Source organism: Paenibacillus sp. NPDC101420, assembly GCF_050277435.1.
Lineage (GTDB): Bacteria > Bacillota > Bacilli > Paenibacillales > Paenibacillaceae > Paenibacillus_AQ.
The window spans coordinates 1,683,610-1,741,280 of the sequence record NZ_JBNNSE010000001.1; the positions used below are offsets into that span (position 1 = coordinate 1,683,610).

Annotated in this window: 40 protein-coding genes and 4 pseudogenes (2 of these 44 only partly in view); 17 read left to right on the top strand and 27 right to left on the bottom strand. The window is 42.9% G+C overall.

The window, feature by feature from the left end:
* The 3 genes in view from ACQKMP_RS07330 to ACQKMP_RS07340 are tightly spaced (at most 32 nt apart) and all read left to right on the top strand, a layout consistent with a single transcriptional unit that may run on beyond the window.
* On the top strand, positions 1-179 hold the 3' end of the coding sequence (locus tag ACQKMP_RS07330; protein WP_339245998.1) for a sugar ABC transporter permease. 703 nt of this gene lie to the left of the window's left edge; 179 of the gene's 882 nt are visible here — the last part of the coding sequence; its start codon lies off the left edge, out of view; its stop codon occupies positions 177-179.
* Positions 179-1,018, top strand: coding sequence for a carbohydrate ABC transporter permease (locus ACQKMP_RS07335; protein WP_339245997.1), 840 nt, complete (start codon positions 179-181; stop codon positions 1,016-1,018). Before ACQKMP_RS07330 ends, ACQKMP_RS07335 begins: the two co-directional genes overlap by 1 nt.
* A gap of 32 nt (positions 1,019-1,050) precedes the next feature.
* Entirely contained in the window at positions 1,051-2,322 is a 1,272-nt protein-coding gene (locus ACQKMP_RS07340) for an ABC transporter substrate-binding protein (protein ID WP_379422819.1), read from the top strand.
* Positions 2,323-2,402: 80 nt separating this feature from the next.
* Here ACQKMP_RS07340 and ACQKMP_RS07345 read toward each other — a convergent pair whose 3' ends face one another.
* Positions 2,403-2,984 (bottom strand): TetR/AcrR family transcriptional regulator, encoded by a 582-nt coding sequence (locus ACQKMP_RS07345; RefSeq protein ID WP_042185894.1) that lies wholly within the window; start codon positions 2,982-2,984, stop codon positions 2,403-2,405.
* Positions 2,985-3,188: 204 nt separating this feature from the next.
* On the opposite strand from ACQKMP_RS07345, the gene ACQKMP_RS07350 reads away from it, so the two are divergent.
* The 3 genes from ACQKMP_RS07350 to ACQKMP_RS07360 all read left to right on the top strand — a co-directional run bounded on the left by ACQKMP_RS07350 (position 3,189) and on the right by ACQKMP_RS07360 (position 7,976).
* Positions 3,189-4,721: a DHA2 family efflux MFS transporter permease subunit gene (locus ACQKMP_RS07350; RefSeq protein ID WP_042185892.1), complete on the top strand. Its 1,533-nt coding sequence runs from the start codon at positions 3,189-3,191 to the stop codon at positions 4,719-4,721.
* Between the two features lie 257 nt (positions 4,722-4,978).
* Positions 4,979-5,596: a TetR/AcrR family transcriptional regulator gene (locus tag ACQKMP_RS07355; protein ID WP_042185890.1), complete on the top strand. Its 618-nt coding sequence runs from the start codon at positions 4,979-4,981 to the stop codon at positions 5,594-5,596.
* Positions 5,597-5,624: 28 nt separating this feature from the next.
* On the top strand, positions 5,625-7,976 hold the full coding sequence (locus ACQKMP_RS07360) for an MMPL family transporter (protein WP_427469086.1): 2,352 nt from the start codon (positions 5,625-5,627) through the stop codon (positions 7,974-7,976).
* Between the two features lie 714 nt (positions 7,977-8,690).
* Here the strand turns inward: ACQKMP_RS07360 and ACQKMP_RS07365 are convergent.
* Positions 8,691-13,154: an endo-1,4-beta-xylanase gene (locus tag ACQKMP_RS07365; RefSeq protein ID WP_427469087.1), complete on the bottom strand. Its 4,464-nt coding sequence runs from the start codon at positions 13,152-13,154 to the stop codon at positions 8,691-8,693.
* Positions 13,155-13,671: 517 nt separating this feature from the next.
* On the opposite strand from ACQKMP_RS07365, the gene ACQKMP_RS07370 reads away from it, so the two are divergent.
* A complete protein-coding gene (locus ACQKMP_RS07370) occupies positions 13,672-16,326 on the top strand; it encodes a cation-translocating P-type ATPase (RefSeq protein WP_427469088.1) in 2,655 nt (884 codons plus the stop codon).
* Between the two features lie 118 nt (positions 16,327-16,444).
* Here ACQKMP_RS07370 and ACQKMP_RS07375 read toward each other — a convergent pair whose 3' ends face one another.
* Positions 16,445-16,891, bottom strand: a complete 447-nt coding sequence (locus ACQKMP_RS07375; RefSeq protein WP_339245983.1) for a V4R domain-containing protein — start codon at positions 16,889-16,891, stop codon at positions 16,445-16,447.
* Positions 16,892-17,225: 334 nt separating this feature from the next.
* Here ACQKMP_RS07375 and ACQKMP_RS07380 point away from each other — a divergent pair, with 334 nt between their 5' ends.
* Positions 17,226-19,157, top strand: a complete 1,932-nt coding sequence (locus ACQKMP_RS07380; RefSeq protein ID WP_427469089.1) for an ATP-dependent DNA helicase — start codon at positions 17,226-17,228, stop codon at positions 19,155-19,157.
* Positions 19,158-19,365: 208 nt separating this feature from the next.
* Here ACQKMP_RS07380 and ACQKMP_RS07385 read toward each other — a convergent pair whose 3' ends face one another.
* The 9 genes and pseudogenes from ACQKMP_RS07385 to ACQKMP_RS07425 form a co-directional block, all read right to left on the bottom strand.
* Positions 19,366-20,547, bottom strand: coding sequence for a sensor histidine kinase (locus ACQKMP_RS07385; RefSeq protein WP_427469090.1), 1,182 nt, complete (start codon positions 20,545-20,547; stop codon positions 19,366-19,368).
* 566 nt (positions 20,548-21,113) lie between these two features.
* Positions 21,114-21,371, bottom strand: a pseudogene (locus tag ACQKMP_RS07390) (MFS transporter); the annotation flags it as partial.
* 261 nt (positions 21,372-21,632) lie between these two features.
* The gene (locus ACQKMP_RS07395) at positions 21,633-22,613 is read right to left on the bottom strand and encodes an ROK family protein (RefSeq protein WP_379423548.1); all 981 of its coding nucleotides are present in this window, start codon (positions 22,611-22,613) and stop codon (positions 21,633-21,635) included.
* 272 nt (positions 22,614-22,885) lie between these two features.
* Positions 22,886-26,689 (bottom strand): GH32 C-terminal domain-containing protein, encoded by a 3,804-nt coding sequence (locus ACQKMP_RS07400; protein ID WP_427469091.1) that lies wholly within the window; start codon positions 26,687-26,689, stop codon positions 22,886-22,888.
* An 87-nt stretch (positions 26,690-26,776) separates the two neighbouring features.
* A complete protein-coding gene (locus ACQKMP_RS07405) occupies positions 26,777-27,670 on the bottom strand; it encodes an ROK family protein (RefSeq protein ID WP_339245972.1) in 894 nt (297 codons plus the stop codon).
* 21 nt (positions 27,671-27,691) lie between these two features.
* On the bottom strand, positions 27,692-29,173 hold the full coding sequence (locus ACQKMP_RS07410; protein WP_339245970.1) for a glycoside hydrolase family 32 protein: 1,482 nt from the start codon (positions 29,171-29,173) through the stop codon (positions 27,692-27,694).
* Between the two features lie 116 nt (positions 29,174-29,289).
* Positions 29,290-30,900 carry an ABC transporter substrate-binding protein gene (locus ACQKMP_RS07415; protein ID WP_042185869.1) on the bottom strand — a complete coding sequence of 537 codons (1,611 nt, stop codon included), beginning with the start codon at positions 30,898-30,900 and terminating at the stop codon, positions 29,290-29,292.
* A gap of 61 nt (positions 30,901-30,961) precedes the next feature.
* Complete coding sequence (locus ACQKMP_RS07420; RefSeq protein WP_042185867.1) at positions 30,962-31,843, bottom strand: carbohydrate ABC transporter permease; 882 nt, start codon at positions 31,841-31,843, stop codon at positions 30,962-30,964.
* A gap of 17 nt (positions 31,844-31,860) precedes the next feature.
* Entirely contained in the window at positions 31,861-32,754 is an 894-nt protein-coding gene (locus ACQKMP_RS07425; protein ID WP_081951057.1) for an ABC transporter permease, read from the bottom strand.
* A 492-nt stretch (positions 32,755-33,246) separates the two neighbouring features.
* On the opposite strand from ACQKMP_RS07425, the gene ACQKMP_RS07430 reads away from it, so the two are divergent.
* Positions 33,247-34,284: a LacI family DNA-binding transcriptional regulator gene (locus ACQKMP_RS07430; RefSeq protein ID WP_339245967.1), complete on the top strand. Its 1,038-nt coding sequence runs from the start codon at positions 33,247-33,249 to the stop codon at positions 34,282-34,284.
* A gap of 198 nt (positions 34,285-34,482) precedes the next feature.
* Here the strand turns inward: ACQKMP_RS07430 and ACQKMP_RS07435 are convergent, their stop codons facing one another.
* Positions 34,483-35,535: an NAD(P)-dependent alcohol dehydrogenase gene (locus tag ACQKMP_RS07435; protein WP_042185859.1), complete on the bottom strand. Its 1,053-nt coding sequence runs from the start codon at positions 35,533-35,535 to the stop codon at positions 34,483-34,485.
* Positions 35,536-35,656: 121 nt separating this feature from the next.
* Here ACQKMP_RS07435 and ACQKMP_RS07440 point away from each other — a divergent pair, with 121 nt between their 5' ends.
* The gene (locus ACQKMP_RS07440) at positions 35,657-36,073 is read left to right on the top strand and encodes a MerR family transcriptional regulator (protein ID WP_042185857.1); all 417 of its coding nucleotides are present in this window, start codon (positions 35,657-35,659) and stop codon (positions 36,071-36,073) included.
* A gap of 72 nt (positions 36,074-36,145) precedes the next feature.
* Here ACQKMP_RS07440 and ACQKMP_RS07445 read toward each other — a convergent pair whose 3' ends face one another.
* Positions 36,146-36,784: a YczE/YyaS/YitT family protein gene (locus ACQKMP_RS07445; protein WP_076284368.1), complete on the bottom strand. Its 639-nt coding sequence runs from the start codon at positions 36,782-36,784 to the stop codon at positions 36,146-36,148.
* 118 nt (positions 36,785-36,902) lie between these two features.
* Here ACQKMP_RS07445 and ACQKMP_RS07450 point away from each other — a divergent pair, with 118 nt between their 5' ends.
* Positions 36,903-37,118, top strand: a complete 216-nt coding sequence (locus ACQKMP_RS07450; protein ID WP_427469092.1) for a hypothetical protein — start codon at positions 36,903-36,905, stop codon at positions 37,116-37,118.
* A 237-nt stretch (positions 37,119-37,355) separates the two neighbouring features.
* Here ACQKMP_RS07450 and ACQKMP_RS07455 read toward each other — a convergent pair.
* The 12 genes and pseudogenes from ACQKMP_RS07455 to ACQKMP_RS07510 form a co-directional block, all read right to left on the bottom strand.
* A pseudogene (locus tag ACQKMP_RS07455) lies at positions 37,356-37,744 on the bottom strand (sigma-70 family RNA polymerase sigma factor); the annotation flags it as partial.
* 989 nt (positions 37,745-38,733) lie between these two features.
* Positions 38,734-39,126, bottom strand: a complete 393-nt coding sequence (locus tag ACQKMP_RS07460) for a DUF5071 domain-containing protein (RefSeq protein WP_427469093.1) — start codon at positions 39,124-39,126, stop codon at positions 38,734-38,736.
* Between the two features lie 63 nt (positions 39,127-39,189).
* Entirely contained in the window at positions 39,190-39,615 is a 426-nt protein-coding gene (locus ACQKMP_RS07465; protein WP_427469094.1) for a DUF5071 domain-containing protein, read from the bottom strand.
* 1,605 nt (positions 39,616-41,220) lie between these two features.
* Entirely contained in the window at positions 41,221-41,466 is a 246-nt protein-coding gene (locus tag ACQKMP_RS07470; protein WP_042185845.1) for a DUF1871 family protein, read from the bottom strand.
* Positions 41,467-41,627: 161 nt separating this feature from the next.
* Positions 41,628-42,260 (bottom strand): carbohydrate-binding family 9-like protein, encoded by a 633-nt coding sequence (locus ACQKMP_RS07475; protein ID WP_042185843.1) that lies wholly within the window; start codon positions 42,258-42,260, stop codon positions 41,628-41,630.
* Between the two features lie 145 nt (positions 42,261-42,405).
* Positions 42,406-42,715: pseudogene (locus ACQKMP_RS07480) on the bottom strand (sugar phosphate isomerase/epimerase); the annotation flags it as partial.
* A gap of 6 nt (positions 42,716-42,721) precedes the next feature.
* Positions 42,722-43,744, bottom strand: a complete 1,023-nt coding sequence (locus tag ACQKMP_RS07485) for a Gfo/Idh/MocA family protein (protein WP_427469095.1) — start codon at positions 43,742-43,744, stop codon at positions 42,722-42,724.
* A gap of 802 nt (positions 43,745-44,546) precedes the next feature.
* Complete coding sequence (gene sigK, locus ACQKMP_RS07490; RefSeq protein ID WP_427469223.1) at positions 44,547-45,098, bottom strand: RNA polymerase sporulation sigma factor SigK; 552 nt, start codon at positions 45,096-45,098, stop codon at positions 44,547-44,549.
* A gap of 18 nt (positions 45,099-45,116) precedes the next feature.
* Complete coding sequence (locus ACQKMP_RS07495; RefSeq protein ID WP_427469096.1) at positions 45,117-46,205, bottom strand: serine hydrolase domain-containing protein; 1,089 nt, start codon at positions 46,203-46,205, stop codon at positions 45,117-45,119.
* Between the two features lie 206 nt (positions 46,206-46,411).
* A pseudogene (gene sigK / locus ACQKMP_RS07500) lies at positions 46,412-46,922 on the bottom strand (RNA polymerase sporulation sigma factor SigK); the annotation flags it as partial.
* A 76-nt stretch (positions 46,923-46,998) separates the two neighbouring features.
* Positions 46,999-47,208 (bottom strand): hypothetical protein, encoded by a 210-nt coding sequence (locus ACQKMP_RS07505; RefSeq protein WP_379422850.1) that lies wholly within the window; start codon positions 47,206-47,208, stop codon positions 46,999-47,001.
* Positions 47,209-47,235: 27 nt separating this feature from the next.
* Entirely contained in the window at positions 47,236-47,487 is a 252-nt protein-coding gene (locus ACQKMP_RS07510; protein WP_427469097.1) for a hypothetical protein, read from the bottom strand.
* A 214-nt stretch (positions 47,488-47,701) separates the two neighbouring features.
* Here ACQKMP_RS07510 and ACQKMP_RS07515 point away from each other — a divergent pair, with 214 nt between their 5' ends.
* Complete coding sequence (locus ACQKMP_RS07515; RefSeq protein ID WP_427469098.1) at positions 47,702-50,860, top strand: amidase family protein; 3,159 nt, start codon at positions 47,702-47,704, stop codon at positions 50,858-50,860.
* Between the two features lie 789 nt (positions 50,861-51,649).
* Here the strand turns inward: ACQKMP_RS07515 and ACQKMP_RS07520 are convergent.
* Positions 51,650-52,714 carry a GntR family transcriptional regulator gene (locus tag ACQKMP_RS07520; RefSeq protein WP_076125373.1) on the bottom strand — a complete coding sequence of 355 codons (1,065 nt, stop codon included), beginning with the start codon at positions 52,712-52,714 and terminating at the stop codon, positions 51,650-51,652.
* Between the two features lie 263 nt (positions 52,715-52,977).
* Here ACQKMP_RS07520 and ACQKMP_RS07525 point away from each other — a divergent pair, with 263 nt between their 5' ends.
* From ACQKMP_RS07525 to ACQKMP_RS07545, 5 genes are all read left to right on the top strand, one after another.
* The gene (locus ACQKMP_RS07525) at positions 52,978-54,315 is read left to right on the top strand and encodes an ABC transporter substrate-binding protein (RefSeq protein ID WP_042185834.1); all 1,338 of its coding nucleotides are present in this window, start codon (positions 52,978-52,980) and stop codon (positions 54,313-54,315) included.
* A gap of 85 nt (positions 54,316-54,400) precedes the next feature.
* Positions 54,401-55,297: a carbohydrate ABC transporter permease gene (locus ACQKMP_RS07530; RefSeq protein ID WP_379422857.1), complete on the top strand. Its 897-nt coding sequence runs from the start codon at positions 54,401-54,403 to the stop codon at positions 55,295-55,297.
* 16 nt (positions 55,298-55,313) lie between these two features.
* Positions 55,314-56,147: a carbohydrate ABC transporter permease gene (locus ACQKMP_RS07535; protein ID WP_042193441.1), complete on the top strand. Its 834-nt coding sequence runs from the start codon at positions 55,314-55,316 to the stop codon at positions 56,145-56,147.
* A gap of 29 nt (positions 56,148-56,176) precedes the next feature.
* Positions 56,177-57,166: a glycoside hydrolase family 43 protein gene (locus tag ACQKMP_RS07540; RefSeq protein WP_427469099.1), complete on the top strand. Its 990-nt coding sequence runs from the start codon at positions 56,177-56,179 to the stop codon at positions 57,164-57,166.
* A gap of 409 nt (positions 57,167-57,575) precedes the next feature.
* Positions 57,576-57,671, top strand: the start of a protein-coding gene (locus tag ACQKMP_RS07545) for a histidine kinase N-terminal 7TM domain-containing protein (RefSeq protein WP_427469100.1). 1,470 nt of this gene lie beyond the right edge of the window; the window shows 96 of its 1,566 coding nt (coding positions 1-96); the start codon lies at positions 57,576-57,578; the stop codon falls past the right edge of the window.

Sequence of the window (57,671 nt, forward strand, 5' to 3'; positions counted from 1 at the left end):
TGACCAAGGGTGGTCCCTTCAAAGCTACCGAATCTGTAGCGTTGAATATTTATAATGAGGCCTACACCATCAGCCGGTTCGGAATGGGCTCGGCCAAAGCGATGATTTTCTTCGTTATTGTGGCCGTGATCTCCCTGCTACAGGTTAGAGCAACCAAGAAAAGAGAGGTGGAGCTGTAATGGAGACTACCGCCAAGAAATTCAATGTTCCCCTGCTGCTGATCGAACTGCTTGTGATCCTGCTGGGACTTTTATTCCTAGTACCGTTTTACTTTTTGCTGGCCAACTCAGTGAAAAGCTACAGCGAGATTCTTTCGGATTCCGCTGCGCTCCCCTCCGTATTCCAGTGGAGCAACTACGCCGAAGCTTGGAAAGCTATCGATTTTCCACATGCCTTCCTGAACTCTTTTATTATCACGGTGATTAGTAATATTCTGCTAGCGTTCCTCTGCTCTATGTGTGCCTATAAAATGGTACGCAATAACAGCTTGTATAACCGCTTGCTTTATATTGCTTTAGTGGCCGCTATGGTTATTCCGTTTCAGGCGATCATGATCCCGCTGGTGCAAGTTGTTAGCGGTCTGGGCGTCATGGATTCAACCGCAGGTTTGATTTTAGCGTATCTTGGATTTGGCGCCCCGATGACTGTGTTTCTATTCCATGGCTTCGTCAAATCAGTACCTCTTGATATTGAGGAGGCTTCGAGAGTAGACGGCAACAGTCCTTATGGTACCTTTTTCCGGATTGTGCTTCCGCTCATGCAGCCGATTATTGTCACTGTCATTATTCTGAATACCCTGTGGATCTGGAACGATTACCTGATGCCTTCGCTTATTCTGCAGGACCCGGTGCTTCGCACCATTCCCATCGCCACTTATAGCTTCTTCGGACAATATACGAAGCAATGGGATTTGGCACTTCCGGGACTTGTGCTCGGGATTACGCCCGTGGTCATCTTTTTCCTAGCGATGCAAAAATATATTATTGAAGGCATTGCCCAAGGCTCTGTAAAGGGCTAACGATACATGTTATTTTCAGCCAGAGAGGATGAATGAATATGAGAACCAAACGTGGAATTCTCCTCGCATGCTCCCTGCTGCTGGCTGCTCTGACAGCCGGCTGCGGACGTGGCAGTGACAATGCGAATGGAGTTAAAACCGTGCATATCTACCAGTTCAAGGTTGAAATATCTGAAGCGCTAGCTTCGCTTAAGACTGAGTTTGAGAAGGAACACCCCGATATTAAGCTGGAGGTGCAAAGCGTGGGTGGCGGGACCGATTATGGTGCCTCCCTACGCGCCAAGTTCTCATCTGGAGATGAACCGGATATCTTCACCATTGGTGGCAACAATGAACGTGATATGTGGATGGAATATCTGGAGGATTTAAGCGGTGAAGCTTGGGCCAAGGATGTAAAGCCCCTTGCAGCAGAACAAATGACTGCAGATGGCAAGCTCTATGGCATGCCCATGAATCTCGAAGGATACGGCTTCATCTATAATAAGGACCTGTTTAAGAAAGCAGGCATCACCGAGAAACCCTTAACTCTAACCGCTCTGCGCGAAGCCTCCGAGAAGTTAAAGGCAGCAGGCATCACACCTTTTGCAAATGGATATCAGGAATGGTTCGTGCTCGGCAATCATAATGTGAACGTAGCTTTCGCCCAGCAGCCAGATCCCGAAGCATTTATCGCCGGGCTTACGGACGGCACCAAAACTTTCGCTGGAGACCCGGTTTTCTCCAAATGGATCGACCTGCTGGACCTTACTGTAGAGTACGGCAACAAAAATCCACTCTCCACCGACTATAATACCCAAGTCACGATGGTAGCGAGCGGAGAAGCCGCGATGATGCAGCAGGGTAACTGGACGCAAGGACAGATCGACGGCATCGATCCTAATCTAAATCTGGGTATCCTACCGATGCCCATTGACGACACCCCAGAAGACAATGACAAGCTGTATGTAGGCGTGCCAAGCAATTGGGTGATCAATAAAAACTCCCCCGTTAAGGAGGAAGCCAAGGTCTTCCTGGATTGGCTGGTCACCTCCGAGACCGGGAAAAAGTATATCACTAAGGAATTCCAGTTCATCCCTGCGCTCGACAGCATTAAGGGCACCGAAGAAGATCTTGGAGCGCTGGGCGCCGAGGTGCTGGCTTATACCGATAAGGATCAAGCGCTGACCTGGAACTGGACCCGTCTGCCGAACGGGATGCCGCAGGAATTATCCAGCAGCATTCAAGGCTATCTCGGTGGCAAGCTGAACAAGGAAGGTATGCTGAAGGAATTCCAAGTCAACTGGGATAATCTCAGTGTGCAGTGAGTTACCCGCTCTGTACACGATCGTAAAGAAAAAGCCGCGCAGCGATGCACGGCTTTTTCTTTACGATCGTATTCATTTGACTAGTTCGCACGCAGCATACTAATTTGTCTGGCAAGATACACTGGTGTATAGGGCATGTCATCTCGAAGCCAAGAAATAACCGTGCCAATCAGGGCTGCTGAACCGTACCAAACGGCAATGTCCTTCTGTATGGGCATCTTGGAATGCTCAGCAGCACCCTCCTTTTTCTCCTGGTGTGCAGAGATGATTTCCGCCATCAAGTTGAACAGACGGTCTGTAAAAATAGGGCTTCTTTTCGATGTGAGTATCACTTTATAGAATTTGGCATTTTCCGCAATATGCTTAAGCAGACTCTCTAATATCCTCAAATTCTCTTCTTCAACCGATTCGTGATCGTTGTCATCGTTGTTGACCACTTGTAAAATGTCCTCCACCATCTCATCCGCCATCTTTTCCAACATATCCGGGAGATCCCGATAATGCAGATAAAAAGTAACACGATTGATTTTAGCCCGCTCTGCAATACGGTTTACTGATATTTTCTCAATATCCATTTCCTCAAGCAATTCAATCACAGCATCTCTAAGCAATTGACGTGTACGAAGTACCCGGGGATCTGTACGTTGCGTTGTGTTATTCATCTTACTCTCTCCAATCTTTAACTTTCATATCGTAAACTACAATTTATAAAAAATTGTTGTTTTTTCATGAGAAAACACTACAAATTTAAAATGAATGTAAACTATTTTACATTTTTTCGCAAATCGTTGCTTGATTACATGAAAATTTCATTTATAATCTAATTCATGCATTGTAAACTATACAACACACTGTAAATTTAGTCCATGATCGACGATTTGAGAGGATGGAGTGGAGTGAGTACAAAGACAGAAGTATCAAGCAGTTCCGTAAAAAAGGGACCCATCTTATTCATTATGATTTTGGGCGCTTTTCTTGCGACACTGAATCAGACAGTAATGAGCGTTGCCGTTCCCGAGTTAATGCATGATTTTAATATCTCGGCTGCAACCGCTCAGTGGCTGACAACAGGCTATATGCTGGTTAATGGTGTTCTAATCCCAATTACAGCTTATTTGATGCAACGGTTTACGACACGAGAGCTTTTTCAAGCTTCCATGTTTATATTTTTAGCTGGAACGATCGTCTCAGCCATCGCGACAAACTTCCCTATTCTACTGACCGGGCGTATGATTCAGGCAGCTGGCGCTGGGATTATCATGCCACTGCTCACAAATGTCATCTTGACCCTGTTCCCTCCTGCAAAGAGAGGGGCTGCCATGGGGATGGTAGGCTTAGCCATTATTTTCGCACCTGCGATTGGACCTACTCTGGCCGGATATATTTTGGAGCATTATTCTTGGGAGACTATGTTCTATGGCATGATTCCTTTGACCGTCATTGTAATCATATGTGGATTTATTTATTTGAGAAATGTATCGGAGCGCATCTATCCTAAGCTGGATATTGTTGGTGTAGTTCTTTCTACTATCGGTTTTGGCACCTTGCTGTATGGCTTCAGCCGTGCTGCCAGCGCAGGCTGGTCAAGCGCAGAAGTACTGTTGTCTCTGGGTCTAGGTGTCCTTTCCCTTGGCTTGTTTACTTGGAAACAGCTAGCCTCCCAGAACCCGTTGCTTGATCTTCGAGCTTTCAAATACAGCATGTTTTCCTTAACGACTGTCATCAGTATCGCAGTCACTATCGTGATGTATGCAGATATGATGCTGCTGCCTTTGTATCTTCAAAATGCCCGTGGCTTTACAGCGATGGAATCCGGCTTACTGCTGCTTCCTGGTGCGCTCATTATGGGTTTATTGATGCCGGTAACCGGAAAGCTGTTCGACCGGTTCGGGGCAAAGTGGCTCGCTATTATCGGTCTACTGATTACAATTGCAACGACGCTAAGCTTTGTGAATTTAACGGACTCAACCAGTTACATGTATCTGGTATATATGTCAACTGGCCGCCGGATCGGTATGGCTCTGCTCCTTATGCCAATACAAACTTTAGGGCTAAATCAATTGCCCTCCAAGCTTAGTGCGCACGGTACAGCAATTTCGAACACCATTCGACAAGTGGCTGGCGCCGTAGGGACTTCCCTACTTGTCACTGTAATGACAAGCCGTACTACAACGCATATGAAGGATATGCTGGCCTCGGGCAGCACACAGAACGGAACACAAGAACATATGATTATGGAAGCTTCCATTCAAGGTATCAATGATTCCTATCTAGTTATTGTTGGTATCGGCATTCTTGGGCTGCTGCTCTCTTTCTTCATTAAACGTGTTGGGCAAGCGCCTGATCCGGAGCAAGAACCCGAAGTGAAGCTCAAAAAAATTATTGCTAAAGAAGCTTAATATATAGAAGCAATTAGCACTATTTAAACCAACTTGCAAAAGAGATCAGCGATGTTAATCATTGCTGATCTCTTTTTAGTCTGACAACTACCCTGCTTACAAGCTCGGGCGGTTAAATACCCTGCATCCTGAATATAACCCCCACTCACTTCTAAAAAATTGCCCATTGCGCAATTTTGCCCTTTGGGCAATAATATAAAAATAGAAAATAGAGCACAGAATGTCCTCTGTACTTAAGAAAGGAGATCGCATAGAACTTGAACCCCAAACAGACGCTGCGCGACAAAAAAAAAGAAGCTACGGCCTATGCCTTAGCCAAATCTGCCTTCGAGCTTGCGCTTGAACTAGGGATGGACGGCTTCATCGTCGACGACGTTGTACAGAAGGCTGGCTACTCCCGGCGGACCTTTGCCAACTACTTCTCGTGCAAAGAAGAGGCGGTAGCAGCATATTTTATCAGCAACTCTTCAAGAGAAGATAAAAGCATGCTATTCGATAACCTGCCACCAGATGCAACACCGCTAGATGCCTTGTACAAATTGTTCAAGCTGCAGTTTACTTCCGAGTTTCTGTATCAATTGCGGCAGTTCGTATCGCTGGCTAATCAGTATCAGTCACTGGAGCCTTATATTCTCAGCGTATTCCGCCGCCTGCAGATTGCCGCACAGGAAGTGCTCGAACAGTTCACTCATGGACGTTATGCCGACGGGTATACACATCTTCTCGCAGGCGCCGTTTACGGAGCGTTCGTGCCGATTCTGGATGGACGTCTGAACGTCATGCTGCCAGGTGAAGCGCAGGATGAACACTCCGATGCCATATCGTTCGATCAATATCTAAATTCCATGTTTACTTATTTACGCAAAGGCTTTTAATTTAGAGATACAAAGGAGAAACCATAATATGTCTACATTTCTATACCGATTGGGCAAATCTGCATATACCAAGCCCTGGTATTTCCTTACCGTCTGGATTCTGATTCTCGGTGTTATAGGCGCCCTGCTTGGTGTCAATGGCATCCAGTCCAGCTCAGAAATGAAAATTGAGGGCACTGAATCGCAAAAAGTACTGGATATGCTGGTCAAGGAACTTCCAGCAGCTGCTGGCGGTCAGGCGAGCGTTGCCTTCACCGCGCCTGATGGAGAACGGCTAGATACGCCGGAGAGATCAGCACGGATTCTGAAGGCTATAAATGATGTCTACAGCATGGACTATATCATCAATCCTGCTGAACTGGCCGCGCAAGCCGCGGCGGCTGCGGGTCAAGCTGCAGGAGCAGACCCATCAGCAGCTGCCAGTGGCCAAACTGCCACTGCAGACCCTTCGGCGGCTGCGGGTCAAGCTACTGCTTCGGTTCAGGCTGTTCCTTACGGGCCACTAATCGTTGATGGTGCTCCGGTTCCCGGCGTCATGCTGTCTGCCGACGGCAGCATCGCCCTGTTCCAATTCCAGTTCACTGTTCAGCAGACATCACTCCCCTCTTCTGTACCAGATAACGTGATTAAGGCTGTAACCGAAGTCGAGCAGGCAGGCTCCGGGATCACAGCCATTCCGAGTGATTCGCTCAAAAGCACACCGTCCATCGGATCTACGGAAGCGATCGGAGTAGCCGTCGCAGCAGTTGTGCTGTTTATTACACTCGGTTCGATTGTTGCAGCCGGACTGCCGCTGATCACCGCGCTTCTTGGCGTCGCGATTAGCGTCGGCGGTGCTTTTGCTCTTTCGAATATTGTGCACATGAATGACATTACACCCATTCTCGCAGTCATGATCGGTCTGGCTGTTGGTATCGACTACTCCTTATTTATCGTGAACCGGCAGCGGCGGTTAATTCTCGATGAGAATTTAAGTGCCAAGGAAGCAGCAAGCCGAGCGGTCGGCACCGCCGGCAGTGCAGTATTCTTCGCCGGACTGACCGTCATCATCGCCCTATGTGGCATGTTGGTCATCGGCATCGGCTTCTTGTCAACCATGGCTCTCGTTGCTGCTGTCAGCGTGCTGATCACTGTTCTGTTGGCGCTTACCCTGCTGCCTGCGCTGCTGGGTCTCGTCGGCGAACGGATCTGCACCGCCAAGGCACGTTCAAAGAACGTAGCTTCCGCGAACAAAGCCCGTAACGGGTTCTCACACCGCTGGGCGAACGCAACGGTAAAATACCGCTGGGCTATCATTGTTCTAGTGGTCTTGGTTCTTGGTACAGCGGCGATTCCAGTAACCAAAATGGAGCTAGGTATTCCGTCTGGCGCTTCGGCAAATCTGGACACTCCAGCACGCCAGAGTTATGACATCATCTCCAAGGGCTTCGGAGAAGGGTTCAACGGTCCGCTACTACTGGTGGCCCAACCAAACAACCCGTCCGACAAGATTTCCATGGAGACGCTTGGTAAGCTGGTTCAAGAGCTGCAAATGCATGATAACGTCACGCTGGTGTCCCCGATGGGTGTCAACGCGACCGGAGATATTGCTATTATCAGTCTAATCCCTAAAACCGGCCCTACAGATACAAAAACGAGAGATCTGGTACAGGATCTGCGCGATCCCGCTTCCAGCCTCGCATCATCAAATGATGTAACACTTGGTGTGACCGGCTTCACTGCGATCAACATTGATATGTCCTCCAAGCTATCCGATGCGTTTCCCGTGTATATCGGCATCATCGTAATTCTATCCCTAATTATACTGCTGCTTGTTTTCCGGTCGGTCATCGTTCCGATCAAGGCGACGGTAGGCTTCATTCTCAGTGTGCTCGCTACTTTCGGTCTAACCACGGCCGTATACCAGTGGGGATGGCTGCACTCCCTGTTTGGTTTTGACACAGGAGGCCCACTGCTCAGCTTTATGCCAATTCTGGTCACCGGCATTCTGTACGGACTGGCGATGGATTATCAGGTATTCCTCGTCAGCTCCATGCGTGAGGCTTACGTCCATGGACGTCGTGGCAACGACAGTGTGGTTCACGGCTACGATCTCGCCAGCCGTGTCGTACTTGCCGCAGGCGTAATCATGGTTTCCGTCTTCGCTGGCTTCATCTTCGCACCTGATGCGATGATCAAGCAGATCGGATTCGCACTGGCCTTCGGCATCCTGATCGATGCTTTCATCATCCGCATGACGCTCGTTCCGGCAGTAATGGCCGTCTTCGGCGACAAAGCCTGGTGGCTTCCGAAATGGCTAGACCGTCTGCTTCCGAACCTCGACGTCGAGGGCGATAAGCTAATCGCCATGCTCAATGCCAAGGGAGAAGGTAAGAAATAAGAAGAGGACAGCCTTTGAATTGTCCTCCCCAAATTTTGAAGAGCATGACCCTGCGAACTACCTGCAGGGTCTGCTTTACTTTTTAAGGCATTGCAGTTCTCCTGTGTCAGAGAAATCTTCTCTATATTGATCGACGAACAAATCACCCTGTTGGGTGATTTGGCTTCTGTTAGTTTAAATTTGTAGCTTACGGAGCACACCTCGTTGCGCTTTCCACAGATTTTCGGTGGTTTGGCGAGAAAAACTCCAATGTAGAGGAGCATTTTGCTTAGGTAGAACGTGTTATAGGGAAATCCTCCCTATAAATTAGCTCAGAGCCGTTATATGAGCATATTATACGGAATTTCTCCTTATATATTGGTCAATTTCAATAAAACACACCGAGTTCAGCTGAATTATAGGGAGGATTTCCCTATAATCTATCCACATGAGCTTTTAATGTAGAATTATAGGGAGGATTTCCCCATAATTCTATAGGTTTGACCCTGAAGCGAGGAACAAAAAGCAACTCCTATAAAGAAGCCAATAAACACGGGCTCCGGCACTCCTTTCGTGCACCCCTTGAACTCATTTCTGGCATAGCCCATATCCGTTGTGTCCTATACAAAACAAGAACAGCGATTCTCCATGGATGGGAGAATCGCTGTTTTCTGTCGTTACGTTTTTTTTGATATTTCTTGTAACCGCCTATAAGGACTTTCTCTCCAAGCTAGCCTACAGCTTCCAGATGCGGTACAAGATAACTGCTGCTTCAGCACGGGTAAGCGTGTCGTTAGGCGCAATTCTATCGTTCTTTCCGTTCACAACTCCGAATTTGACCAACAATAATGCGCTGTCTTTCGCATAGCTGGAGATGCTTGCTTCATCCAGATAAGCATTTAAAGTTCCACTCGCCTTGATTTGCTTACCGGATGCCGCTAGCGCACGCGCAGTCAGCACCATCATATCTTGGCGAGAGACTTCAATGTTTGGTCGGAACGTATCATCTTCAAAGCCTGTGGCAATTCCCAGTTCCTTCGCGATGACCAGTTCATCATAATAATAGTCCGTCTTTTGGACATCGCTGAACAATGCTGCACTTTTGCCCGTTCCCTTCAGTTCAAGCGCTCTGACAAGAAGAGCAATGAAATCCGCTCGCTTCATAGAATCTGCAGGTGAGAAGCTATTCACGCTCGTTCCTTGGATGACATCGCGAGCAGCCATAACATCTATGGCTTTTTTTGCCCAAGATACGTTCTGCAGGTCTCCGAAGTTTTTCTTTACAAAGGTTACTGCATAAATGCTGAAGTGGGTCGTTTGAAATACAACCGTTTGGGTTGCAGCATCATATCGACCGTTCGGAACCGGTACTACGTTGCCCTTATCATCGATGTACCAAACAACGATTAAATCCGGATTACTTAGTTCCTCCGCTGTCGGTGTATACGGAATGGATACCGTGACAGGAGCGTTAGGGTTATTCCATGAAATGACTTTATCGCCTGATACTACGCTTAGATCAATAACCGGATGGCTGCCGATCAAATTGCGGGTAGCTGCACTCAGGCTGTCCGCTGAGACTTTACTTATGCGTATGGACACTTGCTCAGCATGGTCTGTTAAGTCGGGCAGCATATTGCTTGGAATTTGGATTGTAGCATTTTCCGTCTTAAGCAATAGTTCAAAGTTTTCTTTCCCCATCAAGCTTTGGGTTGGCAATTGTATATCATACACTTTCGCATCCGTTTGCTTTGGTACTTCGATCACGATTTGTTTCTTGCCGTTTGCCGCTGCTGTAGCTTGTTCAAGCGCTTTTTTCAAATTGTCGCTGGAGATCGTGCCTATGGCACGCCCGTTATCGGATTTCACCTCCAGTGTAATCGTAACAACACCCTCTTTGTTTGTAATGGCTACAGGCTGTGGAGTTGTTACTGCTCTACCAGTGTTGCTACTACCAGTTGGTTCATTGGTTGGCGTTGGCGTTGGTGTTGGTGTTGGTGTTGGTTCCGTATCAGTTGATTTCCCCTTGAGGGTAAGTACACCGTAAACAGATGTGTCCATATATCCAGTACCGGTTGTATCGTTCCAAGCCGCAACACTTTGACGTGAGCCGTCTTTAGCATCATTGATCTGTACATCGAAACCAAGCTTTGTATCGTCATCCGGAGTTATCCCATGAAGCGGAATCTTCACTTCAACCGTGTAGTTTGTTCCGGAAATGTGAGTCGCCGATTCGAAACCAGCTGCGATGCTTGTGGGATTAAATGAAGTCTCGTTGTCAAAATTGACTCTGTACTGTCCATCATCCTCTTGATAGAACGTTGTTTTCCCATTGTTTTGATCCACGAAGATTTCAACCGAATCCTGTTCATATGCATTCACACTGCTCTTATCAAGCTGCGTATCGCTAACCTGAATCAGGACATAAAGATTTTGATCATCCCAGAGTGCTTTTGCCACTCCGCTCGCTCCCTGCCAAGCCGTTTGATAACGGTTGATCAGCATTTCTGCGGTCTGGCTCCAGATCTCGTCAACCGTTCCATCAATGACAGGTGCAGCGAATTTGGCGGTCGAATGATTGGCTTCAACCTTTTCAGGATCATGCTCTTCAATGAAGGTATCAGGATCGATAACGCCATAGTAAGCTGGCTTGGCTTGTAAGTTCTTATCGAACAGTAGTGGATTGGACGAAGCTCTCCAACTCGTGTTATCATCCATACCCCAGAAGGTAACGCGTTTGATATGCTCATCGTTAGCTCTGAAGATATTTAACAACTGCGCATACAGATAACCCTGCGCATTAGCGAGCTTCTCAGAAAGCTGATAGTTGCTTCCAGCCTGAATGTCCAGCTCGGTAATGCTAACTTCGACGCCCAAGGAAATAAACTTCTCCAATGACCGCTCCACATTTTCCGGGTTTGTATTGATGCTGTAATGTGCTTGCATGCCGACACCATCAATAAGTAATTTACCAGGGTGAGTGAGCGCATATTTATCATTAATTTCTTTGACCATACTGTAAATGGCCTGCGCTTTATTCTGATTATCTTCGTTATAATCATTGTAATAGAGTTTAATATTCCAATCAGGATTCGCGTCTAGAACTTCTCTTGCCGCCAGGAATGCCTGCTCTACGTAGTCTGCGCCGATAGCACTCTTCCATGGGGCGGATCGCAGTGCAGTTTTCCAATCCGTTGGGTTAGACGGGTTATCACTCATCGCCTCATTGACAACATCCCAGGAGATCACCTTATCGCCAAAATGCTCCATAACGGTTTTGATATGAGTCCTCATATTATCTAGAGCCTCATCCCGTCCCAAGGGGATCGTGTTGTTGTCTGCATCTGATGTTGTATTCATCCATGCTGGTGATTGCTGATGCCATACCAATACATGGCCATGCATCTGCATTCCCTCATGCAACACTTTATCTACAAGCTCATCCGCACCAGTGAACGTGAAGTTGCCCTTTGTAGGCTGCAATGCATCCGGCTTCATGGCATTACCTGCCGTAGCGACATTATGATGCATTTTCAGAAGTTCAAGTCTTACGCCTTCCAAATCCTCCGCAGATATTGCGTTTCCGATCAAAAAATGATCTTCATAAGCATCTTTAATCGGAATCAGATCCTTTTGAATACCAACCGGACCCGATCCTGTTTTTTCAAAACTGATGTCGTCGATATAAAAGGATGCAGTACTGTTACTTGAGCTTTCCACATAAATGGTCAAATACTCGCTGCTTACATTGTTATAGCGGTATGTGCCTTCGAACTGAACCCAGCCATCGTTTGCGCTGATGGTTTTAGGTGCGAGTTGTACATAATTGGCGCTGCTTCCATTGCCAACCTGGGTAGACAGCTGAAGCTGGGAGCTTGCAGGCTGGATCAGCTTGACCCATAACGAAATTTTATATTCGTAGCCCTTGTCCACATATTTCTCCACACGTAATGAAGGCCCATGCCAGGTACTCGTTCTGCCCTCTACCTTTAAAGCATATGAACCGTTATCCGTATGATTCGCTTCATCGGTAATAGTAAGCGTCTCGCTACCTGCTCTGCCTTCAAAACCACCTGCTTTTTGATCCTCAAAATTAACCGTGGTAAAAGGCAACGCTGGATCTCTGGGTGGTTCTGGTGTTGGTAATGGTGTCGGCTCTGCTGTCACCTTTTCTGTAACCAACACATCGCCGATATAGAACGGAACGGCTTTCCCTATCGCGTTTGATTGGACGCGAAGTTTCGTATCTTTACTCGTATCTACGATGAATTCTTTCGTCAAAGTGATCCCTTTGCCAGCTTCATAATCCCCACTTGCCAAAAGGGCATAACTGCCTATCGCTTGTATATAAGCTTGTGCACCGCTAGGTACAGTCACATCAGGATCAACGTACACTGTTGCGGTCACCGTGTAGGTTTTACCATTTTTCAGGCCTATGTCGCTAAATGTAAAATCAGCCGCGTCCCAATCATTTGTTCTATCGCTAACATATAAAGCGGCACCATCAGCATTACCAGCAAAAACCTTACCGGTGACAGCTGTTAGATTAGCACTACCTGATTGTGTAGCTAAACCCTTGCCACTCACAAAAGATTCGTGATAAATTTCTTTATCCGTTTCTGTTACCGCTTTTTTTGCCGTGATGAGGACGTCCCCAATGTAAAACGGAACGGCTTTACCAATCTCGTCCGACAGAATACGTAGCGTCGTATCTTTACTCATATTCACAGTGAATTCTTTAGTCAAGGTGATCGCTTTACCTGCTTCATAATTTACACTTGCCAAAAGACCATAGCTGCTTATGGTTTGGAGATAAGCTTGTGCGCCGCTAGGTACAGTCACATCAGCGTCAACATAAACGGATGCAGTCACCATGTAGGTTTTACCGTTTTCTAGGCCCATGTCACTAAATTTGAAATCAACCGCGTCATAGTTATTTGTTCTGTTGCTTACATATAAAGCCGCTCCGTCAGCATTGCCAGCAAATGCTTTATCGGTGACAGGCGTAAGACTAGCACTGCCTGATTGTGAAGCTAGACCCTTGCCACTCACAAAATTCTCGTGATATACCATTACTGAGTCTGATGGTACTGTCGCATCGGGTGCTGCAGCTTCCGTAATCGGAGCCAGCCAGCTAGACGGAATAAGCAAAGCAGCTGCGAGTAAGATCGAGATGACTTGTTTGAACATTCTACTCATTTGTTGCATTCCTCCTCCAGTGATTTTAAAATGAGATATCCTCCTGATACTTAGGTGTAGCCAATGTCTTTAACTTTAGAGATTCACCCCCCATTTGTAACCGCTTACATATGTGCTTACACCATTTTACAACTCCGACACAATTGACAACTATACTAATACTAAAGGTGTTACCCCCCATAATCATAGGAAAACACACGAAAGATCGAGGAATTCCCTATGTCTTCCCATGTATTAAGACTTCTTCATAGGTAATCCAATACTATTCATTAAAAAGATTTCACAATATGGACGATTACGAATGATCTTTTTTTAGATATGCGCATACTAAGCTCCATATTTTGAAACTTGCTCCAAGTTGAATCGTAAGTTTGAAGATAGGTCCTGAAGTCTACTGATTTGACGAACTGATATACCATACTTGTGTAGAACACGCAGTTATGTGCACTTATGCAGTAAATCGAAGCTTATGAGACCTAAAAAAAAGACACAGCACAGCGGAGAGGAGCTATCATTAGTGGAGTATTACCGCAAGAATGTAACAGACAGTTTACAGGAAGTGCAGAGTACAACTAACGGGCTTACGTCGGCAGAAGTCGACAAACGACTGGAACGTGATGGTTACAATGAATTAAAAGGAAAGAAAAAAGATCCCCTCTGGAAGCTTTTTCTTGAAAATTTCAAGGACCCTATGGTGGTCGTACTGCTTATTGCGGCCATTGTCCAGATTGTTATGGGTCAAGTTATGGAGTCGCTTATCATTTTCCTCGTGTTGATTCTCAATGCAGTTATAAGTGTCATCCAAACTCGTAAAGCGGAGAGTTCACTTGATGCCCTGCAGCAGATGTCGGCACCCGAGGCTAAAGTGTTGCGGGATGGAGCCTTAAAAACCGTCCCTGCCAGAGAGCTTGTTCGCGGTGACATCGTATTACTGGAGGCTGGAGATTTCGTACCTGCCGACGGCCGTATCATAGAATCGGGAAGCTTGAAGATCAATGAAGGCATGCTGACCGGAGAATCCGAAGCTGTAGAGAAGCATACGGATACCATCGCGAAGGAATCTCCACTCGGAGACCGTCGTAATATGGCGTTTAGCGGTTCTTTGGTTGTATATGGCCGTGGAACTCTTGTAGTAACAGGAACTGCACTGACAACCGAAATCGGCAAAATCGCTGAACTCATTGAGAGCGCCGAAGCCAAGCAGACGCCACTACAGCGTAAGCTCGAAACCTTTAGCAAACAGCTGGGTGTAGCGATTATCGTGCTGTCCGTTTTGATCTTTGCCATCCAAGCCGGACGTGTTTGGCTGTCGAATGATACAGTGGATACCACGGAAGCCATTCTGAATGCCCTAATGTTTGCAGTCGCTGTGGCAGTCGCCGCTATTCCTGAAGCTCTATCCTCGATCGTAACGATTGTCTTATCCGTAGGTACGAATAAAATGGCTAAGCAACATGCGATTATTCGTAAGCTGCCAGCCGTCGAAGCACTTGGATCAACCAGTGTCATCTGTACGGACAAAACCGGTACTCTGACCCAAAATAAAATGACAGTTGTAGATTACTTTTTACCGGAAGGTGATCGTGATCAATTCAATCAAGAGCCCGAAGAATGGTCTGAGGAAGCCCGGCGCCTCCTACACATTGCCGTGCTTTGTAACGACTCTAACATTAATGAAGATGGTAAAGAACTAGGCGATCCAACTGAGGTGGCACTTATTGCCTTCAGTAACAGCATGAATAAAGATTACAAGGAAATACGCGATAATTTCCCTCGTGAAGCCGAACTTCCTTTTGACTCGGATCGCAAGCTAATGACGACCTTACACACTTTTAACGGACAAAAAGCAATGATTACTAAAGGCGGACCAGATGTACTCTTTAGTCTTTGTACGCATGTACTACTAAGTGGACAAGAAGTGCCGATGACACCGGAAGTTCTTGATCGTTTCATTGAAGCCAATGAGGAATTCTCCAGCAGAGCACTACGTGTACTTGCCTATGCCTACAAAACTGTACCAAATACAGTCACTGAAGTGGGTCTTGAGGATGAACAAAATCTGGTGCTCGTAGGCTTGACAGCTATGATTGATCCCCCTCGGGAAGCTGTCTATGGCGCGATCGCAGAATCCAAGAAGGCTGGAATTCGGACCATCATGATTACTGGTGATCATAAGACAACCGCACAAGCGATCGGACGCGATATCGGTCTTATGACCGAAAAAGAAATTGCCGTAACCGGTCAAGAGCTCGATGCCATGTCCGACGAAGAACTGGATAATAAGCTTGAGCAGATTGGTGTGTACGCCCGAGTCTCCCCGGAGAACAAGATCAGAATTGTCCGTGCATGGCAGCGAAAAGGCAAAATTACAGCCATGACCGGTGATGGTGTAAATGACGCGCCTGCATTGAAGCAAGCAGATATTGGTGTTGCCATGGGCAGTGGAACTGACGTTGCTAAAGATGCGGCAGCCATGATTTTGACGGATGATAATTTTGTATCTATTGTTAATGCTGTATCTGTGGGCAGAACGGTATTCGACAATATCAAAAAAGCGATCGCCTATTTATTTTCAGGCAACCTGGGTGCGATTATCGCCATCCTCTTTGCCCTGATTTTCGACTGGATTAATCCCTTCACGGCGATTCAGCTTCTATTCATCAATCTGGCGAATGATTCTCTGCCAGCCATTGCTCTTGGTATGGAGAAACCTGAACCTAATGTGATGAGCAGAAATCCAAGAGAACTGAAGGAAGGTATATTTGCCGGAGGAATGATGCAGGCTATTATTACCCGTGGTCTACTTATAGGTATAGCCGTAATTATATCCCTGTATATCGGACTCCAGCATTCCCCTGATATGGGCGTGGCTATGGCATTTACAACCCTGATCCTGTCTCGTACACTTCAGACCTTTGCCGCTCGCTCGAACAGTCAAACAGCTATTGAAGCTGGGTTTTTCAGCAACAAATACGTCATCGGAGCCGTTTTGGTCTGCTTTGCCTTTTACGGGATTGCGGTTCTGCCAGGAGTTAGAGAAATCTTCTCGATTCCCGCTTCATTCGGAATGTCCGATTGGCTGATTGCAAGCGGGCTGGCACTCGGCGCCGTCATCCTAATGGAATTGACGAAGGTTATTCGTAGAGCGTTTACTCCTAAATCAGCTTCTTAATCACAATTGAACAAAAAGACAAAACAGCGATTCTCCAAGGATGGAGAATCGCTGTTCTTCTGTCATTTTCAGATCTGATTTAAACATCCGTATTATGATCAAAATATCACGTAAATTTTTAATATTTGACTATGTATTCACAACATTCATCCCCATGAACATTACATTTCACTTCCCGGACGGAAACTCGTTTCCCACGTATTTTGCTAAGTGCTCCTTCGATAATGGCCCCCTCTAGGTCACATACCATTTTCCCTTCCATAATAGGTAACCCTTCGCAGAAACAATCGTGTACTGCAATTGACATTCCCTTGTCATCTTCATGGGTTATTATTGGGATCCCTATCTTCATTTGTTCGAATAACCCGAATAGTTCATTAACGGAGGTAACACCAAACTCTTCCCCAATTTTTCTTCCTATTGTCAACGTTGTGCCCTTACCATTCATGGGTAACGCTTGGTATAATCCAATAAGTCTAATCGTTCTGAAAAGCTCTAAGGGTACAGCATCACCCAAATTTTCTCTCTTTATTTTTTTCATATCTGTAAAAGTAAACTGATCCATGCCCGTAGCCTCCAAATTCTTATGTAATTTATATTTCAAATTTAATTGATATATTGAGTATAAACGTATCCAATAAATGCTTTGTGATCCTACGCACTTCCTATCCCTAATGATTGGAAGAACAAGGGTTAAAAATCATTATTTTATATTCTGACACTTGACTGTTAGCGCTTCATCTACGATAATTACAACCTCACCCAAAAAACTGGGACTGGAAGAAAATTGATAATGAAAAGGGGCGGTCGTTATTAGCTGGTTAAGTGATCTATATAAATTACAGAAGCGGGAGCTAAAAAAGGACATCGAACCCTCTTTAGTCAATGCCATCTTTCGGATGTATGATAGATTTCCCAGGATTGGACTTAAAGAGCGGATCGGCCAGCAAGATATGTCTCTGGATATCGCTGATGCTTATATTAATGGTAGAAACGCAATGATTGAAGCTGGAGTCGGCATCGGTAAGTCCTTTGCATACCTCATACCCAGCCTGCTCATCAACCAAGTCTCAAGGCAACCGATCATTATTGCAACATCCTCCATACAACTTTCAGAACAGATCCATAAAGATCTGAGATTCATCGGAAGCCGGCTCGGATTTACATCGGTTCGCTCCGTAGTCGGAAAAGGTATGGGGCAATATGCTTGCCGATACAGGGCAACAGACCTGTTACAACCTGATGATTCAAGCTCTCCTCTATCTACGCTTGCCCAGCGTATTGTGAATTATGACATTGATGAGAGAGCAGATATTAAGGGCGGAGTTAGTGATGCAGTATGGTCTAATGTTTGTGTGAATGATTGTAAATTTGAACGATGCCATTATAAAAGCACATGTTCATTTTACGAGATGAGAGCGAAGATTAACGCCGACGCCAGCGACATGGATTTTATTATCGTCAACCAGGACCTGCTCATCCGTGATTTGATCAAGAAAAAAGAAGGAACGAAGGGATTAATCGCTGAACGGCCAGCTCTGATCGTAATTGATGAAGCTCATAATCTGGAAGCAAAGGTTAGAGATGCTAGAACGCTCGAGTTTACATACCGGGGAACCTGCCGTATTCTGGATGACACCTTACAGATTCTCTTCAAGCAATCCGCAGATAACGGCCTTTTGCCGCAATTTAAATTTTTAAAAAGATGCGTGGCTCATATTTTCAAACAGGTAGAAGCGGATTTGCTGCAAACAGCCAAGCAGGATAATGACCGGATAAAAGTGTCGGAGATCACAGGGATTCCGTTAAAGCGGGGGGCTCAGGTTTTGAAAGAGTTTAGTCTCAGCTTATCCGTCTTAACTTCCAAGCATGAGCGAGAGATCGATAATCTTTTTGAAGCTATAAACGGACTTATAGATCTCTTTGATGTACTCGCCGGAGTCCAGGATAACTACCTGATTTGGGGAAGCAATACCCAGCGTGAGGCCACTATTAGTATCTGTCCTAAAGGCATAAGCCAGTTCCTAAGATATAGCTTATTTAACGGGAAAACATCTGTTATTTTAACGTCAGCAACCATGTGCCAAACCGGAGAAACACTAGAGGAACAATATGCATATCTGACGCAGTCGCTCGGTTACAAGGGAGATTATATGGAGCGCCAGGCTTCGCCGTTTGATTATGACAACCACACCATGCTGTATATTTCTAAGGACATCCCTTACTACAACCATCAGAACAAGGTAGGTTATCTTGAAGCGGCATACAAGGAAATGCTGAGGCTCTGTAATTTAACGGACGGACGGACATTGGTTCTTTTTTCAGCGAAGGAAGATATGAAGTACATTCATAATAAGTTAAAATCCGAGAAGCTTGCATGGGCGGTGCATGTTCAAAGAGAAGGATCGTCTCAGGACGGGGTGATCGCTGAATTCCGTGGCAGTAAAGGCGTCCTTCTTAGTACCGGTGTATTCTGGGAAGGCGTGAACATCGAAGGTTCTGATTTGTCGCAGTTAATTATTTTCCGTCTGCCCTTCCCTGTTCCTTCCGATCCTGTCTATGAATATAAGGCATCTTTGGCGAAGGATCCCTTAAATGACGTTTTTGTACCGGACATGCTGCTTCGGTTAAGACAAGGAACCGGGCGACTGATCCGTAGTGAGACTGACCTTGGTGTACTCAGCATACTTGATTCCCGTCTGTCTGCTGCTGCGAAAAAGGATTACCGGGATAAGGCATTGGAATCTTTACCATTTAAAAAGGTTACCGAGGATTTTAGAGTGCTGGAGAAGTTTGTAAAAGAAAAAGAGATACAACTTAGCGTTAAGTAGAACAGGCTGTGCCGTCCTCTAAGGAACGCGTATTTTTGAATAGCGATACTGCGTATCGTTTGGAGGATAGGATCCTTTTCAGCATGAAAAATAATAAACAAGCCTGATAAGCTTCTGTGCCAGGCTTGTTTATTTTTGCTGTAACAGCTCTCCGAAGCTGATGATCCATTTATCATCCTTCATTCAATCATTCAAATTGTTCGTAGCCTCAAATGTGATAATCATTTACCCAAGGCAAAATAACCATCACGCTAGTACCTACCTGAACTTCTGAGTCTACCTTAATTTGTCCCCCATACATTTCTATTAATTGTTTACAAATTGATAATCCAATCCCTGTCCCTTTTTGCTTGGTTGTAAAGAAAGGGTCAAATATGCGATTTAGTTTATCCAGTGGAATTCCTTCTCCATTGTCTTTAAAAATAAGGATAATTTCGTTAGTCTCATTAGCGGTGCTAACTGTAATGTCTATTCTGCCTCTAAACGCTGTGAATGAATCGATACTATTTTTTAAAATGTTAAGGATTACCTGTTCTAGTTGAGAGGCGTTTCCATACGTCATTACTTTCTCTAGAGAATACTCCACGGAAAGAATAATATCATCACTAAGTATGAGTTGATTCACGATGTTATTAACTCTATGTATAACCTCGATAACGTTATATACTACGCCGTTATTTTTCGAACTATCTCCTTTTCGAGCCAGTACTAGGAAGTCCGTTACTAATCCGTTCAGAGCATCAATCTCTTTGATGGTTATATCCAGATACGCACGCAATTCATCCGCCTTGATCACCGGTTCATATAGCCTGTTATTTACAAGCTGGGCAAATCCTTTAATCGAAGCAAGCGGATTCCGTATTTCATGTGCCATACCAGCTGCCATTTGTCCCATAACAGCTATTTTTTGTTCGTGCAAATTGTCAATCTGTTGATTTTTATTAGATAAATACCCCTTTGCAAAGCCCGTAAAACCGATCCAGTTGCTTTCCATTAAACGATTATAAAAAAACAATCGAGTCGTAGAATCATCTTCCATCTCTTCAATGATCTTAAACATCATATTCTGAGCGATTAAGTTTAAATCCTTGCTCATTTCAAGTAAGATATCAAAATGATCACCGAATATTTCTGCAGTATAAATCCCTCGCTCCACCCCCTCTTTTTCTAGTAGGCTTAGGTATTGGTCGTAACCAAAGGAATCCAAGAACAGTGCCTCTATCATACTGATTAATATCGTGCTGAATGTTGAATCTAACAATTCCTTATGCGTCTCTACAAACCAGACGGATTCGATATTTTTCATAGTTATAGAATGGTAATGCCTATCTAAAATAATTGGAACAGCTAGGGTTAATGACGAACGTAATGCATTTGCTCTGTATGACATTTTCATCCTCCCTCTTTGTTGTTTTGTATTCAATATATATGTATATTTTCCTGCTTCAAAAGTAACAGTAAGTCACTATATTTCACAAAACCAATAGTTTTACTTAATTAATAATTATAAGCGCTATAAAAAATGCAACACCCCAAGCTATTCCGCCTGTAACGGAATGATTTGGGGTGTTGATTACTTGTATGATAAATCATATAACCAAGGGGAGCTTGTTAGCCCCTACTTACCTTCAAAAGGCTAACCTTCCTCATTCTAGTATAACTATGCAATTGAAACGATAATGTCTTTGTACTATCAAAAAAGCATTTGATCCAGGATCAAATGCTTTTTACGTTGCTCCTTGATTATTCAAACAGATCATTCACGGAACGAATAGGCTTCACATCCATCGATTCCTTCGATGCGGCTAGATTCAAATACACTCCTACCCAGATGATTGCGCACAAAATGATATAAACCATCTCTTTATCCCCTCCCTTGTGTGGGTTTTATCAGCAATCTATTAATCGTCTCTGTACTCAAAAACATCAATGTTAGTGCGGCATCCACCGCTCCCGTGGAATGGCAAATACTATGAACCAGAGCATCGATGGAGCAATGGAAAATCCAAGTAGCGTAACCGCAGTAAGGAAACAACTGAACAATGTGATTCTACCCGTACCCAGACGCTCGACCATCCTGTTGCTGAACAGACTGGACACGATGGTCCCTCCCGCAATGATCATGGACACGATACCTGCCGAGCCGAGTAAAGAGTCAGGAAGTCCTAGACTGATAAAAGCCAGATATATAATAATCAAAAACCAGGTAGACAAGCATGCTTCCCCACGTGATAAAAATGATTCGTTGCACGCGTAAAGAAATACATTTACGCACTTAATAAATATACTTTATAAAGTCTATGTATGAAGTATGCGATATAAGTATTCCTTTGTCAAGCAACCCATTCACTGATCTGGAGCCGTATCATTAGTGTGCAGTGCATATCAGCAATTGGATCAATACTCATATTGATCACCTAAAAAAAAGAGGCTTGTCCCATAAGTCATTCATCTCATGACTTATGGGACAACCTCTTAATGGAGCTCGACCAAATCCGGCTCCAATGACTTCAATGTCAACCAGCGCAGGCCAGCCTCGAAGTCATCTTGAAATGTATTTTGCATAACAATCTGTGGATAAATGGGCATTGGATGTCGAAGCTGATAAGCTTCCCAAGCAGATGTCCAGGTTTCTAATTCCACCTTATCCTGATATATTACAATTTTGTCCGGAGCAAGAACAGCATTCAGGGTTTGGATAATCCGGCAGACAGTATCGATGAACGTGTCCTTGCCCATCTCGAGACTCCAGTCAGGCATGTCGGGCAGGAATTTTATTTCCCCTGACATGCCCTGATTACCTTTAAGGATCTTTCCATTCAGATAGATACCCATGCCAGGTGGGTACCTGTTTGGAAAGTAAAGACCAAGCAAGTACTGTTCCTCTTCCTCTCCCTGGTTCATGCAATATCCGCTGATAGCTGCATTAACGTCATTTTCAACCAAGATAGGCAACTCAAATTGTTGCTCAATCTCTTGAATCATCCGTGAGCCAGTCAGCTCATGGTGGCTGCTGACTTTAATTTCGCCGTTGACAACCTGTCCCGGAATGCCTATGCCAATAACCTTGATAGAAGGATACAAGGCTATAGAGCGTTCAATAATATCACAAAAAAATTGTCTTTCGAAGACTGGAATGATATGTTCATCCTTCGCCAGAATCTCGTTCTCCAAATTCACGACAGTGGCTGAAATCAGTACCTGTCCCTCTTTATCCTTCAGATAAATGACTAGCCCGAGGCTGAAGTTGTAATTGTAGCGATAAGTTTGTGCTGGTCTACCGCCGTTTGATGGTACAGTCAAGTCTTCGAAGAGCTCACCTAACTCGTGCAGCTCCTTGACTAATGAGTTTACTGTTACGACGCTCAGTTTGGTCAGTGCTGCCAGCTGGGGTTTGGTAGCTGTATTTATACGTTTCATCACTTGACGAACGTTGTTGAGGTTAATTTCCTTCATTAAGTTGGCGTTTGCTGTTCTCATAAGCCCCCCTGCTCGATGAACGTAGGGATCAATTCATCAGGTATTCCTTTTAAGTAGATTGTACCTTAATGTCGTCTAGTTTTCATCTTCGTATCTTAATACGATAGTGAAATATTAAATCTTGGGGTCCATCAAACTGAATTGCAAAGAATTGAACCTGGCTCGGATTAACAATAAGGACCTTTAATTATTAAGAAGTAGAGCCGCCAAATCTTAGCCGCTCTTCCATTAGTTCCATCATTCTCATCTTAATTCGTAATTACCCATTTTTGCCGATCAAGAGTAGGATCAAATTCGCTTAAAGACAATGTTGTTCCATCCGCTGATACTTCCAGCGCTTTCCTATGATGAGCAGAAATAATGCTTAGAGTACCATCATCATTCTTGTGAAGAATCCAACGCTGATTGTTATATCCGAGATAATGGTATAACTGAATTTTATTTTGCCCTGTGTCGAGATCAAGCGCCTGACCGGCTGTTGTACGAATGGAATAGGAACCTGCATCATCCCCCGTCGGCACGATTACCCATTTCTGATCCGTAGAAACATTCGCATCCTTCAGGGTAACAGCTTCACCATTTGCAAGATTTGCTGTATAGAGAGATTTCTGTAGTTTTGCATTTACTAGACTAGATGTGGTTAAGTTGGCAGGTGTTTCTCCGCTCACGTTAACGTTTTGATATGAAGCATATCCGCCAAATACATGTAGTCCAAAGCGACCTTCTGCAAATGTGCCGTCCTGGAGGTCGATCACTTTCTGCCCATCCACATAAACTACAATATGCGAGCCCTTCGCTTCGATTTTTACTTTATAGGTTTGACCCGGCTGAATGAACATCGGAACTTTCGCCAGTATTTGACGCTCTTCAAAACGGCCTTCGATTTTATAAAAGAGACGTACGGACTTCATATTCGGATCCAGATTTAAGTAGTATCCGCTGCGTCCATCTTCGCTGGCGCGGAACAACATAGAGCCTGCTCCCCCGGATTTCCCTAATATCATATCTGCTTCATAAGTAAAGTCTCCAGCCTGCTTCGCTGCGATATAATTCGCGTCACTCAAGTAATTTCCACGAATCCCATTTTCACTAATGACCCAAGAGGCTGCAGAAAGATCTTTAGTCCATCCACCTAAGTTCGTATGAAATTCACCATCAGTTACCTTAACTAAAACGCTTATTGATGTCTTCCCATTTGGAGTAGAGACAGTAATGATAGACTCGCCTTCTTTTTTTCCTACAATGGTTGCCTGTGAGCTATTTTCTACGTTTAGTTCAACTACATCCTTGTTACTGGAATTCCATTTCAGCGGCTGTGCACCATTACCTGTTCCATTCTCTACCATTGCCAAGAGTGTGTCGCTTTGCCCCTTGCTCAGTTCACGATCATTTGTATCCATCATTATCTTGGTAGCGGAATCGGACTCCTGATTCCATACAGATCCTAACTGATTCACTTTCAGAGATACGACCTTTACGTTGCCTCCATTGGTGTAAAAGCTCAAAGCTCTGCTGGCTGGATCCGGAAAAATGACATCAGAGAAAACGACTTTACCGCTGTTGCCAAAAACCTCAACAGAAGACTCGTCTACAAGGATACGCATCTTAATACGCCTATTCTCCGTTTGCATTGGCGCTTCATGTCTTGTACTAAATAAACTCGAAAAATCCGTCATACCAGATGCAGACCGATCCACAAAAATCTGACTCTCACTAGGTTTATATCCAACTACCGTTTTCTGACTTCCACCTACTCGAACGTTAAAACCAAATTCACTTACCTGACTGCCTGCAGGAATTTCTACTTCAGCTTCAATCTCGTATACACCAGAAGTAACGCCTTTCAGTAGGTTCTGAGAAGAAGGACTCACCACTTTATTAGCTGTAAAATACAGCTGACTACGCAGCGATTCCAACTCTTTGATTGGGCTTTGAACGAGCTGAATCCCATCTTTAGTCGTTACTAATGAGACTTCCCTTGGGATTGACAGTACGCCCTTCCAATGGGTCGTCGGGAAAGCAAACGGATAGTCCCAGTTTGTCATCCAAGCCATCATTACGCTGCGATGATCTGGCATGTTCGAAAAAGACATCGAAGCGTAGAATTCTTTTCCAAAATCTGTTCGCAATACTTTCCTCGACGGATTATCATTAACGAATTTACCTTCCGCTGTTAAATGACCCACAAAATATTCAGCATCTGATCCGCCTGTTTTTGGATTCGCTCCTGTACTAATCATCAGAACCCATTTCTTCTGTGATGTTCCGTCTACCGAAAGCTGAAGTAAATCCGGACATTCCCATACACCGCCGCGAACATAGTCCCCGTATCCCCAACTATCTGTCAGGGTCCAATCAAGTAGATTCGTTGAAGTAAAGAAACGAATATGATCTCCACCGGATACAACCATTACCCACCTGTTATTGTCGTTATCACGAATCACTTTCGGATCACGGAAATCCCAACCTCCAGGCTCATCTCCATTATCTCCGGGATTTCCAATAACAATTGGACGTTCCTTGAAATACTCCCAAGTACGACCTTGGTCCTTGCTGTATGCAAGACCGATACGCTGATTCCCATTCGGGCCATCGGGATTATAGGAAGTGTAGTAGCCAATCAGCCCCTTACCTCCTGAATCCCCGAACAAGCCTGATGCATTCGTCAAATCTGCCACAGCCGATCCAGACCAGACATGTCCATGATCATTCCAGGGCAGCGCAATCGGAAGGCGCTTCCAGTTCAGCATATCTTTACTGACAGAATGTGCCCATGTGCCTCCGTCCTGATGGAATAGATGATATTCTCCTTCGAAATAGACCAGTCCATTCGGATCACTTGCAGAACCACGAATTGGCGTATAGTGATATTGAGGACGATATTTTTCATTATAATAACTGCTAGCATCCGTCACATAAGTATCCTGGAAGTAAGCCGTTCCTTGTTTAACGACGATTCCTGCATATCCATCGGTGTAGGTTTTATCTGTTAGATCGATTGCAGCCGGGGTGTATCCGTCTAGGAAGACCTGAATTCTGTTTCCACTTGCCTTTATCTCTACGTGATGTTTTGCTCCGGTCTGACTTGGATAGGTATGCTGTGAACTTGCAATGTCTGTTCCGTTAGCTTTCGTCAAGCTTACACGGACCTGATTTCCTTCCTTCGTAAGGGCAGCTTCATATCCCTTTGTTCCATCAGCCGATGAACGAAAGGCGAGCGCTGCAACAGAATCAGGACGAAGAGATATATTTCCTTCATATACAAAATCAGCAGCTTGTTTGTTATATATTTGCAGTGACTTACTCTGGTTTGCTACCATTCCTTTTTTGCCGCTGATATTAGGCTGCCATTGTCCTTGATTTGTAACCACAGCACCAAGATTTCCTTTCAGATCACTTACGATTATGTTTTGGAACAAAACAGAACCATCCCATACATTGAGTCCTAGCTTACCTGTACGATACGCGTTATCCTGAACCTCAATCACAGGTTTATATGCATTGTCCCAATATATTTTCAGCGATGAACCCTCTGCTTTCACCTTGAGATGATAGATTTCGCCTGCCTTGACTGTAACCTTCCGCTCCTCTTTTAATTTCCCTTCACCATCACTTGCGTCTCGTAAGCGGATCATACCTGCATTCGGAACAATTTGGAGCATGTAGGAACCCCAGCCATCTTCATTAGAACGGAACAATAAGGTCGCATCAGCTTGCATATCCTTGATCATGACGTCAGCTTCATAGATAAAATCCTCTGACACCGTTTCGGAGATTGCCATTACATTTTCTTTTGGATCGGAAGTCAGTAAGATTCCTTCAGGAGTATCCACCAAGTTACCTTTTCCTTTTATTTGCCAACCTGTCAAATTCGTATTTGTATTGGTTACGCTTTCAAAAATAGAAAGTCCCACCTTAGCTCGTTTGCTTACCTCCTGTTCAGCGAGCGCAGCCCATCCAGTCCCGGGATTTGCTACATAAATGCCTGCTGAAGTCATTACAAGTCCTGTTGCCATAAGAAAGCATATTGCGAATTTCCCTTTATTTTTCATCTTCTTTGCCCTCTTTTTCTATCATTAATATTGAAAAAAAAGAAGGAGGCCAATTCATTACTGCACTGACCTCCTCTATATATTCTTTTACAATTGAGCAGAAATCTGACTTTCCAGTGCTGTGAGTCCAAGAGCCAGAGCACCGCATAATCCCGCCTGTTGGCCTAACCCTGGTGGAACGATATACTCATCTATGTGTTCCAAAATAGTACTTGAGCTGACATAGCCGTTCAGGTTCTGAAGCACAGCCTGACGGATCAGTGGAAACAATTGTGACTGCTGCATAACACCACCACCCAGAATGATTTTCTGAGGAGAGTTAAGCAATATAGCACCCGTAATCGACTGTGCAATATAAAATGCTTCCATTTCCCATGCAAGATGATCCATAGGAAGTTCATGGCCCTTCTTCCCCCACCTTGCTTCAATAGCAGGACCTGCCGCCATCCCTTCTAGGCAGTCCCCATGATAGGGACATCCCCCTGGGAATACATCGTCAGGATGGCGTCTCGTAAGAACATGCCCCCCTTCAGGATGTACAAGACCATGAATGAGTTTACCTTCTGAATACACTCCCACACCAACACCCGTGCCAACTGTATAGTACAAACAGCTGGATAACCCTTGAGCAGCGCCCCATTTGGCTTCACCAAATGCCGCTGCATTGACATCCGTGTCCCATCCAAAAGGAACCGAAAAGTTTCTTTTCAAAGTGCCCAGCATATCGTAATTTCCCCACCCTGGCTTTGGTGTTGTAGTAACGTAACCATACGCCCTGCTATCTGTGTGAATATCAATCGGACCAAACGATCCAATTCCGATAGCTTCTACTTGCTTGCCTTGAAAATATTGAATAACTTTGGGCAACGTCACCTCAGGATGTTCTGTTGGGAAACTAATCTGATCTTCAATTTCCCCATTTTCATTCCCAATGCCACATATAAACTTCGTCCCGCCAGCTTCAATCGCTCCTATACGCATATACATGACTCCTCTCGATGACTAATTCTTGTCTTGCTCAGCAGAGGGAGTAAGCTCAGAGATATCCAGAGAAATCAGCAAGTCATTCTCATTTTCTGCAAACACAGCTATACCTTTAGATTCTAGTCCAGGGAATATAAGATCCGTAATCACTGCCTGACCACCATTACTGAACGCCTCAACTGAAGAGCGATCCACAAAAATACGGAGATCATTTGACTCATCAAGCGCTTCGAGCTTGGCTGAATGATGTCCTACGAAATGTTCGTGGAAATCATGCTGACCTGAAGCCATCCGATCTACATAAAGCTCCTCTGTCTCACCGTTAATACCGATTATTGTTTGACTATCCGCACCTACTCTTACTTTGAAGCCTACAGATTTACCTCGAGTAAACTCAGCTATAATCTCATAAGATTCCAAGTGAATCTCCTTAAGAAGAGTATTGATTTCTTGCACCGTTGCCTCTTTCACAGAAAGGACTTGTACACGAGCAGATTCCAACTCTTGTACCGGCTTCTGTACAAGAAAGATCTCCCCTTGTCTTGATTCGAGTTGAAGTTCCCTTGCAATCGTCATCGCGCCGCGGAATTCTTCTGCCGGCGTCTTGTTAGCATACATCCAGTTGCTCATCCAGCCGATAAATAGTCGTCTTCCATCTTCAGCCGGTATATCGGACCAGCTTACACCTGCATAATTATCTCTTCCATAATCAATCCAGCGAACTTTTATCGAATCTTCATCTGGCGTGAACACTTCTCCATCAAAATCCCCTGTGAAATACTGAGTTCTTGACCCTTCCACAAAAGCGGGATCCGCACCGATGCTCACAAGCATCACCCATTTCGTGTTCGAATGATCGCCATCAATAGCAAGTGGGAACAAGTCTGGGCATTCCCATACCCCGTCATGAGAACCGATTCCGTTACCAAATTCGCTGGCATATGTCCAGTTAATTAGATCAGGAGAATGATATAAACACACCGTTTGACCACAAGCTACAATCATCACCCATTGATTCGTATCTTGATTCCAAAATACTTTGGGGTCACGGAAATCAATGAATGTATCATGTTCAAGTACCGGGTTTCCTTCATACTTCGTCCAGGTTCTTCCGTTATCTTTACTGTAGGCCAAGCTTTGACGCTGAATGGCTGGCTTGCCTTCTGGCATATCCAAATGATGCGTAAAAATCGCTACTAAACCTGGTTTACCTTCAAAAAATCCAGTCGTATTATTCCAGTCAACTACAGCACTGCCGGAAAAAATCATACCTAATTCATCTGGAGCGAGAGCGATAGGCAGTTCCTCCCATGTAACAAGATCCTTGCTGACCGCATGGCCCCAGTGCATAGCTCCCATGGTCATTCCACCCGGATGGTGCTGAAAGAACAAATGATATTCACCCTCAAAATAAACCATTCCGTTTGGATCATTCATCCACTTTTCCTTAGGGGAAAAATGATACACACCTCGGTAATTTTGTTTCGCAATCGTAGACATTATTGTTTTCTCCTTTACTCCCGTTCTAAGATCATCTCTCTTTATATAGATGAAGGTCGTGTATAGCAGTGTAACTGCATGGAACTCGGCCTTCATCCCACAATAGTAATCATTTGTTATTGGGTTGCTCTATCATATCCGCCTTGTTTAATTTCAAGCCATTCTTGCAAGCCCAGACGATCCAATTCTTTCAGATATTCATCCCACTGCGCTTCGATTTTACCGTTTTGGTACCATTCTGTGCGCATTCTAAGCACGTAGGCAAAAAGATCCGTTTCAATTGTCGTAAGGCGATCAAGCTCTTGAATGGAGTGGAATACACTCGGCATTACGTTTTCTGCTTTCATCTTTGGCGCCATGATATTCTTGATAATATCCATTCTGCTTTTGGCATCATCCGGCATGGTTGTGTATTTCCCATAATAAGAATCAAGAATAGCTAGGGGTCCACCGACACTTGTTTTCTCACGTAGTTCTACAGGAGCTGCACCCTCCAGCGGCAAATGTTTCAGCATTCCTTTTTCTTTATCAAATTCGAAAATATTCTGCTGTTTCTCATCTCCATACGTCCCCCAGTTGTTCTGTACAGATTGAATCGGATCGAAGAGTTGATCAACCCATTTCGCTGTCGTTTCCAAGTTCTTATTGGCGCTTGTGACAACCATCTTACCTCTTCCCAAACCAAGCGCGTTCGTTCTTGTTACGTTAACTTCACCATCGGGTCCAGCAAGTGGAGGCATAACTTCGTAGCTGTCATTATCTCCGGTGATGTTGGCCTTATCCCATGAGAAGTAAAGTCCGTATTTCTGATCCTTTCCTTTTGCAAGGTAAGTACTCCAGTCTTGTGTGTAGGCTTCAATATCAATAAGTCCTTCTTTATACAGCTCGTTAATAAAAGAAACTGCTTCCTTGTAGTCTTCTTGTGCCGCCGTAAATATCACTTTCCCATCATTGCTCACAACCGCATGGTCAGGGTTCTCACCCAATCCAAACGAAGCAAATAGGAATGCCAGATCTTCTGCTCCCGGCTTGTTAATAAAGGACAATGGAATTTCGTCAGCCTTACCGTTGCCATTTGGATCTTTTGTCTTGAATGCAATTAATACTTCCTTTAATTCTTCTGTTGTTTTAGGCATATCAAGGCCAAGCTTCTTAAGCCATTCCACATTGATCCAAGGCATACTATCTACCGCCTGGATTCTTTCTTTACCGCTACCCAGCTCTTCAATCCATGGAAAGGCATAAATATTGCCATCTGGTGCCGTAATCATACTCTTATATTCTGGTGCTTCTTCCAGCACCTTTTTGAAGTTTGGCATATTGTTCTCGATGAGATCATTCAGCGGGACGATGGCACCATCTTTAGCAAGCTTGAGCAGCTCATAGTCACTATAGTCCGCATTAAAAATTGCATCAGGAAGATCACCACTTGCCACAGCCAGGTTTCTTTTTTCAACAAATACGTCTTTCGTGAAATTCTTCCAATTAATATGAACATTCGTCTTTTCTTCAAGACGTTTATTAATCAGTTTTTCATTTGGATCCGTTGGTGCAAGTGGAGAGCTTTGCGTAATAAAGTTCAAAGTTACTTTACCGCTGGCGTCCTGTTCTTTACTAGCTGCACTTCCCCCTCCTCCTCCACCGCATGCACTAAGGAACATAAGTGAAGCAAGTACAGTTACAGAAGCTGCTTTCGTCGAAACTCTTGATTTCTTAATTCTTTTCATAGGGTATGACCTCCAAATTAGATATGAATGAATTAATCTTTATCTATGTGCAGCCTGTTTCCTACTTAAGGGAACCGACCATAACACCTTTTTCAAAGTACTTCTGGAAGAATGGATACATAACAATGAGTGGCAAACTAGAAACAACGATGGCAGCATACTTGATGATTTCAGACAATCGCTTCATTTCCGCCATGGCAAGTTGATCGCTGATCATGCCCGGATCTACCTGATTCTGGATCAAGATGGAACGCAACACGAGCTGCAGTGGATGAAGATTAGGATTATCTAAATAGATCATAGCGTCAAAGTAGGAATTCCACTGGCCAACAAAGGCATAAAGAGCGAGCACAAAAACAATCGGTTTGGAGAGCGGTAATACGACACTGAAGAAAATCCGCATCTCGGAAGCTCCGTCTACATTAGCGGCTTCCTTCATTTCATTCGGAACTCCTTTGAAGAAAGTTCTAGAGAGAATGATGTTCCAAACATTGACCGCCCCTGGAATGATCACCGCCCATACTGTATCAAGCAGACCAAGGTTCTTAACGAGCAGATATGTAGGTATGAGTCCACCCCCAAAGAACATGGTGATAATAAACAATGTCATGAAGAACCCTTTTCCTTTGAGCCTGTCATCGGACAGTGCGTAACCGGCACAGATTGAGACGAGAACGGTAATCATAGCAAATGAAACAGAGTATAAAACAGAGTTTCCAAAACCTCGGATCATGGCAGGATTAGAAAGAATTTTTTTATACCCTTCTAATGACCAGTCCGATAGGTTGAATGATAATCCTTTACTGAGCAGGACAGATGGATCCATAAAAGAGGCAATCACTACATAAATCAAGGGAAGTACGATGATAAGTACGGCCAGCGTCAGGAAGATCGCATTCAACACGATGATAAAACGATCTAATCCGGAATGTTTAATGGGCATAGCTTGTTGCTCCTTTCTTAGTAAAGACCTTCACCCTCATTCAGTTTCTTCACGGTGAAGTTAACGGTGACGAGCAAGACGATGTTGATGATAGAGTTAAACAATCCTACTGCGGCTGAATAAGCATAATCGCCCGACTGCAAACCAATTTTATAAACGTAAGTCGGAATGATTTCTGAGGTTGGCAAGTTCATCGCCGTTTGCATGAGATAGGCTTTTTCGAAGCCAATGGACATAATCCCACCAGCTGCAAGGATAAATACAATAGCCATAATTGGACGAATGGTTGGCAGATCGATATGGCGTATTCTTTGTAGAAGATTAGCGCCGTCAAGATTGGCTGCATTATGTAACTCAGGATCGACATTAGCAAGCGCTGCTACATAAATAATGGATGCCCAACCAGCTCCGGTCCAAATATCGGATAAAATGTAGATCGAACGGAAGTACTCGGGACGAGACATGAACATAATTGGTTCACCTGTAAGCCAGGTGAAAAACTGGTTAATCGGTCCCGTTGGGGACAAGAAGATAAACAACATCCCGACCACAACGACAACAGAAATAAAGTTAGGTGCATACAAGAACAATTGAATGTTCTTTTTGACGCCTGCACGGCGAATTTGATTCAACATCAAGGCAAGCAGGATCGGAATTGGAAAACTCAGAATTAATCCGAAGAAACTTAATTTAAGCGTATTCAAAAAGATTACTTCGAAATTGGGAGAAGAAAGGAATTTCTCGAAGTTGTACAAGCCTACCCATTCACTCCCCATAATTCCTTTGATTGGGCTGAAATCTTTAAAGGCGATAATCGCACCATACATAGGACCGTATTTAAAAATAAGGGTCAGAATCACAGCTGGTGCGAGCAAAATATAAAGAAAGTAGTGCTTCTTTAAATAATCCATTAAGGAACTCTTATGTCGCGTCACCGTTATTCCGTGTTCGGCTTCTATTGGGTTATGCAATGCCTTTACCTCCGTTCTTATCAATGTTTACATCTTGATGCAGTAAGGGCTTTCAATCTCACTAATGTCCTGCTGCTTTTACAATTTACCAAACACTTAATCGTTCGTCAATACATTTTGTAAAAATATCTATGTGCATATGACAAATTATTATGTTCATAAATGGCGTATACAATTTTACATAATTACAAATACAGCCAATTTAAATAAGAATATATACTTCAATCTCATCATTTTCTCAATAATATGAAAACAAAGCTATTTTTTTGCACATCAACATCACAATAAAATGTAAACTAAATTGTGCATTTGTAAATATCATGTTGCTATTTTCAGCAAACTAATATACATTTAAGAGAGTTGGAATAATGGCAAATAGTACACTATTTGTGGCGAATATTAAGAACAAGAATATAGAGGTGAATTACATAGATGGCCAGAGAAAAAGTAACCATACAAGATATCGCGGATGCTTTAGGAATCTCCAGAAATACAGCTTCTAAAGCCCTAAATGGAACGAACGGTATACCTGATGAAACCAGAAACAAAGTAATTAAGAAAGCAATAGAGTTAAAATATAAGCAATTTGCTTTTATGGACACCGAGAGTGTTCAATCCAGAAACTCTGGAAACATCGCTTTATTAACAGAAAATTTACCTAACACTTCCCATTTTGGGTCGAAACTGATCAGTGGCATGGAAAAAAGAATCAGTGCAGAGGGATATAATTTATCCATGCACATTATTAGAGACATTGATCAAGAGTCCCTGTCTCTTCCAAATAATTTTGATGTCTCCAATGTAGACGGAATTATTTGTATTGAGTTGTTCAATTCGGAATATAGTAAGTTGATTACAAATCTAGGTATTCCAACTATTTTCATCGACTGCTCTGCAGATGTCTGTTACCCTGAATTCCAAGCAGATGTACTTCTCATGGAGAACGAACACAGCACATACCAACTTACCAAAAAGTTAATTGAGGGCGGTTACAAATCACTGGGGTTCATCGGGGACTATAATCACTGTAGGAGTTTTAATGAAAGATGGGTGGGCTTTAATCGCGCACTAATAGAATCCGGGATTCAGCTTGATCTCACACAATGCATTCTCGATGACGATCAACTATTTTTCTCAAGTCCAGAGTGGGCAGATACTAGACTAAGTCAAATAAATGAGCTCCCTTCTGCTTTCGTGTGTGCTAACGATTATATTGCGGTTACCTTTATGAAGTCACTCAAAAATGTGCTTTCCATTCCTAACGACATCGTCATTTGTGGTTTTGATAACGGTCCTGAATCAAGCATTGTAGAACCCCATCTTACTACGGTTCATATTTATAGTAATGAGATGGGTGTCAAAGCAGCCGAAATGCTACTTTCCCGAATTAATGATCCGAAGCAACCCTATCAGGTTTCTCATATTTATACCAAACTCATCATAAGAGACTCTACACCTAATATCAGTTGATGAATTCATAATTTTGAGATAAAAAAATAACCTATGAAAATGAAGCAAAGAACCCAAGCGATTTAAAATTCAATCGCTTGGGTTCTTTATGTTTGTTAGACTACAAGAATGACCGTCTACTCCCTTTATTGGGACGATAGCTCTTAATGGCATTAATCAAGCCGATGCACGATGTGATGTCAACAAAGAGGGCGTCTCTTATTCGTTGTTCCCCATCGTGCTGATGTCGATGACGAACCGGTAACGGACATCTGAAGCAAGCACACGCTCCCAGGCTTCATCAATCCGGTCAGCAGAAATGACCTCGATTTCAGATGCAATATTATGTTCAGCGCAGAAATCAAGCATTTCCTGCGTTTCACGAATTCCACCAATCATCGATCCGGCAAACGAGCGGCGGTGGCCGATCAGCGAGAATACGTTTACTGCCAAAGGATCAGCAGGCGCACCGACATTGACTAATGTACCATCCAGCGCCAGGAGCGAAAGATAGGCATCGATATTAATCTGCGCGCTTACAGTATTTACGATTAGATCGAACGAACCGGCAAGCTGTTTAAATGTCTCCGGATCGCTAGTGGCATAATAATGATCCGCCCCTAATTGCAATCCGTCTTCCTTCTTCTTCAGGGACTGTGATAAAACAGTAACCTCAGCCCCCATGGCATGAGCGATCTTCACAGCCATATGTCCAAGCCCACCAAGACCCACTACAGCTACTTTTTTACCGGGAGCTGCTCCCCAATGACGCAGAGGTGAATAGGTGGTGATTCCTGCACACAGAAGCGGTGCAGCAGCATCAAGCGGAATACTGTCAGGGATCCGAACCACAAAATCCTCGGTTACGACGATATGAGTGGAGTAGCCGCCTTGCGTATACTGCCCGTACCGGTCGATAGCTCCATAGGTGCCCGTATTTCCACTCAGGCAATACTGCTCCTCACCTTTATGGCAATTACTGCACTCTCCACAGGAGTCAACCATACAACCTACCCCTACCCGGTCGCCCACTGAGTACTTTGTGACTTCAGAACCAATCTGGCTGACAATTCCGGCGATCTCATGTCCCGGAACGAGTGGATAGTTGACGGGTCCCCACTCCCCGCGGGCAGTATGAATGTCCGAGTGGCAAATACCAGCGTATTTAATCTCAATAAGAACATCGTGCGGCTGCAGTTCTCGGCGTTCGATTGTGGTTAGCTTAAATGGACCTTCCTGACTGAATGTAGCGCGTGCATTAACTTTTATCATAGTGAAACCTCTCTTCTGGTTAAATAATAAAATCTAAAACGTCAGCTTTACAAAACATATGTTATTACTTAAAGTTAACTCTAAGTCAAGCACAAAATATATTTGAGATTGGAGATAGATGATGAAGACATACTCCATAAGTGAAGTTGCAGAGTCCTTTAACATGACACCACATACCCTGCGTTACTATGACAAGGAAGGTCTTTTCCCTTCTATAGAAAGAACCTCCGGCGGTAAACGTATATTCAAACAATCCGATATGGACGCTTTAAAGGTAATTGAATGCCTGAAGTCATCCGGGATGCCAATTAAAGAAATAAAACATTTCATTGAGTGGTGCTCTGAGGGGGATTCCACCTTACAGCAAAGATATGACATGTTTCTGGAGCGGAAAGCTTCCGTAGAAGCGCAGATGGAAGAATTGAAAAAAACGATGGAAGTCATAGAACACAAATGCTTCTACTACAAGACTGCCTTGGATAGTGGTACGGAAGATATCCATAAAAATAATAAAATAAAAAGTTCATCCGCTCATTAGGAATGGACCTTCAAATTACAGTAAAGGCGGGGCAGATTGATCTGCCCCGCCTTTCTTCAATTCATATTTTTTTTAATTGGTACGCCTTTTTGCCAGGAGCTTCTCCGTAAAATTCACATCAAAAAAATGAATGATGGGTCCCAGACCAAGTGCTGACACCAAAGTTCCTAAGCCCACAATGCCTCCTGCCAGGAAACAAATCAGAGCACAAAGCGCATCCGTAAACATCCGGTGCCAAAAATAAGATATTTTAGGGAAATTCTCTCTCATAATCAGGGACAAGCTGTCGTAGGGAGCTACTCCCACCTTCGATGTCTGATACAGGGATACCCCAAAACTGCATACCACCACGCCAATTGCTACGATAACCACTCGCTGCCATAACAAATGAGGTTCGCCGAACAGAGATAGCCAATTATTATGAAAGAAAGTAGCAATATATCCTAAAAGAATTGCGTTTACGAAAGTCCCGACTCCAATAAACTTTCGTCCTGTTATGAATTCGATTACAAACAATAGCAGGTTCAATAAGATCAAAAAATTCGCATATGTTATACCGACGCTCTCTGCAAGTGCCATTGCCATACCGCTGAAGGGATCATTCCCCATGCCGGACAGCTTGAAAATACTAATTCCCATGCCCAGAAATACATTGCCGATAATCATAATAAGCAATCGTTTTTTATCGACGTTATGAATATATCCCCTCATATTGTCCATCCTATTTTCATATTAAAAATGCAACTTACAATAACGACGTCATTATATCATATTTTCTTGATTGGGATTGGAAAGAAATACAAAGACTACACAGAAAGGAGACGATTAAATGAAGGACGACAAGAAAGCTCCGCTTGATGGACGCGGCCCGGGTGTTGATCCTATAACCGAACCCGATTCAAGCCTGGCTGGCGATATGGGAGCAACAGGTAAGCTGGAAGAAATCGTGGGTGCTTTGCAGGGCGACGAACCAGAGATCACAGCTCCCGGCATTTCTCCTGATAAACAAAAAAAATACAGAAACAACGGACTGAACATTGTTTGAAGGGAACACAGCTTATTATTGCTTATTCCAGGAAAGAGCCTGTCCGATAATATTACAGCTAATGAGGTTACAGATAATGAGATTACAGATAATGAGGTTACAGATAATGAGATTACAGATAATGAGGTATCCCGTTTTTTATAGTTGTAGGATTCGGGATTCTTTGTTGTCTAATCAACTTTCCTAAAAAAGCAACTTATCCGCAGACAAGTCGCCTTTTAATACTTTAATGTCAACACCTGTATCAATTCCAAAACGTCCCACAACGACTTCCTTCTCCCGGTCATCCAAAATATCGAGATTGCGATAAATCTTACTCTTCTCGATCTTAAGATCTACTTCTTTAATGGCATCATCAGCTTCGGATCCGAGGATATCGATGAGTGTAATTTCATTCCCTTCCTTGTTCGTCCCAATTGGATCGTCAGAGATACGCCTTTCCGTGTTTTCTTCAAAGATCTAAGGTGCATTAGGATTTCATTTTCAATACAACGAGCCGCAAATGTGGCCAGCTTTGTCCCTTTGTTCGGGCGATAGCTCTCAATGGCTTTGATCAGTCCAATAGTTCCGATGGAAATCAGCTCCTCCATATCTTCTCCGGTGTTATCGAATTTTTTGAGGTTGTGGACACGAACACGATACTATGTCATTAACAGAGTACCTATATGGTGATTTAATACAAACACATTTCCGCCATTCGGGGAAAAGCGGATATGTTCCCGTGAGACTGCCTAGCACTCTACTTCAACCTAGATATTGTGCACCATGGAGTGAATCTCCAGATAACGAGATATATCTTAGATAGGAACTAGCCTAATGCGGTTTCGCATCAGGCTAGTTTGGTTTTTGGCAGCAGTAGCGGAGGTATTTGTCCGGCTTGGACCTTCTGAAAGGTCGTTAGATCATAAATCTCATGTTTCCCCCAATAGTATATTGTTCACTACATCCACAGTATATACCGGAAGGATTTCTAGTTACTAAGCTCAGGATAAACCTCTGGTAGCTCCATTTTCATGTTCTTATAAATATATTGCTCTGTTTCTTCTACACGTGTTGAAAAATAGATTTTATCTTCTCTTTGTCTTTCCTGTGGAGATTCATTAATTAATAATACGTCTGTATATATCCTAAACAAAAAGAAACAATTAAAAAAATTCTTAATATCGTATGACATAAACTAAAAAGTTTCCACTTTTTAATTTGTCTGTGGACTATTAATCCTCAAATCAGATAATCAAATACTTAATTATGATTGGGTGAGAAGAGGTTATATGCAAGAAATGATCTAAAAAAACACCCTATGATTATTAGTCACAGGGTGGCTGCAAGTATATTTCAATTTTTTCTTCAATTTGTTCTATGACTCTACAAAAAGCGAGTTCAACAGTACCGCCTTTTCCTTTTATTATGTTTTTTTATGAATCTAAGGCTTGAACAACATAGCCATGACTTAATTCCTTATGTTCTAATAACCTATAGGTGAAACTAATTTCTTAGCTGTTTTCTAGCTTGCATATTATCTAGAATATTTTCAAAATGCAAGAGTATCATCTATTGATAAAACAATAAACATGCCTTACATTTTACAATATAGGAAATCACTCCTCAGTATATTTCATGTTTGATATAGAAGTGACAAAATATCGGCTGCCTCTTCGTTGACTAATTCTTGTTTTTCACGTTCAGTTGGGTTAAAGGCTAATCTTTTAAGATCAGCTTCCATCTCCGATAATACAGATTTCGGTAGATTTATAACCAACTTTACAAGTATTGAATATTTCCAACAGTCATCATCAGAAGCGAAAATTTTCCTGAGATGAGGAATTAATTCACTGCCTAACGGAAGCAGCAACTTCCCAATTTCTTTTGTAGTAGGCCAATTTGCATCTGCAGTCCACTCTAATAAATCAGGAATAATCGGTTTAATTAAATTTGTATCCAATGCTTTTAATTTATTTACTGACTCGATATCCATTTTATCTTTCGGGATTAATCTTTTGATATCCATCTTTATCCTCCTACCGAGAATATGAAGAAAAGTCTATTGAAATAACTAGCCGCGGCTCCATCCTTAAGCCTGAATTTTTTTCAACACTTCCTTAGCAGCCATCTCAACTTCTAATTCCCTATCTAATGTAGTTGGCGTTTCAACAAGCTTGATTAAACTGACTTCTAGTTCAATAAGAACTCCAATAGGAAACTGAGGCAATAAATATTCTAAAACATTTAATTTCCAATCACTTTCCTCCCCTTCGAATATCCTATTGATGAAAGGAATAAGTTCCTTATCAAAATTAAGTAATAACTCCACAACATCTTCAAATATAGGAAAATTCCTATCCTTTAAATATATCGATAACCCTTCAATCAGATCTAAAAGATCATTTTTATTTAATTGCTTTAATTTTTTAATACTCTCATAATCCATTTTACTTAGAGGTAAATTTCCCATAATTGATAATACTCCCTCTTTCTTCACTGCCTCTACCGTTGTCATAACCGCTTTATTATTGTTGGCCATAATATAAGTAAAAAAGGAGACCCCGTTTTTATCAGTTACTGGCCTTGGAGTTAACTGATACAGAAGATCTGTAAATAATTACTCCTTCTTTAACTCGATTTTTATGGGCTGCGTCAACCACTAAACTTGTCGCCACAATGGTCCACGCTATTTGGGTTAACCCCTTAATTATCGAACTAGAAGAACTTCCTGGAAAAGGTAGAGCAACTTCATTTCTTAATATGACTGCTCCAGCCACATACAATTCGAGACCACCAACATGGCTTTTGTTGTTTCATAGACTTGCTTTCTCAATTCAAATACTTACTTTGCCTGACCTTTCTGCCGCTGAATTAGAGTAACAAGGGGTAATGTCACAATGTTCATGGTTATACCAGTGGACGAATAGAAGTACCAGTTCTCTAACTTTCAATAATTTAATTTTTCCGACTTTTCAAATCTCCTATGAAGATTTGATTAGGGCCAGAAGGGTCATATTATCGGTAACTGTTTTATCAATTAAATCAATTCCCTTAGCAAAACCGTAAGAATTGAGTCGAACCCGTAATGCTTGGGTAAATTAACCATTTAGATTAAATATTCAAATAAACAAAATCTTCATCGCTATTCTTGTCATGATGATTAAAGTAAATTTTTGTTGTCGCGGGAGATAATCCAAATTGTATCCCATCAACACTCGAGCCCACAAATAAGTGGTGGAGTGTCTCTTCAGCAACTAGCCTTTCCTCGTTGTTCATTCTAAACCATCTCAATTAAAATTGAACGCCTATTTCCTTCTGAATTATTAGAAAACCACGATTCAATTCCTTAACTGAATTTGTCATTCAGCACATTCTTGATTCGACTTAACGCCTCAGTTGAAACAATGCTGAATGGTTCTGACGATGGTTGCTCACCGTCTAGGACTTCCTTATAACTTGTCGGAGCCCCTAAATTTCTTAGCAAGTTTAAATATATTCCATTTTATTTATCTCTTCTAGCGTGTTTTTCTCTGACATCCAATAACCCGACTTAAATGGAAATCGGCTAAATATTATGTTGTAAATCTCACTAACAAAACTTTCATTGTACGTTGAGCACGGAAAAGAATAATGTACTGAAAAATAAGGTGGCATTGAAGCAACTCATATTTGTTATTATACTTTATACAATTTTACTATTTATATAAAATTCCTCTTTTTGGGACGAGAAGTTTCTAATGTATCTAGAAGATAAACCATCTTTAGTATGTCCCCTTGACGCGGAGCCTCTATGGGCACGATTACTTGCGAATAGCAGCAAACCGCAAGTGATTCGCCTGGCATAACAGCCTATTGTACCCACTTCTCCACGTAAAGTTATTCAATGAGGCTTATTTATGCTTCTTCCATTATAGTTAATAAAGCCATAAAGGACTTCTCTTTTCCCTTAGAGTAAACTCAATAGTAACCATCGTGCGTATAAAAGAACTCAATAATTATTACAACGGCATTAAATGGGTTAAGTGTGTTATTGGTTAAATGAAGGTTTCATTCGGCACTGGTAGCCCCACAAAAAAAGAACTGTTGAAAGGTATGATGCACTATCAAATTTGATAACCTGTTAGCTTTCAAGCTTGCATCTTAGTATTTCTTCAGCGATTACCTCACATTCTTTGAGAGATTTCTTGAACTTTTTTCCAAAACTTTCGTTAAATACATTAAAAATCTCTTTAGCCAATGTTTCTGCTGATTCAGAATTTATATCCGCTATCATAATCTGTTTTGATTCAGATTGATATTCGTCCTCCAATAATGGGTATATTTCGATTGGGTTCCATTTGTTGATTATATCCATAACTTTTTCCATATATTCCCTCACTTATTTACCAAATAGAGATATAAACCTATATTTAATTTGAAATGATATCAATCTTGTTTCTATTTGACTAATTTCCCTAAAAAATATAAAAAACCTCCAACCCCGTATATGCGGCTTCGGAAGTTATTCATTGACGCTGCATTTCGCAGTTACTCTAAGTACAGAATCCCAAAATCACAGCTTCTATGAAAATCTGGTTTGTTCGAATGAACTTTGCTCCATGTTCCAAAATGCGGATAGGTCGTATCGTCGCCGCACTTGTAAAAGTTACCTCTTATCCTTTTTCCCGGTACTACCCGAAAATCCGAAAAATAAGATTGTACCCAAGCCCATGAGATCGAAAAGCTTAATTCCCAATAGACTTCTCCTTTAACATTGATTTGATCCGTGGTGCATAGGACGTGGAAAAGTGCCGGATTGATAGTGATTGGGAAGCGATCATACCGATCCGCTCCTATCTGCAAGAGAATTGCGCCATTCGCATTAAATTCGAAATTCATATAGCGCTGGTCCGAATCAGGAGTAGGCTGAAAAAAGAACTCGATGCAGCTATCCTTATACACGGGATCATTCATGTTTCTATATGTTCGTATTGGATTCTTTTCGTAAACCTTAAACTGAAGCTTCAGATCCTCCTGACTGTAATTTAATCTTGCTGTAACGACCGGGTTATACCCTTTAAGCCATTGATACTGCTTGATGATCTGGACTTCTTCTGTATCTGAACCATCCGTCTGATTTGCCAGGCGGGAAATTACTAAGGTTTCTAATTTTCTTTCCATGGTTCATTCCCTTCTGTTCGGAATCCCACTGGGGCTAACACAGCAAAACAACCCCATTAATTAACTTGATTATTTAGATCCGCCGCGATTCCCCGGTTTCCAATACGCAGTTTCGATCCCCGAGATTTCGCACGGCCGTCTGCCGTTACCTGTATTGGAGGATGAAGGAGACCGCCCGCTCTATATCCCTCTCGGGCGCATCCTCCCCGTATCCGCTCTCCTGCAAGGCGGCCCTTCCTCTCGCCCAACGGAACCTCCTGGAATATGGCTCCGGAGCTTACAAGCTCTGCAATCCGTTGATGATCCAGCGGCTGGTACCCGACGGCACCGTATACATCCCTCGGTTCGAGCAGCTGATGTCGGATGCCGTCCTTCACATGGGTGTGGACGATATAGTCCTTCAGCAGGTGTACACCATGCACCGGACCATCCCCTGTTACCATCACCATGTTGGCCCACCATTATTTCGCGCAAGGTAACGTAATTCCTTCATGAATCGCCCGGTCGGCCAGGAGAGCGATCTCCATCGCCCGGCAAGCATCCTCCATTGCCGGTATAGCGGGCAAGTTGTTCTCCAGCATGGACAGGAAATAGTCCAGTTGGGCACCCGTAGGCTTCACGGAGAAGTCCATATTGATCTGCCGGAACGTTCCTTTCCGGTGGTCTTCGACCTCGACCAGATTTCCCAAATGCTGATCCTCTCGCGGTCGATCGTTCTTGTAGATGATACGGATCCGGCCTGCGGGTCCGATGAATTCCTTCCGGTTATCAGTCGGAATCCCCTTGCCCCATCCCGTCTCAAAGTAGCCGATGGAGCCGTCCGACAGACGGAGGGTCATTAGTCCGTAATTGTAAGTGTACGGCGGGACTTCTTCATAGAGACGCTGCCCAATCCCGTTGACGCTTACCACGTCCGCCCCTGTAGCCCAACGCATCACATCGATATAATGAACGCCGCAATCCACGATCGGCGAGACGTCCCGGAGCAGGGACAATTGGGAAGCCCAGTTTTTGGAGGGCTTCAATTGGGATAACCGGATGACCAAGGGGAAGCCGATAGCGCCCTCCCGGATCATCTTCATAACCGCCTGGTACGTGGTGTTATGGCGAAGGATGTGACCGATCAGGACCTTGGTTTTGGCTCCACGGGCCAGCTTCATGAATTCCTGCGTTTCCCGTGCATTGCCCGCCATCGGCTTCTCGCATAGGATATGCTTCCCTGCAGCGAGACAATCTTTTGCGATCTCCAGATGGGAGGACGGGTACGTGGCGATAATAACCAGATCCACATCGTCACGCTCGATCAAGGCCCGGTAATCCGTGCTCCAACACTCGGCTCCGTATTGGTCTGCCACTAAGGAGGCCCTGTCCCGGTTCCAATCCACCACGCCGATCAACCGGACCCGCTCCTGTCGTGATATCGCGTCCAAGTGGAGAGAGCCCATATAACCGCAGCCTATCACGACCGCCCCGTACCTTTTCATGATGCATCCATCCTATCCTTCTCACTCGCGGAGGTTATTTTATGTTAATCCAAGCTCCATGTTGGGAGAAGCCGAAGTCTCCCTACAGCGTCTAGTCTTCTTGGGTATTGATGATTTACCATTCTTCATGCATATCCTTCTACTACATTTGTATTATACCGGATTAATACAGAATAACTTTTATCCAGTTATGATACCTTGTTACCTTTATTATATAAGAATGATGGATAGTTTTATTTAGCTAAGAAAGTTACTTTTTGCACGATTCCGTTATTCTGTCTAATTCTATGTAAGGGAGCTGTCCCGCTATGAACCCCCCCCTCTCCAACACCGGTCCGCAAGCGAGTCTCCTTCCAGGAGTGGACTCCCTCCATTATGCGCAGTTCCAGAGGGTCGCACCTCGCTTGTTCCCGGGAAGGAGGCCGTACGATTTCGAGCTGCTCTATGTATGCCATTGCGATGGAGGAGCGAACCTACATGGTGTTACCCGGGCAGCTTATCGTTCTGCGTTCCGGCATCTACCACCGGAAGGCAAAGGAGGCTGATCCGACCGCCAAACTGATCGGGATCACGGTGAATTGCAGTAGGTAGAAGCGCAGAACTTAAAATCTTGCGGTACGTGAGTACCGTACGGGTTCGCCCCCCGCCCTCAGCAGCTAAAAAGATAATTTTCAGAATATGTTTTTATGTTCATTTATCCCAACTACTTGAATTAACAAAAAAGCAACTCCCTTGTTGGCAAGTTGCTTTTAAAACACTCTATAGTGAATCTTTATTAATTTTCAAAATTACCCTCTAAATTCTACTGCTTCGCCTTATAAAACTCATAATACAGCTTCATCAGCGCCCTTTTTTCTATTCTCGAAACATAACTCCGCGAGATCCCCAGTTCCTTAGCAATCTCCGCTGCGTCCGCTCTCCCCCCCGTATCCAATCCAAACCGCCCAACGACAACTTCCTTCTCCCGGTCATCCAGAATATCAAGGTTACGATAAATCTTACTCTTTTCGATCTTCAGATCTACTTCTTTAATGACATCATCAGCCTCGGAGCCAAGGATATCGATGAGTGTAATTTCATTACCTTCCCTGTCTGTCCCAATTGGATCGTGAAGGGATACGTCTTTACGTGTTTTCTTGAGCGAACGTAGGTGCATCAAAATTTCATTTTCAATACAACGGGCAGCAAAAGTGGCCAGTTTTGTGCCTTTGTTCGGGCGATAGCTCTCGATGGCTTTAATCAGGCCGATGGTGCCGATGGAGATCTGATCCTCCATGTCTTCTCCAGTATTATCGAATTTTTTGAGGTTATGGACACGATATGATGTCAAAAATAATTGCTTATTCCTCGCTATATCATCAAACTGTAAGGCCTATTCCTCCGAATCAAGCATGCGTAACAGCACATCTCTCATATCCCCAAGATTGATTCCCTCTGCATTACTGAGCAGAATGACCGCTGTCCCCTGAGACATATCTCTCCAAATCTCAGAAGAGAAACCATTGATAGCCCCATTATGTGCGTACACCATCCCCATTAGATCGGGTATCCCCCATCCCAATGCGTATTCATCCAGATTCGGTTTGCGCATCGCTTCCCATGATGCATCACTGATGATTGTCCCGTTCTCGAGCCCTAGAAGCCATTTATAAAGATCTTGTACGGTGGAATATATACCGCCAGCTGAATAAGGGACGGTCATATCGATAGGCCGGGCTATCTCAGAGATGTCGGGAGTAATAAGTGAATACCCAACAGCAATATCTGTATGGTTGTTGTCTTTTGTTAAATAACCTGATCTTTTCATATCGAGAGGTGTAAAAATATGCTCATTCAGATAGTCGCCATACGACTGTCCGCTAACTTGCTCAATCACGGCACCTAGCAGCACATACCCGGAGTTACTGTAAGAATATCGGCTGCCCGGTTCAAACTCTAGTGACTTGTCTTTGAATTTGGCAATTAGATCGTCAACGCTAATTTTAATGTTTATTGATTTTAGAAAATCCGGGGAATTGGTATAATTGGGGATCCCGGATGTGTGGGTCAACAAGTGGTAAAGTGTGACTCTATCATTAGGGTAATCCTTAATATATGTATTTACGGGGTCGTCGACACTCAGCTTACCGGCCTCTTGAAGCTGTAAGATAGCTGCAGCGGTAAATGCTTTAGTAAGCGAACCGATTTGATGGATAGTATCTCGTCCATTAGGTAGGTTATTATTATAGTCCGCCATATTGTATCCCTTGGAAATTATAACCTTGTTATCTTTGACGAGAAGCACAGATCCCGAATAGTTCTTGGACATATACTGATCAAGCTTTTCTTCAAAGGCATCCTTGTGGACTATTTCATTCGCTTGCGGCAGCGTATCATTAATACTGTTGACACTGTTGTCTGAACAGGAAACCAGTACAAAAACTAAACCGAAGATAGCAACGAATTTAAAATAATTTGACAAAAGAATCCCCCCCTAAATACATTGATTTCTGCTTTTAATAAGCAATCTGCTATCGAGTTCCCATCAACTTTCACCTTAATATACCGTACGTAATGCTAGAATTCACGTTCCAATTATGTAAAAAAAATCGCCTCGCAAGCATAAGCTTGCAGGGCGATTTGGTAGATATTTCTGGACTACACGCTGAAGATACAGTTCCTATTCCCTTACCGCTTAGCCTTATAAAACTCATGATAAAGCTTCATCAGCGCTCGCTTCTCTATCCGCGAAACATAACTCCGCGAGATCCCCAGTTCCTTAGCAATCTCCGCTGCGTCCGCTCTTCCCCCCCGTATCCAATCCAAACCGCCCAACGACAACTTCCTTCTCCCGGTCATCCAGAATATCAAGGTTACGATAAATCTTACTCTTCTCAATCTTCAGATCGACCTCTTTAATGACATCATCAGCCTCGGAGCCAAGGATATCGATCAATGTGATCTCATTCCCTTCCTTGTCCGCCCCAATCGGATCGTGCAGAGATACATCTTTACGAGTCTTCTTCAAAGATCTTAGATGCATCAAAATTTCATTTTCAATACAACGGGCAGCAAAAGTGGCCAGTTTTGTGCCTTTGTTCGGGCGATAGCTCTCGATGGCTTTAATCAGGCCGATGGTGCCGATGGAGATCAGATCCTCCACGTCTTCTCCAGTATTATTGATTTTTTTGAGGTTATGGACACGATGTGATGTCAAAAAAATAAACCAATTACAGCTTTACTATTATCAATAACAATTAATTGATCAATCAACTCTAAGTGAGATTATTCATACTTGTTAAATTGCGTCTAGCAATATCCTCGGTTTCAATATGATAGCCACCGTTTTTCACACGTAGAGCAATACATTCAATATTTAGCCGAACATCAGCTAGTCCCACATAAAACACAATAATTTCAAAGCCTTGTTCCTTTGCATCCCTCATCTGCCTTATAACGTTACCACCCGCTAAAGTGGTTTCCACAATGAAATCCCACTTATTCCAGATATACTACCTGGATATTCTTATGGCTTCTTTCCCAGCAGATACTTTACTCTTTTCAGGATGTCCATTATTGATCTTGCGGACTCGTGCATCTGGAATCATCAGTGATTCTGCTTTATGCCATTCTCCCATATAGAAATCTTCCACTTTCATGAAATGAAAAACATAATATTCTCCGTTAATTATTAGCTGTTCCTCTTCTTTTTGATTTCGTGAAATTAAAGGTTTTTGATGATGCAGCCGGATGATGATACTCAATATCCTAAGGCCCCTAAAACCTAACATATAACGTTATCTATTTAAAATAATAGTTTACATATACATCACATAAAATAATTAAAAGAGCAGTTTTTTCCTTTTTACAAACTCAAAATATATTAAATTCATAATATTCATTGACTGAAACAAATACTAGTGTTATATTTCCTAACATTAAATAATAAAATACATACAGGAAAAGGAGATTACGCACATGAATAAGTTCAAACGTCTACGTGCAACTAAAAGAGAGCATTCTGGTTCCACCCGATCTGAATATTCACCTGCAAAAAAAAATTGGAGTAAAAAGCAATTTATAGCTACTTCAATTGTGTTATCTGTTATTGCTACGAGTGTAATTCCGTTCCAAACAGCTGACGCTTTAACTAGAGTTACTTCAGAAAGTGGCACAGTATGGGAGATTCACGATGTTTTTGCTCCTAGCTTAGACACAGGAAGTTTACGTACAGTTGGTGCTACACAAGTACAAGGTTTCGGCAATATCTTTGTTAAAGTGTCCTCGCCTTCAGCTCCGCTGATGAATGGTCAAATGATGCGTGGGTTTGACTTGAAATATGACGGCGTTAATAAGTTTACTTCGGCTCAATCTGTAAATCTAGGAAATGTAACTGTAACACGTGAGGTGTATGTGGATACTATTCATAATCGAACGAGATTCTTTGATACTTTCACTAATAAAAATGATGTGGCAATAAAAGTTGATGTATCATTCGGTGGCTCTTTAGGATATGGTACAACAACAAATGCTTCAGTAGTTAAGGCAACCTATTCAGGCGATCTAAAGGTAACTACAGATGATTCATGGATTGTTGTAGATAGTAGCGCCAAAAACAATAAGCCGCTAGGCGTTGCAGTGGGATCTCCAAAGCCGTTTGATAATGGATTAACCGGTCTAGGTAATCAGCAACAGGATCCATTCACAATACCCTTAGCTGAGTATGGAAATGAAGCGAATTTCTATGGGTTCATTAATTCACTAAATATTGGGCCGGGAGAATCGAAATCCCTAGTAAATTATGTACAAGTTGGAGAAGCTGGTGAAGAAGGGTTGAAAAATCTGGTTGCTATGCTAGATGGACTTAATAGTCTGCTGGATGTAACAGGATTAACAAACGCACAAATTCGGTCAATTAGCAACTGGGATATATCTGCTATAGAGGGACTTGATACTGGAGATCATCTGGTTATTCCAAATGCTCCTGCACCTAAAGAATTAGTAACTTCATCGCCGTATGATGTTAAGAATAAATCAATTGCAGAAATGCAGCAGGATATGATTACTGGCAAAACTACTTCTGTACAAATTACTCAAGCCTATTTAGATAGAATCAAGGTATACGATGAGGGACAATTGGGATTCCATGCATTCCTGCATGTATCTGAAACTGCGCTTAACCAAGCAAAAGCTGCTGACGATGCCCGTGCACAAGGTGTAAAAGGTGATTTATTGGGTATTCCAATTGCGATAAAAGATATTTATGATACAAAGGACATGCCTACTACCGGTGGCAGTAAAGCTCTTGAAGGCTGGCAGCCTGATTCTGATGCATTCCAAGTGAAAAAACTGCGGGAAGCTGGAGCTATAATTATTGGTAAAGTAAACACTTCTGAGTTTGCTAACAGCGGAAGCTTTAGTGAAAGCGGCTGGCAGCAAACATGGAATGCACTCTATCCATCGAAAACATCTTTTGGCTCAAGCGGCGGGTCTGCAGTATCTGTTGCAGCTGATTTTGCAGCAGCAGCAATGGGATCGCAAACAGGGGTATCTCTCTATGCACCAACTACAGGCGCTAGCTTAAAAAGCTTCCGGGGTACAGACGGTATGGCAAGTACTACAGGTGTACTGCCACTCACTTGGGGACAAGATTATGCAGGTCCCATTGCTAAAACAGTAACTGACCTAGCTATTATATTGAATGCTACAACGGGTACGGACCCACAGGATATTTTCACGGTCACTGCTGATGCAGATCATAAGCGTCCAGTGGATTGGAAAGAATCTCTGGATGTTAATGCATTGAAAGGAAAGAAAATTGGATACATTCCTGCATCCTTTGTATCTGCATATGCTGATGATGATACTGGACAGGCAGTGATGGATAAGTTCTCAGAGCTTCAAGCAGCGGGTGCGACAATGGTTGAAATGTCAGCTGTACCATCAGGCCCTAGTCGTCCTTCAGGTATTAATGGATCTACTGAAGGTTGGGCACGTTATATTGAGCTTCATAAGGACTTCCCTTATATTGATGGAGCAAGTGTACTAGCTTCAGATAAGGTGCTTATCTATAATCAAAGAGGATATAGTACTCCAACTCGTATGACTGAACAAGCTGTACAAGATTACATTAAGTATAGAACCGACTATAAGGAAGTTATTAAAAGCTGGATGGACGCGAATGGTGTTGATGCTGTTGTTTATGCAGGTTTTATTAGCGACGTATATAACAATGACGCAGCAGCTTCTCAATTAAGTTCAGACCGTAACACAGGCGTATTAACCTCTACTATGGGTCTACCTACGGTAGTTGTTCCTGTAGGAACGAATGACAGCGGATATTCTATCTCTATGCAACTGGTTGGTAGAGCATGGGACGATGCAAAAGTTTTAGGCATGAGCTACGCTCTTGAGCAACAAAGTCAAGCTAGACTACTTACAACATTTGCTCCAACACTTCAATACGTTTCAAACTCTACTAATCCTGATCCAAACACAGATAATGGACCAACCCATCCAAATACTGGAGGAGGTACGGTGACACCTCCAGCAATAACAACGCCTATAGAAACACCGTCACCTGCAGAAACAATAACACCAGCAGATAAACCGAAAGTTGTTAGTTTTGTAGATACAATGAATCATTGGGCAAAAACAAGCATTGACGCACTAATTGCTAAGGGATTATTGACGGGGTATTCCGATGGAACATTCCGCCCAAATTCAGGTTTGACTCGTGCCGAAGCAATTAAAGTAATTGCAACTTACATGGGCCTTGAAGGACAAGAAAGTAACTTTATAGATGTATCTCCAACTCATTGGGCGAATAAGTTTATTGGTGCAGCTGCTGGATCAGGCTTGATGAACGGATATAGTGACGGAAGATTCCGTCCAGATGAGAAGATTAGTCGTGGTGAATTAGCCGCACTAATCACTCGAGCTTTTAAGCTAACAGGTACTGGAAACACATCATTCAAAGATGTTACAAGAAATGCATGGTATTATGATTCCATTGATGCACTCGCATCCAATAATATTATTACAGGATACGCAGACAGTACATTTAAGCCTGAAAAAGATATTACTAGAGCAGAGTTTGCAGCAATTGTTTCCAGATTACTAGGAACTATTAATTAAAAGAAATTCAATTAAAAATGACAGAGTACTCGAGTAACCACGTTTACAGAAAGGGCCATCCCGAAAGGGATGGCCTTATAACTTGCCGTTACAGATAGTGCGATGAACCGTACCACAAGTAGAACGAAAAGACTTTTTTTGGATTATGGAAAGACGGTCTCGTTTATAGCAGAAGTTCCCTCTGTAAGTCGTTTGTTCCTAGCGGGACTATCACTTTTTATGGCGGAAAAGTAGAGTTAGGGACTGTATGCTAGGGGACTAGCGGTCTATGAGGCGTCAGATCTTACGGTTGGTAATCACACTATTACTGCAAGCTACAGCGGCGATAATCACTATAAAGATTCTACAAATAGTTGGCTACAAAACGTGAATAAAATATGGTCTCAAATCAGTATGAATATCTTACAATCTACTATGGTGGGGGCTCGGTCGATGTACAAGTCGGTACACTCGGCATGTCATCCCTACTCGATCTTACTCCATCCAGCGCCTAGAAAATTATTTGCTCATATAAACATTTTCATATTTATTTCCTCATTGAGTTCCTGGAGACATTTGAATATTCCTTCATGATCATCATGCTCTGAGTTTCCTTGACACTCACTCCCCGACCCGAAGATCGGTTTCATCCGTATGAATCAGCGGTTTTCGTAACAAAGTGGAGCGAATCTCCCGTTTTGGCCGCTAGCACCTTTATGATATATTGTTATACTCTATGCGCTGGAACGCAAAAGAAGACAACTTCTACTGAAGGTGCTCCTAGAGTGTCGATAAAGTCCAATGAAATAGTTAGGGGAAGATGAGCTGCACGGGAATGACGGCATTCTTAGGTGAATATATATTCTCTATTTGTTCAAGTAACAGCTTTACGGCTGTACGTGCCATTTCCTGTTCATCCTGCTGTACATAAGCTACGAATGAAAGATGTGGATTATCGAAAGATAGCAAATCGATATTTGAGTGATTGTTGAGACGGCTGATAGCGGCCGATGTAAGGCGTGCGGTTTCTTCGGTTAAGGAGAAAGCTGCCGAAATTCCACTATGCCCCTGCAAGAAGTCGCTTACATAGTCCAATGCTTGCTTACCGCGTAGAATGTCGAGAGGGATGTGACACCACAAGCTCTTGTCGATTGATATACCTCGATCTGTGTACGCCTTCTCGAAGCCGAGCGTGCGATCCTCGATGGCTGTATTGGCATTCTCAGGTGAGATGAGCGCAATCTGATGATGACCCTTGGATAGCAAATGTGAGACAGCCTTATACGCACCGCCGTAATTGTCTGATGTAATCGTGTATGTCTCAATGTTGCGCAGGTAGCGGTCGATGAACACACATGGGAATTTATCGAGCGACAGACGCAGTAGTGATTCGTTGTACTTCTCATCTTCTGTTGGAAAAACGATCAGTCCCTTCACACCGAGCCCCGTTAGTGTACGAATGGCGTTCGATTCGATAGAGGAGGACTCTCGCGTGATGCTTAGTACCATGCTAAGGCCAGCTTCAGACAGGAATTGTTCCGTGTAGTCGACGAGCTTCTGAATGACACGGGTTACCATCGTCGGAATAATGAAGCCGATGAGCGGCAAGGACGACGCGCTGTGTGGAGATAATGGAGAATCAATGCTAGAAACATCAAGACTAGAAGAGACGAATGTGCCTTTGCCTTGTACGCGTATAATTAATCCTTCGTCAGCTAGCTGGGTTAAGGCGTTTTTGACGGTTATTTTACTTACTTTGAATTCGTCCATTAATTCTTGTTCAGAAGGGACGCGGTCCGTTGGCCGAAGCTGCCCAGATTTAATTTTCTGTACAATATCTTCTTGAATTTGCTTGTAGAGCACCAGCTTTTTCAAATAAGTACATCTCCCTTAAAATTTAATGATTTTTATAATCAATTGGTTATATAAAATATATTACGTATATATTATAATGCAATTTATAAAGCGCTTACAATACAGAATTAGGAAATTTATTACGAAGGTGTCTTTTCATTGAAAGGTTAGAATCATGTTAAGAAGGTTGGTAACGAGACGTATTAAAACCGCTTAAATTAACAGAAGTGACCAGTCACCCAGCATCTCAAATGAGTAACAAAAAAAGAGAGGATGACGAACAAATGAAAAAACGCATTACATTAATCTCCATCGTTACAATCCTTATGATGTCACTAGTTTTGTCGGCATGTAGTAAGTCTTCCAGTTCATCAACGGAAACACAGCAGTTAGGCGCTGATGCCGGTGAGAATGCAACAGAAATGTCATTTTGGACATTCGTAGATTTGCATGGCAAGCATTTGGATAAAATGCTGGGGTTATGGAACCAACAGAATCCAGACAAACAGATTAAGTTGAATGTAACGGTTATGCCTTACGATGATATGCACAACAAGCTCTTATTGGCAGTTACAAGTGGAAAAGGTGCTCCTGATATTGCGGATATCGAGCTTGGTCAGTTCCCTAAATTCTTGGAAGGGGACAACGTTCCACTGGAGTCTTTGAATGATGTATTTGCACCATACAAAGACGTTGTCGTTCCCTCACGTGTCGATATTTACTCCAAAGCTGACCAGGTTTATGGCTTTGATTATCACGTAGGTGCTACGCTTGCTTTCTACAACACGGAAATTCTCGAACAAGCAGGTGTTGACTACAAGATGATCAAAACTTGGGAAGATTACAATCAAGCAGGTATCAAGGTTTATGAAAAGACTGGTAAGTACTTAGGTACTGCTGATACATCCGCTACGTGGCAAGCCTCGCTGTTACTTGCTCAGCAAAACGCTGATTTTACAGATGAAAATGGCAATCCAAAAGTTAACTCCCCTGAGATGATTAAAGCGTTTGAAATGTTAGTTGACCTGCAGAAGAATAATGTTATTCATACGATCCCAGGCGGACAACCCGACACAGAAGAAGCAAAAGGCGAATACAACAAAGGCAACTACGCAAGCGCATTGATGCCTGAGTGGTACATGTCCCGCTTTGTAAACGAAATGAAGGACCTTAAAGGTAAGTATGCAATTGCTCCATTGCCTGTATTCGAAGAAGGTAATCCTCGTTCCGTTGGCTTAGGCGGTACTGGCACAGTTGTTACTAAGACTGGTAAAGACGTTCAGTTGGCAAAAGAGTTTGTAGCTTTTGCTAAGCTTTCGAAAGAAGCTACTACTGAAATTTGGAATACACTTGGATTTGACCCAATCAATATGGAAGTATGGAAAGATGAGGCTGTAACGAAAAACCCTGATAACGAATACGTCCAGTATTTTAAAACAAATGCATTTGATACTTTGAATGAAATCAAAGACGAAATTAGAGCTATCAAATCCGTAAAAGCTTCACCGACGATCGGCAATGTGCTCAATACGGTTACTCTGAATGCGATCTTTGAAGATGGCCAAGACGTGAAGGAAGCTCTCGATGAAGCACAGGCAGCAATTGAACAAGAATTGAAATAAAAATAATAAGTAACTGGTTATGATTAAGCCTGTCGGCAAGAATGGTGCTCGGCAGGTTTAGTCATAGTCAAGGGAGAGTGGGATTATGATAAAGAAATTTGTATACTCTCAAAAGGTTGCACCTTATGTATTTGTGTTGCCATTCATAATCATATTCTTGATATTCTGGTCTTATCCACTTGTAAATTCATTCGTAATGAGTTTTCAAGATAGGATGTTGGGACAGGATCCAAAATGGGTTGGTGAAGCGAATTATTCGAAGTTATTCACAGATAAAGTGTTTTTGATGGCTATTAAAAATAGCGTTGTATACATGCTAGGAACCTTAGTGCTGTTAATCCCTTTCCCAATGTTATTTGCAGTTATGATAAACAGTAAGTTAATGCTGGGGAGGGAGTTTTTTAAATCTTCGTTCTTTCTTCCTGCATTGACATCTGTCGCAGTGGCGGGTACTATTTTTCGCCTAACATTCGGCGAAATGGATGGTTCATTAATGAACAGTTTTCTAGGTCTATTTGGTGTAGAGCCTACTAAATTCTTGAAAGATGCAGATTGGAGTATGGCTGCACTATTAATTCTTGCATGTTGGCGATGGACAGGTGTTAATATGCTGTACTATCTATCTGGTTTGAAAAACATTGACAATGATTATTATGAGGCTGCTTCAATTGACGGGGCATCTGCTTGGCAGAAGTTCAGATCGATTACAATGCCATTATTGAAGCCGACCACGATATATGTTACGACAATTAGTGTTTATGCAGGTTTGGCAATGTTTACCGAGAGCTTAATGATGTTTAACGGTAACAATTCACCGAAAAATATTGGCCTAACTATAGTGGGATATTTGTATAGACAAGGAATTGAGAAGAATAAGCTCGGTTACGCTGCAGCAGTTGGTATCGTTCTATTAGTCATTGCTATGATTATCAATTTAACGCAGTTGAAATTTAGTGGAATGTTCAAAAAGGAGGAGGATTAAAATGGACACTAGTCAGATGAAGAACAACTTAATTGCTAGAATAGTCATAATTAGTACCTTTATTATACTATTCGTTATAATTATGGTTCCATTCTATGCAGTGGCCCTCTCTTCCTTTAAACCAGGTGAAGCTTTAATAAGATATGGTCTTAACTTAAGTTTGAATTTTGAAATAATGAGTTTTGATAATTTTATCTATTTATTTACTGGACAACATGATTATTTTGTATGGTTTTGGAACAGTATGACGTTAACAATCATTCAGGTTGCTTTGACACTGTTTGTAAGCGCTTTTGTTGCATATGGTTTTGCAGCGTATGATTTCAAAGGTAAGAACTTCCTCTTTATATGTGTGTTGCTCATTATGATGGTGCCATTTGAAATATTGCTGGTTCCTTTGTACAGCTTAATAAATGATTTGCAAATGGTGAATAGCTATTCGGCAATCATTCTGCCGGGTATAGCTAATGCCGGGACGATATTCTTCTTTAGGCAATATCTCAGAAGCATACCAAAAGAAATTATTCAATCTGGGCGAGTTGATGGAGCAAACGAATATGCGATATATTTCAGAGTGATTATGCCGATTATGAAGCCTTCCTTTGCGGCAATGGCCATTCTGAATGGTATGAATAGCTGGAATAATCTATTGTGGCCATTCATGGTGTTGGGAGATCAAAATAAATATACACTGCCAATCGGTTTAAAAACATTGTTAACTCCTTATGGGAATAACTATGACCTTCTGATCGTGGGCTCCTTCTTCTCCATCATTCCAATCTTCATATTGTTTATCGCTTTCCAGAAATATTTCATTGATGGTATGACTGCGGGTGCTGTTAAAGGTTAGTATCTATTACTTATGAAATAGGTGATAAGATGGGAGTCCAACAAGAGGAGTTACGCGTCATTAAACCATTGATCGAGCAACGAGCTGATCCTTTTATATGCCGACATTCAGATGGTTATTATTATTTCGTTGCCTCGGTTCCAGAGTATAATCGGATTGAAATCCGTAGGGCACAGGACCTTGAAGGGCTTATTACATCAGCTCCTGTAGTGATCTGGAGAAAGAGAGAGACTGGCATTCTTAGTGCCAATATTTGGGCGCCAGAGCTGCATTTTATTGATGGAAAATGGTACGTATATTTCGCTGCCGCGCATACGTCGGAAACGACAGAAGGCTTGTTCGACCATCGGATGTATGTACTGGAGAATGAAAATACAAATCCGCTCGAAGGCAGCTGGACGGAAAGAGGACAGGTTCGTACCGCGTGGGAAAGCTTCTCCCTCGATGCCACTACCTTTGAGCACAATGGTAGCCTCTATTTCGTATGGGCACAAAAGGATCCGGAAATCGAAGGCAACTCTAATCTCTACATATCTAAAATGAGCAATCCGTGGACGTTGATTGGGGCGCAAACGATGATTACGATGCCCGAATATGACTGGGAGATCATCGGGTATAAAGTGAACGAAGGCGCGGCATTTGTTCGCAAAGATAATCGGGTATTCCTCACTTACTCTGCTAGCGCTACTGATTTCAATTATTGCATGGGCTTGCTTGAAGCCGATGCGGACTCGGATTTGCTCGATGCTGCCTCATGGCGCAAGTCGAAAGTACCGGTTCTCACGACTGATGAGAGCATCTCGATGTATGGTCCTGGTCATAATAGTTTCACGGTGTCAGAGACTGGCGAGAAGACGCTGTTTGTGTTCCACGCAAGAACGTATAAGCATATTGTAGGAGATCCGCTATACGATCCGAATCGCCATACATTTGTAGCGGAGCTGTTGTGGACGGATGACGGCAGACCTGATTTTCGCGGCTCTGTTGCGGCACTTGCACGTTCTGTACAATACGAATAGATCTGCAAGCGCCTTACAAAATTCTAAATGGATTTAGTTGACTTATGTCGTACATGGGGAAGCCTTTATAATTAGAAATAAAAACAAGTACCCATCCAATCGATGGGTACTTGTTTGCAATGCAATAGAAGTGATGAATTACGTAATGTTGTACTAACTATTTGGTGATCGGTATAGACGAAATAGTTAGTACAACATTACTGATTGGCTAAATGTGTTGCTACTGTCATGAGTGTCATGCTAAGTTAAAAACAATCTATTTCATGAAGCAATAATCAATACGATGTGGGTAGTACAGACATAATAGTGATGTGGACGGAATCCTGTAAATGGTTCAAGGAACAAATCAACATCTTATATTAATCGTGTTAACGTAAATATATGTATTGTATGAAAGTGGGTATACCTATTGGATTCGAAGCTAGCAGCATATATAACATTAGTTTGTACTTCGGCTGTTCTGAATTTGTCTATACTTGTCTTTACTTATTGGAGGAGACATTAT

Bases quoted from the DNA above. Each gene is read 5' to 3' on its own strand.
- ACQKMP_RS07420 (WP_042185867.1), bottom strand. From the start codon at position 31,843: ATGCCCATTAAACATTCCGGATTAGATCGTTTTATCATCGTGTTGAAT.
- ACQKMP_RS07535 (WP_042193441.1), top strand. From the start codon at position 55,314: ATGAAGAACAACTTAATTGCTAGAATAGTCATAATTAGTACCTTTATT.
- ACQKMP_RS07410 (WP_339245970.1), bottom strand. From the start codon at position 29,173: ATGTCTACGATTGCGAAACAAAATTACCGAGGTGTGTATCATTTTTCC.
- ACQKMP_RS07340 (WP_379422819.1), top strand. From the start codon at position 1,051: ATGAATATGAGAACCAAACGTGGAATTCTCCTCGCATGCTCCCTGCTG.
- ACQKMP_RS07460 (WP_427469093.1), bottom strand. From the start codon at position 39,126: ATGGATATCAAAAGATTAATCCCGAAAGATAAAATGGATATCGAGTCA.
- ACQKMP_RS07450 (WP_427469092.1), top strand. From the start codon at position 36,903: ATGAAGGACGACAAGAAAGCTCCGCTTGATGGACGCGGCCCGGGTGTT.
- ACQKMP_RS07335 (WP_339245997.1), top strand. From the start codon at position 179: ATGGAGACTACCGCCAAGAAATTCAATGTTCCCCTGCTGCTGATCGAA.
- ACQKMP_RS07470 (WP_042185845.1), bottom strand. From the start codon at position 41,466: ATGGAAAAAGTTATGGATATAATCAACAAATGGAACCCAATCGAAATA.
- ACQKMP_RS07385 (WP_427469090.1), bottom strand. From the start codon at position 20,547: ATGTCATACAGAGCAAATGCATTACGTTCGTCATTAACCCTAGCTGTT.
- ACQKMP_RS07540 (WP_427469099.1), top strand. From the start codon at position 56,177: ATGGGAGTCCAACAAGAGGAGTTACGCGTCATTAAACCATTGATCGAG.
- ACQKMP_RS07345 (WP_042185894.1), bottom strand. From the start codon at position 2,984: ATGAATAACACAACGCAACGTACAGATCCCCGGGTACTTCGTACACGT.
- ACQKMP_RS07425 (WP_081951057.1), bottom strand. From the start codon at position 32,754: ATGGATTATTTAAAGAAGCACTACTTTCTTTATATTTTGCTCGCACCA.
- ACQKMP_RS07465 (WP_427469094.1), bottom strand. From the start codon at position 39,615: ATGACAACGGTAGAGGCAGTGAAGAAAGAGGGAGTATTATCAATTATG.
- ACQKMP_RS07350 (WP_042185892.1), top strand. From the start codon at position 3,189: ATGATCGACGATTTGAGAGGATGGAGTGGAGTGAGTACAAAGACAGAA.
- ACQKMP_RS07430 (WP_339245967.1), top strand. From the start codon at position 33,247: ATGGCCAGAGAAAAAGTAACCATACAAGATATCGCGGATGCTTTAGGA.
- ACQKMP_RS07440 (WP_042185857.1), top strand. From the start codon at position 35,657: ATGAAGACATACTCCATAAGTGAAGTTGCAGAGTCCTTTAACATGACA.
- ACQKMP_RS07405 (WP_339245972.1), bottom strand. From the start codon at position 27,670: ATGCGTATAGGAGCGATTGAAGCTGGCGGGACGAAGTTTATATGTGGC.
- ACQKMP_RS07400 (WP_427469091.1), bottom strand. From the start codon at position 26,689: ATGAAAAATAAAGGGAAATTCGCAATATGCTTTCTTATGGCAACAGGA.
- ACQKMP_RS07475 (WP_042185843.1), bottom strand. From the start codon at position 42,260: ATGGAAAGAAAATTAGAAACCTTAGTAATTTCCCGCCTGGCAAATCAG.
- ACQKMP_RS07365 (WP_427469087.1), bottom strand. From the start codon at position 13,154: ATGAGTAGAATGTTCAAACAAGTCATCTCGATCTTACTCGCAGCTGCT.
- ACQKMP_RS07530 (WP_379422857.1), top strand. From the start codon at position 54,401: ATGATAAAGAAATTTGTATACTCTCAAAAGGTTGCACCTTATGTATTT.
- ACQKMP_RS07415 (WP_042185869.1), bottom strand. From the start codon at position 30,900: ATGAAAAGAATTAAGAAATCAAGAGTTTCGACGAAAGCAGCTTCTGTA.
- ACQKMP_RS07435 (WP_042185859.1), bottom strand. From the start codon at position 35,535: ATGATAAAAGTTAATGCACGCGCTACATTCAGTCAGGAAGGTCCATTT.
- ACQKMP_RS07360 (WP_427469086.1), top strand. From the start codon at position 5,625: ATGTCTACATTTCTATACCGATTGGGCAAATCTGCATATACCAAGCCC.
- ACQKMP_RS07395 (WP_379423548.1), bottom strand. From the start codon at position 22,613: ATGAAGGAAATTAACCTCAACAACGTTCGTCAAGTGATGAAACGTATA.
- ACQKMP_RS07485 (WP_427469095.1), bottom strand. From the start codon at position 43,744: ATGAAAAGGTACGGGGCGGTCGTGATAGGCTGCGGTTATATGGGCTCT.
- ACQKMP_RS07445 (WP_076284368.1), bottom strand. From the start codon at position 36,784: ATGAGGGGATATATTCATAACGTCGATAAAAAACGATTGCTTATTATG.
- ACQKMP_RS07375 (WP_339245983.1), bottom strand. From the start codon at position 16,891: ATGGATCAGTTTACTTTTACAGATATGAAAAAAATAAAGAGAGAAAAT.
- ACQKMP_RS07525 (WP_042185834.1), top strand. From the start codon at position 52,978: ATGAAAAAACGCATTACATTAATCTCCATCGTTACAATCCTTATGATG.
- ACQKMP_RS07380 (WP_427469089.1), top strand. From the start codon at position 17,226: ATGTATGATAGATTTCCCAGGATTGGACTTAAAGAGCGGATCGGCCAG.
- ACQKMP_RS07515 (WP_427469098.1), top strand. From the start codon at position 47,702: ATGAATAAGTTCAAACGTCTACGTGCAACTAAAAGAGAGCATTCTGGT.